Annotated in this window: 55 protein-coding genes, 1 other RNA gene and 1 pseudogene (1 of these 57 running past the window's edge); 36 read left to right on the forward strand and 21 right to left on the reverse strand. The window is 63.2% G+C overall.

The annotated features are described in order from the left end of the window. Positions 1-187 precede the first annotated feature (187 nt). From RA26_RS17955 to RA26_RS17975, 5 genes are all read right to left on the reverse strand, one after another. Positions 188-1,366, reverse strand: a complete 1,179-nt coding sequence (locus tag RA26_RS17955) for an SPFH domain-containing protein (protein WP_039186058.1) — start codon at positions 1,364-1,366, stop codon at positions 188-190. Between the two features lie 26 nt (positions 1,367-1,392). Continuing rightward, entirely contained in the window at positions 1,393-2,277 is an 885-nt protein-coding gene (locus RA26_RS17960) for a DUF2927 domain-containing protein (RefSeq protein WP_446720183.1), read from the reverse strand. 62 nt (positions 2,278-2,339) lie between these two features. Further along, positions 2,340-3,530, reverse strand: coding sequence for a toxic anion resistance protein (locus tag RA26_RS17965; RefSeq protein WP_039186061.1), 1,191 nt, complete (start codon positions 3,528-3,530; stop codon positions 2,340-2,342). A gap of 16 nt (positions 3,531-3,546) precedes the next feature. Further along, a complete protein-coding gene (locus RA26_RS17970) occupies positions 3,547-4,440 on the reverse strand; it encodes a 5-bromo-4-chloroindolyl phosphate hydrolysis family protein (RefSeq protein WP_039186064.1) in 894 nt (297 codons plus the stop codon). Positions 4,441-4,614: 174 nt separating this feature from the next. Beyond that, positions 4,615-5,688, reverse strand: coding sequence for a pseudouridine synthase (locus RA26_RS17975; RefSeq protein ID WP_446720182.1), 1,074 nt, complete (start codon positions 5,686-5,688; stop codon positions 4,615-4,617). Here RA26_RS17975 and RA26_RS17980 point away from each other — a divergent pair. The 4 genes from RA26_RS17980 (at position 5,687) to RA26_RS17995 (ending at position 7,749) form a co-directional block, all read left to right on the forward strand. After that, entirely contained in the window at positions 5,687-6,136 is a 450-nt protein-coding gene (locus RA26_RS17980) for a nucleoside deaminase (protein ID WP_039186067.1), read from the forward strand. The two genes, RA26_RS17975 and RA26_RS17980, sit on opposite strands and share 2 nt — an antisense overlap. 97 nt (positions 6,137-6,233) lie before the next feature. Continuing rightward, on the forward strand, positions 6,234-6,815 hold the full coding sequence (locus tag RA26_RS17985; RefSeq protein ID WP_039186069.1) for a TetR/AcrR family transcriptional regulator: 582 nt from the start codon (positions 6,234-6,236) through the stop codon (positions 6,813-6,815). Positions 6,816-6,835: 20 nt separating this feature from the next. Further along, a complete protein-coding gene (locus RA26_RS17990) occupies positions 6,836-7,129 on the forward strand; it encodes a YciI family protein (RefSeq protein WP_039186072.1) in 294 nt (97 codons plus the stop codon). Beyond that, positions 7,126-7,749: a DNA-3-methyladenine glycosylase I gene (locus RA26_RS17995; protein ID WP_039186073.1), complete on the forward strand. Its 624-nt coding sequence runs from the start codon at positions 7,126-7,128 to the stop codon at positions 7,747-7,749. The genes RA26_RS17990 and RA26_RS17995 overlap by 4 nt, the downstream gene beginning before the upstream one ends. A 104-nt stretch (positions 7,750-7,853) precedes the next feature. Here the strand turns inward: RA26_RS17995 and RA26_RS18000 are convergent, their stop codons facing one another. Then, the gene (locus RA26_RS18000) at positions 7,854-8,546 is read right to left on the reverse strand and encodes a metal-dependent hydrolase (RefSeq protein ID WP_039186075.1); all 693 of its coding nucleotides are present in this window, start codon (positions 8,544-8,546) and stop codon (positions 7,854-7,856) included. Positions 8,547-8,733: 187 nt separating this feature from the next. Here RA26_RS18000 and gatC point away from each other — a divergent pair, with 187 nt between their 5' ends. The 5 genes from gatC (at position 8,734) to rnpB (ending at position 12,687) form a co-directional block, all read left to right on the forward strand. After that, positions 8,734-9,021 carry an Asp-tRNA(Asn)/Glu-tRNA(Gln) amidotransferase subunit GatC gene (gene gatC, locus RA26_RS18005; RefSeq protein ID WP_039186076.1) on the forward strand — a complete coding sequence of 96 codons (288 nt, stop codon included), beginning with the start codon at positions 8,734-8,736 and terminating at the stop codon, positions 9,019-9,021. Positions 9,022-9,108: 87 nt separating this feature from the next. Beyond that, positions 9,109-10,596: an Asp-tRNA(Asn)/Glu-tRNA(Gln) amidotransferase subunit GatA gene (gatA, locus tag RA26_RS18010; RefSeq protein WP_039186078.1), complete on the forward strand. Its 1,488-nt coding sequence runs from the start codon at positions 9,109-9,111 to the stop codon at positions 10,594-10,596. A 40-nt stretch (positions 10,597-10,636) separates the two neighbouring features. Then, the gene (locus RA26_RS18015) at positions 10,637-11,422 is read left to right on the forward strand and encodes a hypothetical protein (protein WP_039186080.1); all 786 of its coding nucleotides are present in this window, start codon (positions 10,637-10,639) and stop codon (positions 11,420-11,422) included. Beyond that, on the forward strand, positions 11,422-12,096 hold the full coding sequence (locus tag RA26_RS18020) for an N-acetylmuramoyl-L-alanine amidase (RefSeq protein WP_039186083.1): 675 nt from the start codon (positions 11,422-11,424) through the stop codon (positions 12,094-12,096). Before RA26_RS18015 ends, RA26_RS18020 begins: the two co-directional genes overlap by 1 nt. A 185-nt stretch (positions 12,097-12,281) precedes the next feature. Beyond that, positions 12,282-12,687: RNase P RNA component class A (gene rnpB, locus RA26_RS22195), an RNA gene on the forward strand. Positions 12,688-12,758: 71 nt separating this feature from the next. Here the strand turns inward: rnpB and RA26_RS23450 are convergent. Continuing rightward, a pseudogene (locus RA26_RS23450) lies at positions 12,759-14,252 on the reverse strand (adenylate/guanylate cyclase domain-containing protein); the annotation flags it as partial. Between the two features lie 261 nt (positions 14,253-14,513). On the opposite strand from RA26_RS23450, the gene rpmG reads away from it, so the two are divergent. Together rpmG and RA26_RS18035 are read left to right on the forward strand one after the other, a co-directional pair. Then, positions 14,514-14,681 carry a 50S ribosomal protein L33 gene (rpmG, locus tag RA26_RS18030; RefSeq protein WP_008554190.1) on the forward strand — a complete coding sequence of 56 codons (168 nt, stop codon included), beginning with the start codon at positions 14,514-14,516 and terminating at the stop codon, positions 14,679-14,681. A 223-nt stretch (positions 14,682-14,904) separates the two neighbouring features. Continuing rightward, on the forward strand, positions 14,905-15,291 hold the full coding sequence (locus RA26_RS18035) for a hypothetical protein (RefSeq protein WP_039186086.1): 387 nt from the start codon (positions 14,905-14,907) through the stop codon (positions 15,289-15,291). Between the two features lie 2 nt (positions 15,292-15,293). Here RA26_RS18035 and RA26_RS18040 read toward each other — a convergent pair whose 3' ends face one another. The 3 genes from RA26_RS18040 to RA26_RS18050 all read right to left on the reverse strand — a co-directional run bounded on the left by RA26_RS18040 (position 15,294) and on the right by RA26_RS18050 (position 17,049). Beyond that, complete coding sequence (locus RA26_RS18040) at positions 15,294-15,767, reverse strand: GNAT family N-acetyltransferase (protein ID WP_039186090.1); 474 nt, start codon at positions 15,765-15,767, stop codon at positions 15,294-15,296. A gap of 86 nt (positions 15,768-15,853) precedes the next feature. Beyond that, a complete protein-coding gene (locus tag RA26_RS18045) occupies positions 15,854-16,630 on the reverse strand; it encodes a Bax inhibitor-1/YccA family protein (RefSeq protein ID WP_019295727.1) in 777 nt (258 codons plus the stop codon). Between the two features lie 197 nt (positions 16,631-16,827). Then, complete coding sequence (locus RA26_RS18050; RefSeq protein WP_039186091.1) at positions 16,828-17,049, reverse strand: DUF1127 domain-containing protein; 222 nt, start codon at positions 17,047-17,049, stop codon at positions 16,828-16,830. Positions 17,050-17,174: 125 nt separating this feature from the next. Here RA26_RS18050 and RA26_RS18055 point away from each other — a divergent pair, with 125 nt between their 5' ends. Then, on the forward strand, positions 17,175-18,056 hold the full coding sequence (locus RA26_RS18055; protein WP_039186094.1) for a LysR family transcriptional regulator: 882 nt from the start codon (positions 17,175-17,177) through the stop codon (positions 18,054-18,056). A 152-nt stretch (positions 18,057-18,208) separates the two neighbouring features. Here the strand turns inward: RA26_RS18055 and RA26_RS18060 are convergent, their stop codons facing one another. After that, positions 18,209-19,174, reverse strand: coding sequence for an NADPH:quinone oxidoreductase family protein (locus RA26_RS18060; RefSeq protein WP_039186097.1), 966 nt, complete (start codon positions 19,172-19,174; stop codon positions 18,209-18,211). Between the two features lie 350 nt (positions 19,175-19,524). Between RA26_RS18060 and RA26_RS18065 the strand changes: the two genes are divergently transcribed. From RA26_RS18065 to RA26_RS18080, 4 genes are all read left to right on the forward strand, one after another. Next, positions 19,525-19,896, forward strand: a complete 372-nt coding sequence (locus RA26_RS18065; protein WP_019295723.1) for a helix-turn-helix domain-containing protein — start codon at positions 19,525-19,527, stop codon at positions 19,894-19,896. Positions 19,897-20,011: 115 nt separating this feature from the next. Beyond that, on the forward strand, positions 20,012-20,803 hold the full coding sequence (hisN, locus tag RA26_RS18070) for a histidinol-phosphatase (RefSeq protein ID WP_039186099.1): 792 nt from the start codon (positions 20,012-20,014) through the stop codon (positions 20,801-20,803). 117 nt (positions 20,804-20,920) lie between these two features. Next, positions 20,921-22,258, forward strand: coding sequence for an 8-oxoguanine deaminase (locus RA26_RS18075; protein ID WP_039186103.1), 1,338 nt, complete (start codon positions 20,921-20,923; stop codon positions 22,256-22,258). A gap of 4 nt (positions 22,259-22,262) precedes the next feature. Next, positions 22,263-22,703, forward strand: a complete 441-nt coding sequence (locus RA26_RS18080) for a CAP domain-containing protein (RefSeq protein WP_039186105.1) — start codon at positions 22,263-22,265, stop codon at positions 22,701-22,703. 10 nt (positions 22,704-22,713) lie between these two features. On the opposite strand, the gene guaD is transcribed toward RA26_RS18080, so the two are convergent. Continuing rightward, complete coding sequence (guaD, locus tag RA26_RS18085) at positions 22,714-24,009, reverse strand: guanine deaminase (protein WP_039186106.1); 1,296 nt, start codon at positions 24,007-24,009, stop codon at positions 22,714-22,716. Positions 24,010-24,152: 143 nt separating this feature from the next. Here guaD and mgtE point away from each other — a divergent pair, with 143 nt between their 5' ends. The 5 genes from mgtE (at position 24,153) to RA26_RS23375 (ending at position 29,272) form a co-directional block, all read left to right on the forward strand. Then, on the forward strand, positions 24,153-25,541 hold the full coding sequence (mgtE, locus tag RA26_RS18090; protein WP_039186107.1) for a magnesium transporter: 1,389 nt from the start codon (positions 24,153-24,155) through the stop codon (positions 25,539-25,541). Positions 25,542-25,550: 9 nt separating this feature from the next. After that, the gene (locus RA26_RS18095) at positions 25,551-26,114 is read left to right on the forward strand and encodes a 5-formyltetrahydrofolate cyclo-ligase (protein ID WP_039186108.1); all 564 of its coding nucleotides are present in this window, start codon (positions 25,551-25,553) and stop codon (positions 26,112-26,114) included. Between the two features lie 113 nt (positions 26,115-26,227). Then, positions 26,228-27,040: a TIGR00282 family metallophosphoesterase gene (locus RA26_RS18100; protein ID WP_039186113.1), complete on the forward strand. Its 813-nt coding sequence runs from the start codon at positions 26,228-26,230 to the stop codon at positions 27,038-27,040. A 209-nt stretch (positions 27,041-27,249) separates the two neighbouring features. Next, positions 27,250-29,028 (forward strand): SLC13 family permease, encoded by a 1,779-nt coding sequence (locus tag RA26_RS18105; RefSeq protein WP_039186117.1) that lies wholly within the window; start codon positions 27,250-27,252, stop codon positions 29,026-29,028. Between the two features lie 118 nt (positions 29,029-29,146). Then, positions 29,147-29,272 (forward strand): hypothetical protein, encoded by a 126-nt coding sequence (locus tag RA26_RS23375; RefSeq protein ID WP_275041647.1) that lies wholly within the window; start codon positions 29,147-29,149, stop codon positions 29,270-29,272. Between the two features lie 21 nt (positions 29,273-29,293). Here RA26_RS23375 and RA26_RS18110 read toward each other — a convergent pair whose 3' ends face one another. Beyond that, entirely contained in the window at positions 29,294-31,069 is a 1,776-nt protein-coding gene (locus RA26_RS18110) for an SLC13 family permease (RefSeq protein WP_039186119.1), read from the reverse strand. A 122-nt stretch (positions 31,070-31,191) separates the two neighbouring features. Here RA26_RS18110 and RA26_RS18115 point away from each other — a divergent pair, with 122 nt between their 5' ends. Together RA26_RS18115 and RA26_RS18120 are read left to right on the forward strand one after the other, a co-directional pair. Beyond that, positions 31,192-31,932 (forward strand): YebC/PmpR family DNA-binding transcriptional regulator, encoded by a 741-nt coding sequence (locus RA26_RS18115; protein WP_039149004.1) that lies wholly within the window; start codon positions 31,192-31,194, stop codon positions 31,930-31,932. Positions 31,933-32,017: 85 nt separating this feature from the next. After that, positions 32,018-32,491: a GNAT family N-acetyltransferase gene (locus RA26_RS18120; protein WP_039186122.1), complete on the forward strand. Its 474-nt coding sequence runs from the start codon at positions 32,018-32,020 to the stop codon at positions 32,489-32,491. Between the two features lie 24 nt (positions 32,492-32,515). Here RA26_RS18120 and RA26_RS18125 read toward each other — a convergent pair whose 3' ends face one another. Genes RA26_RS18125 through RA26_RS18135 form a run of 3 tightly spaced genes read right to left on the reverse strand, consistent with a single transcriptional unit; the run spans position 32,516 to position 34,971 of the window. Continuing rightward, entirely contained in the window at positions 32,516-33,364 is an 849-nt protein-coding gene (locus tag RA26_RS18125) for a COG3904 family protein (protein WP_039186404.1), read from the reverse strand. Between the two features lie 13 nt (positions 33,365-33,377). After that, entirely contained in the window at positions 33,378-34,070 is a 693-nt protein-coding gene (locus RA26_RS18130) for a nitroreductase family protein (protein WP_039186124.1), read from the reverse strand. 16 nt (positions 34,071-34,086) lie between these two features. Continuing rightward, the gene (locus RA26_RS18135; RefSeq protein WP_039186132.1) at positions 34,087-34,971 is read right to left on the reverse strand and encodes a LysR family transcriptional regulator ArgP; all 885 of its coding nucleotides are present in this window, start codon (positions 34,969-34,971) and stop codon (positions 34,087-34,089) included. Between the two features lie 89 nt (positions 34,972-35,060). Here RA26_RS18135 and RA26_RS18140 point away from each other — a divergent pair, with 89 nt between their 5' ends. The 4 genes from RA26_RS18140 (at position 35,061) to RA26_RS18155 (ending at position 38,748) form a co-directional block, all read left to right on the forward strand. Then, the gene (locus RA26_RS18140) at positions 35,061-35,663 is read left to right on the forward strand and encodes a LysE/ArgO family amino acid transporter (protein ID WP_039186135.1); all 603 of its coding nucleotides are present in this window, start codon (positions 35,061-35,063) and stop codon (positions 35,661-35,663) included. A gap of 84 nt (positions 35,664-35,747) precedes the next feature. After that, positions 35,748-36,692, forward strand: a complete 945-nt coding sequence (locus RA26_RS18145; protein WP_039186137.1) for a pirin family protein — start codon at positions 35,748-35,750, stop codon at positions 36,690-36,692. Between the two features lie 50 nt (positions 36,693-36,742). Next, positions 36,743-37,663 carry a DMT family transporter gene (locus RA26_RS18150; protein ID WP_052272486.1) on the forward strand — a complete coding sequence of 307 codons (921 nt, stop codon included), beginning with the start codon at positions 36,743-36,745 and terminating at the stop codon, positions 37,661-37,663. Positions 37,664-37,728: 65 nt separating this feature from the next. Then, positions 37,729-38,748: a DUF1036 domain-containing protein gene (locus RA26_RS18155; RefSeq protein WP_039186143.1), complete on the forward strand. Its 1,020-nt coding sequence runs from the start codon at positions 37,729-37,731 to the stop codon at positions 38,746-38,748. An 11-nt stretch (positions 38,749-38,759) separates the two neighbouring features. Here the strand turns inward: RA26_RS18155 and betI are convergent, their stop codons facing one another. Then, positions 38,760-39,335 carry a choline-binding transcriptional repressor BetI gene (betI, locus tag RA26_RS18160; protein ID WP_039186145.1) on the reverse strand — a complete coding sequence of 192 codons (576 nt, stop codon included), beginning with the start codon at positions 39,333-39,335 and terminating at the stop codon, positions 38,760-38,762. A 159-nt stretch (positions 39,336-39,494) separates the two neighbouring features. Between betI and RA26_RS18165 the strand changes: the two genes are divergently transcribed. The 5 genes from RA26_RS18165 to RA26_RS18185 all read left to right on the forward strand — a co-directional run bounded on the left by RA26_RS18165 (position 39,495) and on the right by RA26_RS18185 (position 46,017). After that, on the forward strand, positions 39,495-40,703 hold the full coding sequence (locus tag RA26_RS18165) for a choline transporter (RefSeq protein WP_039186146.1): 1,209 nt from the start codon (positions 39,495-39,497) through the stop codon (positions 40,701-40,703). A gap of 124 nt (positions 40,704-40,827) precedes the next feature. Continuing rightward, the gene (gene betC, locus RA26_RS18170; RefSeq protein WP_039186148.1) at positions 40,828-42,336 is read left to right on the forward strand and encodes a choline-sulfatase; all 1,509 of its coding nucleotides are present in this window, start codon (positions 40,828-40,830) and stop codon (positions 42,334-42,336) included. 56 nt (positions 42,337-42,392) lie between these two features. Continuing rightward, positions 42,393-43,850 (forward strand): betaine-aldehyde dehydrogenase, encoded by a 1,458-nt coding sequence (gene betB, locus RA26_RS18175; RefSeq protein WP_039186150.1) that lies wholly within the window; start codon positions 42,393-42,395, stop codon positions 43,848-43,850. A 107-nt stretch (positions 43,851-43,957) separates the two neighbouring features. Continuing rightward, positions 43,958-45,613 carry a choline dehydrogenase gene (gene betA / locus RA26_RS18180; RefSeq protein WP_039186152.1) on the forward strand — a complete coding sequence of 552 codons (1,656 nt, stop codon included), beginning with the start codon at positions 43,958-43,960 and terminating at the stop codon, positions 45,611-45,613. 164 nt (positions 45,614-45,777) lie between these two features. Beyond that, positions 45,778-46,017, forward strand: coding sequence for a YdcH family protein (locus RA26_RS18185; protein WP_039186153.1), 240 nt, complete (start codon positions 45,778-45,780; stop codon positions 46,015-46,017). A 75-nt stretch (positions 46,018-46,092) separates the two neighbouring features. On the opposite strand, the gene RA26_RS18190 is transcribed toward RA26_RS18185, so the two are convergent. Further along, the gene (locus RA26_RS18190; RefSeq protein WP_039186155.1) at positions 46,093-46,572 is read right to left on the reverse strand and encodes a hypothetical protein; all 480 of its coding nucleotides are present in this window, start codon (positions 46,570-46,572) and stop codon (positions 46,093-46,095) included. Between the two features lie 443 nt (positions 46,573-47,015). On the opposite strand from RA26_RS18190, the gene RA26_RS18195 reads away from it, so the two are divergent. Beyond that, positions 47,016-47,276, forward strand: coding sequence for a hypothetical protein (locus tag RA26_RS18195; RefSeq protein ID WP_039186157.1), 261 nt, complete (start codon positions 47,016-47,018; stop codon positions 47,274-47,276). Between the two features lie 81 nt (positions 47,277-47,357). Here the strand turns inward: RA26_RS18195 and RA26_RS18200 are convergent, their stop codons facing one another. Next, positions 47,358-48,746, reverse strand: coding sequence for a helix-turn-helix domain-containing protein (locus tag RA26_RS18200; protein ID WP_019295694.1), 1,389 nt, complete (start codon positions 48,744-48,746; stop codon positions 47,358-47,360). A 75-nt stretch (positions 48,747-48,821) separates the two neighbouring features. Then, on the reverse strand, positions 48,822-50,033 hold the full coding sequence (locus RA26_RS18205) for a multidrug effflux MFS transporter (protein ID WP_039186159.1): 1,212 nt from the start codon (positions 50,031-50,033) through the stop codon (positions 48,822-48,824). Positions 50,034-50,211: 178 nt separating this feature from the next. Between RA26_RS18205 and RA26_RS18210 the strand changes: the two genes are divergently transcribed. From RA26_RS18210 to RA26_RS18220, 3 genes are read left to right on the forward strand one after another with little or no spacing between them, the layout of a single operon-like run. After that, entirely contained in the window at positions 50,212-52,986 is a 2,775-nt protein-coding gene (locus RA26_RS18210; protein ID WP_039186161.1) for a hypothetical protein, read from the forward strand. Next, on the forward strand, positions 52,983-53,360 hold the full coding sequence (locus tag RA26_RS18215; RefSeq protein ID WP_039186162.1) for a hypothetical protein: 378 nt from the start codon (positions 52,983-52,985) through the stop codon (positions 53,358-53,360). The genes RA26_RS18210 and RA26_RS18215 overlap by 4 nt, the downstream gene beginning before the upstream one ends. Before the next feature lie 10 nt (positions 53,361-53,370). Further along, positions 53,371-54,579: a hypothetical protein gene (locus tag RA26_RS18220; RefSeq protein ID WP_039186165.1), complete on the forward strand. Its 1,209-nt coding sequence runs from the start codon at positions 53,371-53,373 to the stop codon at positions 54,577-54,579. A 26-nt stretch (positions 54,580-54,605) separates the two neighbouring features. On the opposite strand, the gene RA26_RS18225 is transcribed toward RA26_RS18220, so the two are convergent. Continuing rightward, positions 54,606-55,022, reverse strand: partial view of a hypothetical protein gene (locus RA26_RS18225; protein WP_039186167.1) — the 3' portion only. Its footprint extends 162 nt past the window's final position; only the last 417 of its 579 coding nucleotides appear in the window; its start codon lies off the right edge, out of view; its stop codon occupies positions 54,606-54,608.

Genomic DNA, 55,022 nt, shown 5'->3' on the forward strand with positions numbered 1-55,022 from the left:
TGCCGCGGGCCGGGTCATGGGTGGAATCCGCGCCGCATTGCTCGCAGGGGGAGCGGTGGGTTTGATCGGCGGGGGGAGGCACGGTTTCAGGGGGGGGTGGCGGGGGCGTCGCCACGGGGAGGCAACCTGTCGGGCGGTGTCAGTCAGGGAAGGGGGAGGGCGGCCGTTGGCCACCCCCGGAGTGGTATCACCCGGCTGGCGGCGGTGGCGGTGGCGGGGGCGGCAGAATGGTGAACAGCTGCGCCAGCTCCATCACTTCGCCTGCACGTTTCCAGCCGTCCTGGCCGGGGGTCCAGACGTGGGTTTCGCGCGTCAGGGTTCCGTCCTGCGCCATCCGTCCCATCCGCGCTTTGGAGTACGGCCCGGAGGTCTGCCCGTCCACCGCGATATGCCAGACATGCTCGACCGGCGGCGGGGGCGGCGCCACGGGCGCAGCCGGTTGCGGTGCAGCGGGTTCGGGCCGCGCACCCCATGGCCCGGACGGTTGACCCGCTGCCTGAGATGCCGCACCTCCCTGCAGCGCCTGGCCCATCTGCTGGGCCATCGCCATACCCATGCCCATTCCCATGCCGGCGCCCATGCCGCTGTTCGGGGTTTTCGCGGCGGCGGTCATTGCCTCGGCGGCTGAGAACTGCGTGTAGCGGCCCAGATCGCCCAGCACACCCATCTGGGTGCGCTTGTCCATGGCTTCTTCCACCGCGGGCGGCAGCGAGATGTTTTCGATGTACAGCTCCGGCATCATCAGACCGTAGTCCGCCAGCGTGCCGGAGATCTCCGCCGCGACCAGCTTGCCCAGGTCAGCCGTATTTGCCGCCATGTCCAGCACCGGAATGCCGGAGCCGGCAATGACGCGGGAAAACTCCTGCACGATGATATTGCGGATCTGGTAGGAGATCTCGTCCATGGTAAATTCACCATCGGTGCCGACGATCTCGCTCAGGAAGCGGGCAGGGTCGGCGACCTTGATCGTATAGGTGCCATAGGCGCGCAGCCGCACCGGGCCGAACTCCGGGTCGCGGCAGATGATCGGGTTCTTTGTGCCCCACTTCAGATCGCTGAACCGGGTGGTATCTACAAAGTAGATCTCAGACTTGAACGGCGACTGGAAGGCGTGGTCCCAATGCTGCAGCGTGGTCATGACGGGCATGTTGTTGGTCTCCAGCATGTAGAGACCTGGTGTGAAGACATCCGCCAGCTGGCCTTCGTGCACGAACACAGCCGCCTGGCCCTCGCGCACGGTCAGCTTGGCGCCGTATTTGATTTCGTGGCCTTCGCGCTCGAACCGCCAGACCATGGTGTCACGGGTGTCGTCCACCCAGTGAATGACATCAATGAATTCGCCTTTGAGAAAATCGAAAATACCCATGTTTCAGGTCCTCTTCCAGTGGCGGCCTATAGTTCCTGGCCCATCGCCTCGCGGGCGAGAATGCGGATGATGGGGCGGGCCTCTTCCAGGCTCATCCCCGCCTTCAGTCTTGGATCATACAGCATCTGCAGCAATTTTTCGTCAAAGCTGGTCAGCAGTGCAAACTCGTCGTCGTCGTTGAAGATCGACGGCCGTGCGCGCGGGCTGTCGTTCCTGAGGCCCAGCCCTTGCGCCACTTCTTCATGCACACAGCTCTTGCGCACCAGATCGGGATGCTCGGCCCGGATCAGCGCAACGCCGCGCGTATAGGACAAAGGATCGGTTTGCGGCCCGCCTGCCACCACCAGGCAATAGTAGCTGCGCGGCGGCGCTGCCAGCAGCGACAGGTCGCGCGCGCTGATCGCGGGCAGCAGCTCGCGCACCCGTTCGGCGACAAAGGCGCTGTCGTCGAGGCTGGCAAAGATCACGTGGAAATTGGCGCGCCCGCTGACGGTGCTGATGGAATGGCCGGTGATACGGGCCAGCCGCGCGGCATAGTCCGCAAGCGTTTCCCGGTCCTGAGCCCGCTGGCCCGCCTGAACCGAGGGGCCGAATTCTGCCGCAATGCGCACCGGCCCGGACCAGCGGCCCAGGCCGCCCGAGATGCCCGCACCTCCGTATTCGTCATAAAAGGCCAGCTGTTCAAAGCTTCTAGCCAGATCCTCTGCGTCATAAGGTGTGTCCGGCCCGCCACCGTCTGTACGCAACAACCCGCGGGTCAGCAGGTCGCGCTGCAGGGCATTGTAGTAATAGGCCAGCTGGGCGCTGTCGGCTGAGGGTTTGTAGACGGCAGGCTGGGGCACTGCGGGGCGGGCTTGCGGCACCAGCGATTCCGCCTGGTCAAAGGGCAGGCAGGCCGTGAGAGCGGCCAGCCCGGTAAGGGCTGCCGCGCTTTTCCAAAGTGTCTGGACTGCCTGCACTTATGCTGCCTTTCTTAACCCGGAACTGCGGTGCCGGCATTATCGCCAACCCCGTCGCGCCGGGCCTTGGCAGCGGCCAGGGTGTCGCGCAGCTCCGCTTCCATTTTCTGCAGCTCTTCCTCTGCCGCGGCGCGTTTGGCCTTGCCCTCATCTGCGATCTTCAGGCTGTCCTGAATGGTGCCGATCAAGTCCGCGTTGGCCTGTTTCACCGCTTCGATGTCGAACACACCGCGTTCCATTTCCTGGCGGATCATCTCGTTCGACTGACGCAGGTTTGCGGCGTTGGAGGTCAACAGCTCATTGGTCAGGTCATTGGCATCGCGCACTGCCGCCGCCGCCTGGGCCGAGCGCTGGATGGTCAGCGCCTGCGCCAGCTGGGTCTCCCACAGCGGCACGGTGTTCACCAGGGTGGAGTTGATCTTGGTCACCAGCGACTTGTCGTTTTCCTGCACCAGCCGGATCGAAGGCAGCGACTGCATGGTGACCTGGCGCGTCAGCTTCAGGTCATGCACCCGGCGCTCCAGATCGTCACGGGCAGCGCGCAGATCGCGCAACTCCTGCGCTTTCATCACCTGGTCGCCTTCGGGGGCTGCCTGCACTTCCGCCTCCTTGGCCGGGATCGCGGTGCCGTCCAGTTCCGCCAGCTTGGCCTCGCCCGCGGCAATGTAAAGCGCGAGCTCATCGTAGAATTGCAGCGTCTTTTCATAGAGAAGATCAAGCGACTTGATGTCCTTCAGCAGGATATGCTCATGTCCCAGTAGGTCATCGGTGATCTTGTCGATCTGCCCTTGCACGGTCTCATAGCGCGCGGTGAATTTGGCAAAAGGCGCAGCCTTGCCCAACAGCCTTTCCCAGAAGGTCGGCTTGCGGCGAATGTCGAGTTCGGACACCGAAAATCCGCGGATCGTTGTCACGATGTTGCGCAGGCTGTCGCCCGCAGGCCCAACGTCCTTGTTGCGCACGTCAGACAGCATCGCTTGGCTGATGGTCTGCAATTCGGCCTGGGCGGCAGAGCCGAAATGGATGATCGAGTTGGTGTCGCCCATATCGATCTGGTCCATCCGCTGCCGGATCGCCTTGCTGGTTGGTTCATCAGCCTGTTCCAGCGGCTGAACCTCTGTCACGGGTTCAGGCAGTTCAATGGCGGTGACTTCCGTTACCAGGGCTTCGGCCTGGGCGGCCTTCTGTTGAACGGCTTCAGACATGAATGGCTCCCCTTAATCAGTTCTGGTCCAGATGGACCCCTTCACGCTGCAACCGGTCGCGCAGCACATCAATTTCAATGGTCAGGTCCGTACGGTCTTCCACCAGCATCTTGCGGGTGCGCGCGGCAAAGTTTTGTTCCAGATCGTCCAGCAGCGCCAGGTAATCGGCGCGGGCCTGGGCGTCCTGGCTGCGGGCATAGATATCGGCGAATTTCACCGTCGCGTCGCGGGCGCCCTGCAAATAGACGGTCAGATACTTGCGGGCGGCAGTCAGGTCGCGCGGGTCTTCTTCCACCGTGCGGAACAGTTCGCGGGCAACGGATTGGAACTGTTCCACCCGCGCTTCGACAGTCCGGTCACGGGCGCACAGGGCGGCGTCTTTCATCGCCGCAAGGTTTTCCTCGGCTTCATCCACCGCTCGGGCCACCCGGGACTGCTGAAAATCGTCGACGCCCTCGACACCCTTGTCCTGCAGCGGGTCGATGCCAAAGGCGGTGATATGCAGTCCCGCCGCCGCGGCGCCATAGATGACGGCAATCAGGATGCCGGGTTCGGCCTTCCAGGCGGCCAGTGCGGCGCCGCCGCCTGTTAGCAGAGCTGCCAGGATCTTGCGGGGCAGGGCGGGTTTGCGCGCCACCTTGCGGGCGGCATAGGCGGCCTCTGCCTTCAGCCCCTCGCGCAGCAGGAAGGCACCGCCGGTCCATAGACCCGCCCCGATCAGTCCAAGCGCAAAACCTGTGGCCCCGTCGTTCAATGACAGCAGGGCCAAGAGCGCGGGCGGTACAAACAACACGTTGGCGCGGACGCCCGCCGGGTCCACCTGTGCATTGCGGTAGGATTGTGCGGGGGGCTTGTCTTGTTTTCCGGCATTGCTGCCGGGGCTGTGTTTGCCGCCATAACGCTGTGCCATGCGGTCAGCCTCCCACGATCCAGCCGGTGCTGAGGCCGAACATCAGGATCAACAGGGCAGCATAGGCAAATTTCTGCACGCGAACGTTCCCCCAAACCGCCAGCAAAGATTAACTGATTGGAAATCTAGGGGATAGCTGGCGGTGTTGCTAGGGGGAAGTCTGCGGGAAATGGCTCAGCGGCGGGGATTCTTGCCGATCGGACGCTTGCCGCCACCGCGCTGGGCGGGGCGGTCGCCGCGCGGTGCTGCAGGCTTGCCGCCCGGTTTCCCGGCTTTCACCGGCGCCTTGCCTGCCGGTTTGCTGCCGGGCTTGCCCGCGGGCCTGCCAGCAGGCTTGCCGCTGCGGGACCGGGTGGGGCGGCCGGTCGGCTTTTCCTCCTCTGGCTCCAGTCCCAGCTGGTCGCGCACCACACGCGGGCGCAGTTCTTCTACATCGCCGGGTTTCAGATCGCCCAGCTGGAACGGCCCGTAGGATACCCGCAAAAGCCGGTTCACGCTGTAGCCGATATCCTCCATCGCGCGGCGGATTTCGCGGTTCTTGCCTTCGCGAAGGCCCACGGTCAGCCAGGCATTGGCGCCCTGCTGGCGGTCTAGCGTCACGGTCATGGGCTGGAATTTCTCGCCCTCGATCACCAGGCCCTTGCGCAACGGGGCAAAATCCTCGTCCTTGGGGCGGCCGTTGATCCGCACCCGGTAGCGGCGCAGCCAGCCGGTGGCGGGCAGCTCCAGCTTGCGCTTGATGCCGCCGTCGTTGGTCAGCAGCAAAAGCCCTTCGGAGTTGAGGTCGAGCCGGCCGACTGTCATAACCCGCGGCATATCCTCCGGCAGCTCGTCAAAGATGGTCTTGCGGCCTTTTTCGTCGCTGTTCGACGTCACAAGGCCGGTTGGCTTGTAATACAGCCACATCCGCGGCGCTTCGGCTTCCGGCAGGGGCTGGCCGTCAACACTGATCCGGTCAGCCGCGGTCACGTTCAGGGCCGGACTGTCGATCTTCTTGCCGTTCACCGACACGCGGCCCTCGGCAATCATGCGCTCGGCCTCGCGGCGCGAGGCGACGCCTGCGCGCGACAGGACCTTGGCGATGCGGTCGCCCTCGGGGGCTGTGCCTTCAGGAGTGGCGGTCGCCTTGCGGGGCTGGGATTTCGGGGCCGGTTTGCCCTTGGGGGATGCAGGTGTTTTGCTCATGCCCGTGCCATAGAGCATTCTGCCGTCTTGCGAAAGCGGGCATTCGCGGGCAGGAAGGGGCATGGCATTCAAATCGCATATGGACAAGGCGCTGGCTGAGGCGCGGGCGGCGGCAAAGCGCGGCGAGGTCCCCGTGGGCGCCGCACTGATCGCACCGGACGGGCAGGTGGCGGCGCTGGCAGGCAACCGCACCCGCGAACTGAACGACCCCACCGCCCACGCCGAAATCCTGACCATCCGCGCGGCCTGTGCGGCTTTGGGCAGCGAACGCCTCACTGGATACGACCTCTATGTGACGCTGGAGCCCTGCGCGATGTGCGCCGCCGCCATCGCCGCCGCCCGCATCCGCCGGGTCTACTATGGTGCCGCTGATCCCAAGTCCGGCGGCGTGGCGCATGGCGCCTGTGTGTTCTCCCATCCGCAGGCGCACCACGCGCCTGAGGTCTATGACGGGATTGCTGAAGGCGAGGCCAGCGTGCTGCTCAAGGAATTCTTTGCCGGCAAACGCTGATCAACTGGACGGAGACGTGCCGTCGCTTGGCTTGCCGGTTGCGCCTGTAGGTCAAATGTCCTAGGTTGCACTTAGGTCAAACGTCCTAGGGGTGGGAATGCCACAGCCAGCAACCAAAGACAGGATCGCTGAGGCCGCGGACCAGCTGTTCTATGAACGCGGGTTTGAGGCCACATCGTTTGCGGATATCGCTGCGGCTGTCGGCATCTCGCGCGGCAATTTCTACTATCATTTCAAGACCAAGGACGAGATCCTTGAAGCGGTGATCGCGCGCCGCTTGGCTGCAACCCGCACCATGCTGAACACCTGGCAGGCGGAAGGCGCCGGCCCGGAGCAGCGGGTCATCTGCTTTATCCGCATCCTGATCGCCAACCAGGCCAAGATCACCCTCTACGGCTGTCCGGTCGGGACACTGGTTGCGGAGCTTGGCAAGCTGAACCATGCGGCGCAGGATCAGGCCAATGCGGTTTTCACGCTGTTCCGGACGTGGCTCTGCCGCCAGTTCGTAGAACTGGGCTGCGGCACGGAATCGGATGCACTGGCTATGCACCTGCTGGCGCGCAGCCAGGGGGCGGCGGCGCTGGCGCAGGCATTCGGCGATGTGGAATTCATCAACCGCGAAGTGGCGCTGATGCAGGACTGGCTCAAGTGTCAGTTGCCACAGGATCACCCCCGTTAAACGCATCACAGGAGAAAAACATGTATTTCATTTTGCTGACATTCGCAGAGCAGAAAGGCCGCCTGGCCGAGTTTTTGGACGGCCACAAAGCCTGGCTGCAGCAGGGGTTCGAGGACGGGGTTTTCCTTGCCGCCGGATCCATGACTGACGGTGAGGGCGGCGCAATCCTTGCCGTGGGTGAAAGCGAGGAGGCCCTGTTTGCCCGTGTCGCGCAGGACCCCTTTGTGACCGGGGGCGTGGTGGAGCCGGAGATCATCGGCGTGGCGCCGACCATGATGGATCCCCGGCTTGATTTCCTGCGGGGCGGCGAATGAGCCGCTTGTACACCGCTTCTGATGGACATCCCCGTTGCGCCTGGGCCGCCTCGGCGCCCGATTTCCTGCGCTACCACGACGAGGAATGGGGCTACCCGGTGGTCGATGACATCCGCCTGTTTGAGAAGGTGTGCCTTGAAAGCTTTCAGTCCGGGCTCAGCTGGCGGACCATTCTGGATAAGCGCGAAAATTTCCGCGCCGCCTTTGCCGGGTTTGATTTCAACAAGATGGCGGAATTCGGTGCGGCGGATGTTGAACGGCTCTTGCAGGACAAGGGCATCATCCGCCACCGCGGCAAGATCGAGGCGGTGATCAACAATGCTGCCCGCGCGCAGGAACTGGTGGCGGAGGCGGGATCCCTCGCCGCGTTTTTCTGGAGCTATGAGCCGAACCCTGAAAACCTGCCGGAACCGCAGACCGCCTCCACCAGCCCCGAATCCGTGGCGCTGTCCAAGGCGCTCAAGAAACGCGGCTGGAAATTCGTCGGCCCGACCACTGTTTTTGCCTTCATGCAGGCGATGGGGCTGATCAATGACCACGCCCGCGGCTGCATCTGCCGGGAGAGGGCCGCCGTGGCCCGTGCGGCGTTCACCGTGCCGCAGATGAAACCGGCGGCCTGAAACCTGTCCGCGCCGGACCGCCAGGTCCGGCGCCACGCCCAACGGGAGCGGATCTGCACCGCAGATCCGGCGACGGGCGGGAGGGTCCCGCCAGCCTGGAGGCGTCAGATCTCGATCGCCGTCATCACTTCCGGCTCGATCACTTCCACACCTGGCAGCCCCTCGATCAGATCCTTGGCGTCCTGCTCCAGGACCGGGAAGCTCTTGTAGTGGCAGGGAATCACCGTCTTGAAGTCGAAGTACCGCTTGGCCGCGTAGGCCGCCTGTTTCATGTCCATGGTGAAATGGCCGCCCGCCGACAGGATGCCAACGTCCGGCTTGTAGTAATCGCCCATCCACTCCATGTCGGCCATGATCGCGGTGTCGCCGGACAGGTAGACCGTCTTGCCCTCCGCCATCAGCATGTAGCCCACTTCCGAACCGCCGGTGCGCAGCCCGTCCTGGGTGTTGAAGGTGGAGCTGTGCGAGGCCGGCACCATCGCAACCTTGACCCCGCCCAGGTCCACCGTGCCGCCCTTGTTGAAGCCGGTGGTCTGCACACCCTCAGTCTCGCCCCAGAGCCCCATCAGGTCGTACTGCCCCACCACCGGTACCTCCAGCCGCTTGGCCAGCGGCAGCACGTCCACCACATGGTCGAAATGCACATGGGTCAGCAGGATATGGGTGGCACCGGCAACCGCCGCGTCATGGCTGTCTTCCGGCAGCACCGGGTTGCCGCTCAGCCAGGGGTCCACCAGCAGCACCAGGCCGCCTGCTTCGATACGGAATGAGCCGTGGCCCAGCCAAATGATCTTCATCGGTTTTCTCCTCCCGTTGGCCCTGATGCCGTTCTTGGCAGCAGCCTAACAGGCTGCGGGTGAAAAGGAATGCAAACGTGCCAGAAAATGGGTGCGCCACCCCGTTTGCGGCCCGGCCGCCCGTTGCAGGCTTGCAGCGCAGGCGGCACGGCGGTAAATGCCTAGCCAACACCAGATGAGGGTTTCCATGTCGATTGACCAAAGCACCGCCGCCAAGGTGGCCAAACTGGCCCGGATCAAGGTCGAGGACGACGCGCTGCCGGCGCTGGCAGACGAGTTCAACAACATCCTGGGCTTCATCGAGCAACTGAACGAGGTGGATGTCGAGGGCGTCGAGCCGATGACCTCCGTCACTCCGCAGCGCCTGAAACGCCGCGCGGATGAAGTCACAGACGGCAGCCAGCAGGACAAGGTTCTGGCCAATGCGCCGGACGCCCGCGAAGGCTTCTTCGCAGTGCCCAAAGTCGTGGAGTAGTGAGCAGCGTCCTGGAAACCGTCCGGGGGACGGTTTCAGCTGTGAACGGGCGGAGCCCAATGACATTTGCCCAAGAGAGGCGATAAAATGACCGAACTCAATAAATTGACCCTGGCAGAGGCCCGCGACGCGCTGCGCAAGGGCGACACCACTTCCGTTGAGCTGACCGAAGCCTGCCTCAAGGCAATCGACGCGGCTGATGCTCTGAACGCCTTCGTGCACAAGACGCCCGAGCTTGCGATGGAACGCGCCAAGGCGGCGGACGACCGCATCAAGGCGGGCGATGCGCCCTCCATGTGCGGCCTGCCGATCGGCATCAAGGACCTGTTCTGCACCAAGGGCGTGCCGTCGCAGGCAGCGTCCAAGATTCTCGAAGGCTTCAAGCCGGAGTACGAATCCACCGTCAGCCAGAAACTGGCCGATGCCGGCTCCGTCATGCTGGGCAAGCTGAACATGGATGAGTTCGCCATGGGCTCCTCCAACGAAACCTCCGTCTACGGCAATGCCGTCAGTCCCTGGCGCCGCGGCAATGACGACGCCCAGCTGACCCCGGGCGGCTCCTCCGGCGGCTCCGCCTCTGCCGTTGCCGCCGATCTCTGCCTGGCGGCCACCGGCACCGACACTGGCGGATCGATCCGCCAGCCTGCCGCCTTCACCGGCACTGTCGGCATCAAGCCGACCTACGGCCGCTGCTCGCGCTGGGGCATTGTCGCCTTTGCCTCCTCGCTCGATCAGGCCGGCCCGATGACCAAATCGGTGCGCGACGCAGCCATCATGCTGGAAACCATGTGCGGCCACGACCCCAAGGATTCGACCTCTGCCGAACTGGCGGTGCCGGATTTCGAGGCGATGCTGACCGGCGACATCCGCGGCAAGAAGATCGGTATCCCCAAGGAATACCGTATGGACGGCATGCCGGGCGAGATCGAGAAACTGTGGTCCGACGGCGCCGAGATGCTGAAAGCAGCCGGTGCCGAGATCGTCGACATCTCGCTGCCCCACACCAAATATGCGCTGCCCGCTTATTACGTGATTGCCCCGGCAGAAGCGTCCTCGAACCTGGCGCGCTATGATGGTGTCCGCTATGGCCGCCGCGCCACGCTGGACGCGGGCGACGGCATCACCGAGATGTACGAAAAGACCCGCGCCGAGGGCTTCGGCCACGAGGTGCAGCGCCGCGTGATGGTCGGCACCTATGTGCTGTCGGCTGGCTTCTACGATGCCTATTACAACCGCGCCCGCCGTGTCCGCACCCTGATCAAGAAGGACTTTGAGGACGCCTTTGCCGCAGGTGTCGACGCAATCCTGACCCCGGCCACTCCCTCCGCGGCCTTTGGCCTGGGTGAGATGACCGAGGCGGATCCGGTGCAGATGTACCTGAACGACGTGTTCACCGTCACCGTGAACCTGGCGGGCCTGCCGGGTGTTGCGGTGCCGGCAGGGCTGGATGCCCAAGGCCTGCCGCTGGGTCTGCAGCTGATCGGCAAGCCCTGGGAAGAGGGCGATCTGCTGAACACTGCCTATGCGCTAGAGAATGCGGCCGGCTTTGTAGCCAAGCCGCAGCAATGGTGGTAAACATCTGCGCAAGCAATTGAGCAGAGCTGACAGGTACCCCATGCGCGCATTCGCATCCTACGCCGCCGCAGGCAGCCTTCTGGTTATGGCTGCCTGTTCCCCCCAGGTTCCGGACAGCGCCGCCGGCGTTGGCATCGACGGCGACCCGTTTGCGCCGCCGCCCGCCGCGGGCACCACGATCAATGGCGATCCGCTGGTGCCGCCGGCGCGGGTGTCGACTGAAGCTGTGCCGTCCCCTTCAGGAGCCGCTCCGCGCAGCGGCGCTTCAACAACGACGGCAGGCACCTTCAGCACAGCTGCGGCGTCGTCCAGCGATGCCGACATCGCACGCCAGACAGAGGCTGCCCTGGCAGCCTCGCGCAGCAGCTCCAGCGCTGGCACCGCGCCGCTGGATGCGAGCCCCTCCAACCCGGCACCGCAGCTGATCGGCAACGCCGGTATTTCGGACGAGAATGACTTTGAGGCGGTTGCTTCCCGCCAGTCGATCGAAAGCGATGCTGAACGGCTGCAACGGCAGCGGTCGCAGTACCAGCAGGTGCAGCCTACCGCGGTCCCGCAGCGCTCCGGCGATTCCGGGCCGAACATCGTCAAATACGCGCTCAGCACCTCCAACCCCAAGGGTGTGCGCCTCTATACCCGCGCAGGTATCAACCTCAAGGCCCGCAGCGCGCGCAACTGTGCTGAATTCGCCTCGCCTGATCAGGCCCAGATTGCTTTCCTCGAAAGCGGCGGCCCTCAGCGCGACCGCAAGGTGCTGGACCCGGATGGTGACGGCTTTGCCTGCGGCTGGGATCCGGCGCCCTACCGGCTGGCCGTCCAGAACTGATGACGCCTGATCAGTCAGGCGCCATCTGGCACCCAAGCCCGAACTTCGGGCCGCGCAGGGACGGTCTGACACCGTCCCTGATTGTTTTGCACTATACGGCCATGGATGGTGCCCAAGCAGCGCTTGAGCGCCTCTGCAATCCTGCAGTGGAGGTCTCCGCCCACTACCTGATCGGTGGGGACGGCACCCTTTGGCAGATGGTGGCCGAGGGCAACCGCGCCTGGCATGCAGGTGCCGGAGAATGGGCCGGGCAGGAGGATATAAACTCCCGCTCCATCGGCATAGAGCTCGACAACCGCGGCACCCATCCGTTCAGCGAACCGCAGATGGCGGCGCTTGAGTGGTTGATGCGCGGCATCATGCAGCGCTGGCGCATCTCGGCTGAGGGGGTGATCGGCCATTCCTGCATGGCGCCGGGCCGCAAATGGGATCCCGGCCCGCGGTTCGATTGGGGCCGGCTGGCCCGGCAAGGACTGGCTGCAGGTTTGGCAGGCGCACCTTTGCCGCAGACGGTTACCTTCGCGCACTTCCGTGAGGCTGCTGCCGCTGCTGGTTTCACAGCCCCCGCAGACGACCAGACACTTCTGGCAGCCGTGCGGCTGCGCTTCCGCCCCTGGGGGCGAGGGCCGCTCTGCGCCGCGGACTTTCTGCCTCTTAGTTCTCTGGTCCGCTAGGGCCGGGCTTTTGCGAGGCTCTGCCTCGCGCTCCGGGATATTTGGGGCCAGAAGAATAGAGGATCCGCTCTTCATCTGGCTGAAAATTTCTGAGGTGAATTGGCCAAGGGCCAAGAGGGGCAAAGCCCCTGCTGCCGAACTATCCGCTTGACGCCGCACGCGGTTGTTCCTACGCCTCGCCACGCGCAGAAGGCTGGATGGCCGCGGGGAGCGTAAGCTCCGCGAGGAAAGTCCGGACTCCATGAAGCAGCGGTGCCGGGTAACGCCCGGGCGGGGAAACCCGACGGAAAGCGCCACAGAAATCAGACCGCCAGCCTCTGGGCTGGTAAGGGTGAAACGGTGGGGTAAGAGCCCACCGCGCCCCTGGCAACAGGGGCGGCACGGCAAGCCCCACCGGGAGCAATGCCAAATAGGGTCCCCGCGCGGGCAGGTTCCGGTTCGCCGGAAAACCGCCGCTAGGTTCGCTTCAGCCGAGAGGGACCGGGTTGGCAGCTTGAGCGGCGCAGCAATGCGCCGCCTAGATGAATGGCCATCGATCCCTGCCTTACGGGGCAGGGGGGACAGGATCCGGCTTACAGGCCTTCTGCGCGTTTCTCCGGCTCATAGGCGATGGCCTTTCCGGGAATGCCTTTCAGTTCGAACTGACCGGCCATTTGCAGGCCTGAGCCAATGGCACGGGCTGTTGTTTCGCACAGCAGGATCTGTCCGCTGCCTGCCTTGTCGCACAGCCTGGCTGCCAGATTGGGAGCTGCGCCGATGGCTGCATAGTCCAGCCGCCCTTCGAAACCGATCTGGCCCAGCGTCGCCTCGCCGGTGGCAATCCCGATCCCCAGGCCGATCCGGCTGCCGCCGGTTTGAAACGGTTTCACCGCGCCGGGAAATGCATCCTGCATCTGCTCAGCCAGTGTCAGCGCCTGCCTGGCCGGGTCCTTGCAGGGCAGCGGCGCATTGAACAGAACCAGCAGGCCGTCGCCAAGGAACCGCTCGAGCGTGCCGCCAGCCTCATCAATCAGCGGGCCAGAGGCTTGGTGGAAGGCGTTGAGCGCGGCGATCACCTGCTCGGGGGCAACCGCGCTGGCATAGGCGGTAAAGCCGCGCAAGTCTGCAAACAGCACCGTCACGGTGCGGCGCTGGCTGTTCAGCAGGGTGCTGCCGCCGCCGGCATTGACGATCATTGCCGCCACTGGCTCCGGCAGGAAGCGGCGCTGACGGTTGGTCCGCTCCAGCTCGGCGACCTGCCGTGCGACTTTGCGCTCCAGCTGGCTGTTCCAGGACTTCAGCTCCTCCTTCTGCGCATTGACTTCCGCGTACAGCGCGCCCAGCTTCCGGCTCATGCTGTTGACGTTACGTGCCAGCCCGCCGAATTCATCCTGGTTTGAAATCTTGGCCCGGGCGGTGAATTTCCCGGAGGCGACGGCACTGAGAGTGCGGCCGATTTGCTCCACGGGCCACAGCACCGAGGAGGAAATTGCATAGCCAGCGAGCAGCGACAGCAGCACTGCGGCCACGCACGCCCCGATAACCAGGGCGCGGGCACGCACATAGGCCCGGGCTGTTTCCTGCGCACGCAGGTTCATCCGGGCCTCTATGTCCTTGGCAATTGTATAGGCGTCGCGCTGGATGCTCAGTGCAATCGGGGTAAACTGCTTCTCGACCAGTTCGGCAACCCCCGCGGTGCCGCCGGACTGCCGTGCTTTTGCAAGGGCTGAAGCAGCGGGCGGCAGGCGCTGTGCAGTCCGCTGCAGGGCGGACAGCCGGGAATCCCGGGGCAGGCTTTGCCGTTCCACTTGCCGCACATAGCGGGCGACAATGACTGTCAGATCATTGGCTTCATTCAGCGCCTGTGCCAAGGGCAGCCCCATGCGTCCAGGATTTTCCGAGATGCTGGCCAGGGCAAAGGCAAGCGCGTCGCCCGCGCTTTGATAGAACCTGTTGTAAGCCGCGATCTGCTGCTGGTCCCGGATCAGCTGCCTGGTCCGTTCATTCGCCTGCTGCAGCGTTTGCAGTCCAAGCAGTGCGAGGGCAATCACCAGCCCGGTTCCGGTCAGAAATGCTGCCAGAAGTTTGTAGCGCAACGAGACCTGCAGGCCGGCCACCGCGCGCACCAGAAGATTCGGTTGCGGATCTGTCTGGCGGGGGACCCCGTGCTCAGGCATCGGCAAGGCTTTCGGTATGTGGCGCGGCGGGTTATGCCAATGAAATGGGGCAAACAGCTGTTAAGGCCATGTTTCACTGCGCTCTTGCTGGTGGAAGCCGCCCAAAACCCTGGTTCTGCCGTCAGGGGCGGCAGAATTGGCCCTCCGGGGCCTGTTCCGGGCGATTTGGCTGTTGACTTGGGGCGCAGGGCGGGTAAAAGCCGGGCTTCAGATAGGAATTTACCGAGAGGCCCCTGCCTTTTCGGACGCAGGAGAAGCACCATGGCGAAGCCGACCACCATCAAGATCCGCCTGAACTCGAGCGCGGGCACCGGCCACTTCTATGTGACCAAGAAAAACGCACGCACCATGACCGAGAAAATGGTTGTGCGGAAGTATGACCCGGTTGTGCGCAAGCACGTCGAGTACAAAGAAGGCAAAATCAAGTAAGCCTTCTTAACTGACGGATTTCCGGAAACGGGTCGCGCTGCGCGGCCCGTTTTCTTTTGGGGCATGTGGTCCGCCGGCCTGCTGCCTTCAATTGTCGAAAAATGCTGCGTGCATTGTCCTGCACCCCGGCACCTTCTCGCCCCATTTCACGCCTAGCCTGACGGCCAGGGTGATTAATTGAACGGGTGGATGTGCAGTGCGGGTTTTCTTTTTGGCAGCGGTAATGTCAGTGGCCGGGGCACCGGTCTCCAGCTTCTTTGAAACCAAGGCGGCGGTGCCGTTGCCCCCGGCGGTCACCGCGGCGCCTTTGCCCGCAGCTGGAGCTGACGGGGAGGGCGGGACAGCCCGTCAGATGGTTTCTGAGCATAGCATTGGCATCAACGGACGCAGGCTGACCCTGAGCGTGATGCGCGAAGGCAGTGCCGGTGTTGCGGTGCTGAGCGCTGCCGGAACCAGTGCGGTGCCTGTTCTGCCAGCTGTTGCGGAAGCCCAGTTGCGGGAAGTGATCCGCAGCGCATCCGGCTGCCGTGTGGACGGAGACCCGCGGCCGGTTGCCGGCCGGCAGGGGACACTTGCCATCTCCGCCGGCCTTGATTGCTCAGGCGCCTGACCTCAGGCGCGCCATTCCGCGACGGTCAGCACGGGCTCCATCCCCATGCCCTGCATCAGAGCGGCTGAGGCGCCGTTGAATGGCGCATAGGTGGCCGCAATCACAGTGGCCCCCTCTGCCAGCGCCTGCGTCCTCATCGCCTCCACCAGCGCCTTGCCCACGCCCATGCGGCGCCAGGCTTCGGTGACGGAAATATGGTGCAGCATGGCGAGTGTTTCAGCCGCCCGGACGGGCAGGGCGGGGCGGTTCTGCAGTTCATAGATCAGGTAGCCCAGAAGCGCTCCCTGCGGGCTTTCAGCGGCCAGCGCACAGACGTTGTCCTGTTTCAGCCAGTCCTGCAGCCAGGCGGCCAGATCGCTGCTGCCGGGCGCCGGAATGTGGCGCTCTGGCTGATGTTCCGCGTGCAGTGCGTGCAGGTCCTGCAGCAGCGGCAGCAAGCGGCCTGCCTCGGAGGCCTGTATCTCAATGATTTTCATGGGTGTTCCCCTTGTTATTGTTGTTCAATTGAAAAGGGGCGGATCCTTGAGATCCGCCCCTTGCTGTTTTGGTATGTGGCCTGCGGTTATTCGCGGTTGCCAAGCAGCTGGAGCAGCATCATGAACATGTTGATGAAGTCCAGATAGAGGCTCAGGGCGCCCATGATCGCGGACTTTGCCAGCCACTCCTGGTCGCCCGCATGGGCCATCTGCAGGTAGTCGTTCTTGATGCGCTGGGTGTCATATGCGGTCAGGCCCGCAAAGATCAGCACGCCGATCACCGAGATCGCAAACGCCATCGCGGAGGACGCCAGGAAGATGTTGACGATCGAGGCCACGATCAGGCCGATCAGGCCCATGATCAGGAAGGAGCCCATGCCGCTGAGGTCCTTCTTGGTGGTGTAGCCCACCAGCGACAAGCCCGCAAAGGCGATGGAGGTGATCAGGAACACCTGCACGATGCTTTCGCCGGTGAAGACTAGGAAGATCGAGCTGATCGACAGGCCCATCACGGTGGCGAAGACATAGAACAGCAGCTGCACGCCGGCCGCGGACATGCGGTTGGCGGCGGCGCCGATGCCGAAGATGAAGGCCAGCGGGGCAAACATGATCACCCACTTCAGCGGCGAGGCATAAAGCGCATAGCCGATGTTGGTCAGGTACTTGTCAGCGCTCAGCTGGGCCACGGCATTGGCCGGGTCCGAGGTGACTGCCAGCCCGGCAATCGCCCAGGCGGCCAGGAAAGTGATGAACGTGCCAGCCGACATGGTGGCATAGACTTTGTTCATGTGGGCGCGGAGGCCCTCATCAATCTGCTGGGCGCGAGCGCCTGCAGCAGAGCGGATGGTGTCGAATTGTGCCATATTGAATGGTCTCCGTAATCTACTCCCTCGCTGCCGGCACACGAATGGGACCGCGGGCCGCAGCTTTCCCGCCAAATATCGGGTGAAGCAGGCTTCGGTTCAAGTATTTCAGACAAAGAAATACATGAAAAAACAACCAAACGGGCCGCGCTGCGGCGGCCCGTCCGGAATAGTGCGCCAGGAATGGGGCGGCTTTCTTAGAAACTCCAGTGATCCGGTGCCTTCCAGAGCCCGCCGCGGGCCTCTGCGTCCGCCTGTGCACGAGTCACGCCGATGTCCTTCAGCGCGCGGTCATCCAGCCGTGCCAGCTGTCGGCGCTGGCGCCAGGCAGCCATGTGCAGCCGCAGGCGGGCGGTCAGGGACAGCTGGGGCTTGGCGCTGTGGCAAGAGGTGGTGCAGGTAGAGGTCGCGAGGGTCATTGGCTTGGTCCTTCAGTTGGGTTTGTGATGCATCCCTTCTGGGTGATCAATTGTGTTGATGAATATGGGGCGCTATGGCATATTTTGAAAACGAATGTTTTTGATCCAATGAATCAGGTTCTGTGATGGTAAGAAATCTCGATATCACCACGCTCCGCTCTTTTGTGGCGGTGGCGGAATACGGCGGGGTGACCCGTGCCGCCGGTTTCCTGCATCTGACCCAGTCTGCGGTCTCGATGCAGATGAAGCGGCTGGAGGAGCTCTTGGGGCTGGAACTGCTGGACCGGTCCGGGCGCACCATTGCGCTGACGGCCGAGGGCGAGCAGATGCTGGGCTATGCCCGCAAGATGGTGGCGCTGAATGACGAAGTGATCAGCCGGCTGACCGATCAGGCCTTTGAGGGCGAGGTGCTGCTGGGGGTGCCGCATGATGTGGTGCACCCGGTCATCCCACAGGTGCTGAAGCGGTTCAGCCTCAGCTATCCGCGGGTCAATGTGAACCTTTGCACCTCAAATACTCGCGATCTCAAGACTGAGTTTGCGCGCGGTGCCTTTGATTTGATCCTGACCACCGAAACCGGCGCGGGCGAGGGCGGTGAGACCATTCACAGCATGCCCCTGCGCTGGGTTGGCGCGCCGGACGGGGCGGTCTGGCGGCAGCGGCCCCTGCGGCTGGGATTCTGCCGTAACTGCAGTTTCCGCCCGGTGGCGACTGCAGCGCTGGATGAGGCCGGTATCGAATGGGAAATGGCGCTGGACAGCGACTCGGACCGCACTGTCGAGGCAACGGTCAGCGCCGACCTGGCCGTCGGAGTGCTGCTGGAGGGCACCCAGCCGTCCTATCAGGAACTGATCGGCCCGGGCTGCAGCCTGCCGGAACTGCCGATGCAGCATATCAACCTGTATGGGGCGGAGCGCGTGCATGCGCCCTATGTCGAGGAACTGGCGGCGTTCATCCGGCAGGGTTTCCAGGGGCTGTGGTCAACACCGCTGCGCGCTGCCAGCTGACCCGCTGGCAGGGCGAAATTCCCGCGCCCGCAGGCTGCCCAGGCTTTGCCAGCACACCCTTGGAGGTCTTGGGCCAGGCTCAGCGCCTGCGGTGCATTTCGCAGAAATGCGCTGGTTGCGGGCGGGAGCCCTTTCGGCGGCCGCCGGGATTGTCAATTGCCGCCCATGGTGATCACCACTTTGCCGGTGGACTTGCGGCTGCGCAGCAGTTCCAGCCCTTCCTCGGCCTGCGCCAGCGGCAGGATGTGGCTGATGTGCGGCTTGATCAGGCCCTCGCCGTGCCAGGCAAACAGCTTCTCGAAAGACTGGCGCACCGCTTCGGGGCGGAATTTCATGTAGCCGCCCAGGTAGAATCCGATCACCGTCAGGTTTTTCACCAGCAGATGGTTGGCCGGGATCTGCGGCACTTCACCGCCTGCGAAACCGACCGGGAGCAGCCGCGCACCGGGATTGGCAGAGCGGAAAGCCGCCTGCCACACATCGCCACCAATGGCATCATAGACCACATCGGCCCCGCCAAGCGCCTTGACTGCGCTGCGTAGGTCCTCACTGGCATCAATCAGATGATCGGCGCCTGCCGCCGCGGCCACGTCCAGCTTGTCCCGGCCGCGGGCCTGGGCGATCACCGTGGCCCCCATCAGCTTGCCGATTTCGACCGCTGTCAGCCCGACACCTCCGGCGGCACCGGTCACCAGCAGCGTTTCCCCCGGCTGCAGCCGGGCGCAGTGATCCAGTGCCATATGGCTGGTGCCATAGGCGATCTGCATCGCCGCGGCATGTTCAAAACTCATCGTATCGGGGATCCGGATCAGCCGCGCGGTATCAAAGACACCTGCTTCCGCCAGCCCGCCGGAGCCACTGAACACCGCCACCCGGTCGCCGACGGAAAAGCCTTCGGTTCCACGACCAAGCGCTGTCACCAAACCAGCGGCCTCCAGCCCCAGGGTGAAGGGCGGTTCAGGTGTGTCCTGATAGGTGCCCTTCGTCATCAGCAGGTCGGCAAAGTTCAGGCCACAGGCGTGAATGGCAACTGCCGCTTCGCTGGGACCGGGGGTCGGGCATTGCGTTTCCGTCAGAATTGGCGGTGTGCCAAAAGCGGAGACTTGGAAAGCCTGCATGTGTTCTCCTCACCTTCTGCGGGAATCACCGTGATTCGCCGTGGCACACTGCCGGGGCGAACTTGCGGTCTGCACCTCGCTATTTCTGGGGAGGTACGCGATCCCCAGTCAATTGGCAATAAAACGTTTGGGAAAATGCTTCGTGAAATCATGCGCTTGAGACTTTAGGCCACGTCATGCGCGACGGCAGTCTTGCAATCAACCGTAAGGGTTGTACACTTTTGCTCAGAGGTTGAAGACTGATCGCGCTGATGGGGAAACATGTTTCCGGCAGGCATCCAAAGCTGCCAGAACAGTTTGATTGGTAGCGCGGTCCGGGTTTTGGCCGAAATGACAGTTAGGAGAAACGCATGGCTCATCCCGTAGACGTGCACGTGGGAAAGCGCATCCGCCACCGCCGGTGGCTGATTGGCATGACGCAGCAGCAGCTTGCCGAGCAGGTCGGCATCAAATTCCAGCAGATTCAGAAATATGAAACCGGTGCCAACCGGGTCAGCGCTTCCCGTTTGTGGGATATTTCCGACGCGCTGGAAGTTCCGGTGAGCTTCTTCTTCGAAGGCTTGCAGGAAGAGGGCAAGGCCCCGGCGGAAAAGGCCTCCGTGCCAGAGGACCTGATGGGTGACAAGGAAGCCCTCGATCTGGTGCGGTCCTATTACTCGATTCCTGAAAATCAGCGCCGCCGCCTGTTTGAGCTGGCCCGCGTGCTGAGCGACGTCGCCTGAAGACGGGGCAGGGCCGGGATCCGGATCCCGGCCCGTCAGGGAATTGCAGCGCAAAACCGGTGAGTGGCGGGGTTTGCGCTTGCAATGAAAGCGCCTGAGTGGCACCCGTTCGGGTATGACACAGGCATCACTCACGGACCTCGACGTAGCGAACAGGATGGCAGACGCGGCACGCGCTGCCATCCTGCCGCATTTCAGAACCCCCTCCCTGAATACCGAGAACAAGCTCGACAGCGGGTTTGATCCGGTGACCGTTGCCGACCGCGCTGCCGAACAGGCGATGCGTACGGTTCTGGCAGATCTGCGCCCTGATGACGGCATTCTGGGCGAAGAGTTTGGCACCGCGGCCGGCAAGTCCGGCCGCATTTGGGTGTTGGATCCGATCGACGGCACCCGCGGCTTCATCAGCGGCACACCGACCTGGGGGGTGCTGATTGCGCTGGCGGACGAAAATGGCCCGTTTCTCGGCGTGATCGACCAGCCCTACACCGGGGAGCGTTTCTGCGGCGGGGCGGAGATTGCTTCGATGACCGGCCCGCTGGGCGAGATGCCCTTGAAGACCCGCGGCACTGCGGCCCTGTCGGAAGCAATTCTGTTCACCACATTCCCTGAGGTCGGAACCACTGCGGAGAGGGCAGGCTTCGAACGGGTCTCAGCCCAAGCCAAGCTGACCCGCTACGGCATGGATTGCTACGCTTATGCGCTGGTGGCGGCAGGGCAGGCGGATCTGGTGATCGAGGCTGGCCTCAACGCCTATGACATCCAGGCGCCGATTGCGGTGATCCAGGCGGCGGGCGGCATCGTGACTGATTGGGACGGCAAGCCGGCCCACAACGGCGGCCGCGCCCTGGCGGCGGCCAATGCGGAACTCCATGCGGCAGCGCTGGACCTGCTGCGCCAGACCTAAACGGGTTGAAAATGGCAGCCCCGGCTTGTAGTTTCCGTGCAGGCCGGTTCTTCGCCCGTTTTCCATCGGCCGATCACACATTCCTATGAAGCGGGCGGTCTATTGGAGTGTGTGGATATGACAGAGATCCTGATTCAAAACGCAGATACCGTCCTGACGATGGACGATTCACGCCGTGTGCTGCATGGCGCCGATGTGCTGATCCGCGGCGGTGAAATTGCCGCAGTCGGGCAGGGGCTGCAAACCGGCGGCGACGTGGTCTCAGGCCGCGGCTGCGTCGTTACTCCGGGCCTGGTGAACACCCATCACCACCTGTACCAGAACCTGACCCGCGCAGTGCCGGGCGGACAGGACGCGCTGCTGTTCGGCTGGCTGCAGACCCTGTACCCGATCTGGTCGCGCTTTGGTCCGGACGAAGTGTTCATCTCCGCCCAGCTGGGTCTTGCCGAACTGGCGCTGTCGGGCTGTACCCTCAGCTCCGACCACCTGTACCTCTACCCCAACGGCTCCCGGCTTGAGGACACCATCCATGCTGCCCGCGATATCGGTGTGCGGTTCCATCCGACCCGAGGTGCCATGAGCATCGGCGAAAGCGACGGTGGTCTGCCGCCCGACAGCCTGGTCGAGGATGAGCGCGCCATTCTCGACGACATGATCCGGGTGGTGGACGCCTTCCATGATCCTTCCGAAGGCTCCATGTGCCGCGTAGGCCTCGCGCCGTGCTCGCCGTTCTCCGTCAGCCGTGAACTGATGCGAGATGCCGCCCAGCTGGCCCGCGACAAAGGCGTGATGCTGCACACACACCTGGCCGAGAACGATGAGGATATCGCCTATTCCGAGGCTAACTTCGGCTGCCGCCCCGGCCAGTATGCCGAGGAACTGGGCTGGACCGGCGATGATGTCTGGCACGCGCATTGTGTTAAGCTTGACGCGCAAGAGATTGACCTCTTTGCCAGAACCCGCACCGGGGTTGCCCATTGCCCGTGTTCGAACTGCCGCCTTGGCAGCGGTATTGCGCCGGTGCGTGCGATGCGGGATGCGGGCGTGCCGGTGGGTCTGGGCGTTGACGGTTCCGCCAGCAACGACATGGCCAGCCTCAGCTCTGAGGCGCGTCAGGCCATGCTGCTGCAACGGGTGGCAAACGGGGCCGACGCTATGAGCGCTTATGAAGCGCTGGAAATCGCCACCCGCGGCGGCGCTGATGTGCTGGGGCGTCCCGACTGCGGGCGGCTGGAGCCGGGAAAGCGCGCCGATATTGCCATCTGGGACACCAGGGGCGTTGCCTCCAGCGGCTGCTGGGATGCGGCCGCGTTGCTGCTAGCAGGCCCGACCCGGGTCAAGCACCTGTTTGTCGAGGGCAGGCAGATCGTCCGCGGCGGTGAACTGACCACCTTGGACCTGCCGAGGCTAATCGAAAGCCACGGCAAGCTGGCACAAAAACTGATGGAAGGATGACACAATGAGGAAACGGCGGCTTGCCGCAGCCTTCCTTATCCTTTGGGCTGCGCAGGCCCACGCGCAAGCCGTGGACCGTTCCGCCGCCCTGGCCGGACTAAACGGGTTGCGTGCCGGCTCCGGCCTGCCGCCGCTGGCCTATTCCGCCGGGCTGGAAAAGGCCGCGCTGGCCCATGCCGGGGACATGGCACGCAAAGGGTTCTTCTCCCACACCGGCAGCAGCGGCAGCACGCTTGAAACCCGCCTGACGCGCGCTGGTTACGGCTGGTGCGCGGCGGCCGAGAACATTGCCAAGGGCCAGCCCGGCCTGACTGAGGCGATGGCCAGCTGGCAGGCTTCCCGAGGCCACCGCAGAAACATGCTCAGCCGCGAGGTGACCGAGTTCGCCATTGCCCGCGGCGCGGGCAATATCTGGGTGATGGTTCTGGCGCGTCCGGGCTGCTGAAGCCGGGCTGCTATCTGCCAGTAACCGGCTTGCCGCCTATCCAGACCTCGGCAACGGCCCGGTCGTCGCCCATCATGATAGTCGGGAAAACCGCCTCCCAGATATCTTCGGCCCGCGCGGACCGCTGGGCAATGGCTGGAGTGGAGGCAAGGTCCAGCACCACCAGATCCGCCTCCATGCCAGGTGCGATATTGCCGATCTTCGCCTCCATCCGCAGCGCCGTGGCGGAGCCCTGCGTCGCTAGCCAGAGCAGCTGTGCCGCGTGCAGGGGTATGCCGCGCAGCTGGCCGACCTCATATGCCGCCGCCATCGTGCGCAGCATCGAAAAGCTGGAACCGCCGCCGGTGTCGGTTGCAAGGCCGATCCGGTGCCCTTCCGCCATCAGCCCTGCCATGTTGAACAGGCCGGAGCCAATGAAGGTATTGGATGTCGGGCAATGGATCAGCGCTGCGCCGTAATCCCGCAGCCGGTGCCGCTCGCGCTCCTCCAGATGGATCGCGTGGCCATACAGCCCTTTGGCGCCCAAGAGGCCGAACTCCTCATAGGTATCCAGGTAATCACGGGCCTGCGGGAACAGAGATTTAACCCACTCGATTTCATCCGTCTGTTCGCTCAGGTGCGTCTGCATCAGGCATTCCGGATGCTTGGCCCAAAGCGCCCCCATCGCCTCCAGCTGTTCCGGCGTCGAGGTGGGCGAAAACCGCGGGGTGATCGCATATTCCAGCCGGTCCACCCCGTGCCAGCGCGCAATCAATGCCTCACTGTCGTCATAGGCTGACTGCGCAGTGTCCCGCAGTCCCTCCGGCGCGTTGCGGTCCATGCAGGTCTTGCCCGCCACCACCCGCTGCCCGCGCACCTTCGCAGCGGAGAAAAGCGCATCCACGCTTTCCGGGTGGATTGTGCAATAGCTGCAAACCGTTGTGGTGCCGTGGGCCGTTGTCAGGTCTAGGTACCGGCTTGCGATTTCGTCTGCATAGCTGCGGTCGCCGAACCGCATCTCCTCAGGGAAAGTATAGCTGTTCAGCCAATCGATCAGACGCTTGCCCCAGCTGGCGATGATCGCGGTCTGAGGGTAGTGCACATGGGCATCGACAAACCCCGCCATGATCAGCTTGCCGGAGTGGTCCATGGTCTTCGCCTCCGGCAGCAGCGCCTGCATCTCTGCCAGCGTGCCGGCGCCCGCAATCTTCCCGTCCTTCACTGCGACGGTTTCCCGCAGCAGGGTTGCGTCCTCTGGGCGCTCCCCGGCAAAGGGAGATGCGGCAAAGGCAAGAACTTGCCCCTTCAGGATGAAACCGGTGCCCATGCGCTGAACCCTTTCCTTGCAAAATGGCTCCGCGCAGGATACCCGCCGAAGGGGTGCGGGTAAATTGCGGCATTGCCATTGTTTTCCAGTGGCGGGCTCTTCTATTTTGCACGCAAAGACCAAGAAATTCCGGGGGGCATCAGATGAGCAGCGGCGACAACATCACCGGCGACCAGTCTCAGGAAGATGCCTATGACCTCGACCGCAAGATGGTCGCGCAGGTTCTGGACGCGGTAGAGCAGGGCGATCAGCAAACCCTGACAGAGCTGCTGGAAGACCTGCACGCAGCCGACATCGCCGACCTTCTGGAACAGATCGATTCCGACGACCGGACCAGGCTGATCCGCCTGTATGACCGTGAATTCGACGGCGAGATTCTGTCGGAACTGGATGAAAGCATCCGCGAGGAGGTCATCGAGATCCTCAACCCGCTGGTGCTGGCCGACGCGGTCCGGGAGATGGACAGCGACGATGTCGTCGACCTGCTGGAAGACCTGGAAGTGCCGCAGCAGGAAGCCATTCTGGACGCGCTGGAAGACGCTGACAGGGTCGCGGTCGAACAATCGCTAAGCTACCCGGAAAACTCTGCAGGCCGCCTGATGCAGCGCGAGGTGGTGATGGCGCCCGAGCATTGGAATGTCGGGCAGGCGATTGATTTCATGCGCAACTCTGACGACCTGCCGGAGCAGTTCTATCATGTCGTTCTGGTTGATCCGCGCCTGCACCCCGTCGGCAATGTCACTTTGGGCCGGATCATGGGCGCCAAGCGCCATGTGACGCTGACCGATTTGGTCGAGGATACCTTTCAGGTCATTCCCGCTGATCAGGACGAGGAAGACGTGGCCTATGCCTTCAACCAGTACCACCTGATTTCGGCCCCGGTGGTCGATGACGAGGGTCGGCTGGTCGGGGTCATCACCATCGACGATGCCATGATCGTGCTGGACGAGGAGCACGAGGAGGACATCCTCCGCCTCGCCGGTGTTGGCGAGGAAAGCTCGCTCGCCGACCGCGTGATCGAAACCACCAAGCGCCGCTTCCCCTGGCTGGCGGTGAACCTGGTGACGGCAGTTCTGGCCTCGCTGGTGATTGCCCAGTTTGAGGCAGCGATTGCCCAGATCGTGGCGCTGGCCGTGCTGATGCCGATCGTCGCCTCCATGGGGGGCAACGCGGGCACCCAGTCGCTGACAGTTGCGGTGCGCGCCATTGCCACCCGCGATCTCACCGGCTCCAACGTCTGGCGCGTTATCCGGCGGGAAGTGCTGGTGGGGCTGGTAAACGGGGTGATTTTTGCCATCGTCATGGGGCTGGTGGGGCTGGCCTGGTTCGGTTCGCCGATGCTGGGCGTGGTGATCGCCGTCGCTATGGTGGTCAATCTGGTCGTGGCCGGGCTGGCGGGCACGGTGATCCCGGTTCTATTGGAGAAAACCGGAATTGACCCGGCGCTGGCCTCAGGCGCCTTTGTGACCACAGTGACCGATGTGGTGGGCTTTTTCGCCTTCCTGGGCCTTGCGGCCGCTCTTTTGCTTTAGGAGACCGCCATGACGGATCTGACTGAAATCAAGGCCGCCGCCCGCAAAGCCGCCTTTGCCCGCCGCAAGGAGGCCCATGCCCGCAACATTCCCGGCGCGGCAGGCCACCTGTCGGAAGTACTGGCCGGCTACCGCGGCGTGCCGCTGTCGGGGTTCCTGCCAATCCGCACTGAGATCGACCCGGTGCCTGCGATGGCAGAGGCCGCGGCGCACGGCCCCGTCGGTGTACCGGTGATCATGGGAGCAGGGCAGCCCTTGAAATTCAGCCGCTGGCAGCCCGATGGCGCGCTGCGAGACGGCCCATTCGGTGCAATGGTGCCTGAGTTCGACGACTTCTTTGAGCCGGAGATTCTAGTGGTGCCGCTGGTTGCATTTGACGCCAATGGCGGGCGGCTGGGCTATGGCGGCGGTTTTTACGACCGCACCCTGGAACTGCTGCGCGGCAAGCGGGCCACCCTGGCTATCGGGTTTGCCTTTGACGCGCAAGAAGCCGATGATCTGCCGCTGGAGCCCACCGATCAGCCGCTCGATATGCTCGTCACCGAAAGCCGCATTCTGCAGTTCAGCCGCTGACTTCGCGCAGGGCAGCCAAGATTTTTCGAAAAATCTTGGCAAAATTTTTTGAAAAGTTTTGCGCGGCCAACGCGGCTCTTGTCCTGAGACCGGCAACCGCGTACCACGCCGCAATGCGAATTCTGTTTCTTGGCGATGTGATGGGCCGCGCCGGGCGCCGAGCCATCACCGAAACCCTGCCGCGGCTGCGTGATGAGTGGCGGCTCGATTTTGTTGTGGTGAACGGCGAAAACGCCTCCAACGGCATGGGGCTGAGCGGCGAGCACGCCAAGCTTTTGCTGGATGCGGGCGTCGATTGCCTGACGCTGGGGGACCACGCCTTTGATCAAAAAGACATGCTGCAGTTCATCGAGAAAGAGCAGCGCATCATACGTCCTCTGAACTTTGCCAAGGGCGCGCCTGGCCGCGGCTACAGGCTGTTCACCGCGCCGGGCGGACGTAAGGTGCTGGTGGTGCAGGCGCTGGGGCAGGTGTTCATGAAACGCGCCTTTGACGATCCCTTTGGCGCGGTGGAGGCGGTGTTGAAGTCGCATCCCCGCGGCGGGCTGGCGCAGGCGGTTATCGTCGATATGCATTGCGAGGCCACCTCCGAGAAGATGGCGATGGGCCACTTCTGCAATGGCCGCGCATCGCTTGTCGTGGGCACCCATACCCATGTCCCGACAGCAGACGCGCAGATCCTGTCAGAGGGTACTGCCTATCTGACCGACGCGGGCATGTGCGGCGACTACAATTCCGTCATTGGCATGGATAAGGCCGAGCCGATGCGCCGGTTCCTGACCGGCATGCCCAAGGCCCGCTTTACCCCGGCGAATGGCGAGGCGACGCTGTCCGGCGTGTTTGTCGAGACCGATGACCGCACCGGCGCGGCCAAGCAGATTCGCATGGTGCGCAACGGCGGTCTGCTGCAGGAAGCTGCCCCCTAGGCTGCACTTTGAGCCCTTGGCCCGGCTTGTTGACGGGAGGAATTGCCGCTGTGGCGGCCGTTTGCCGTAAAAAATCCCGAATGCAGGCGGTTAAGCGGCTGCAATTGCGGAAATTCTTGCTCAGGCTTCCGGTTTCGGGGAAACTGCGCGATGGCGGTGCGTCTGCAGGGCGCAGTCTGCCTTGAACAAAATGGGCAAAGTCACGGTATATGCAATACTTCCAACTTGGTGACACCGGCAGCGCGTTTTTGGCGCTTGCAATAGTCCTGGCGATGTTCGTGGCATTCCTGCGGGAAACCTATCCGACCGAAGTTGTGGCGCTGACCGGCGTGGCGGCGATGCTGGCCACGGGCATTCTGCCCTATGGCGAGGCGCTGCCGGTTCTGTCCAACCCGGCACCCTGGACCATTGCCGCGATGTTCATCATCATGGGTGCGCTTGTGCGCACCGGGGCGCTGGATGCCTTTACCCAGATCGCCAAGAAACAGGCGGAGGTAAACCCCAAGCTGGCCGTGGCCCTGCTGATGGCGTTTGTCGTCACTGCCTCTGCCGTGGTTTCCAACACGCCGGTGGTTGTGGTGATGATCCCGGTCTTCATCCAGATCGCCCGCACCCTCAATGTCTCCGCCTCTAAGATGCTGATCCCGCTCAGCTATGCGGCGATCCTTGGCGGCACCCTGACGCTGATCGGGACTTCGACCAACCTGCTTGTGGATGGTGTGGCCCGGGCGCAGGGGCTGAAACCTTTCACGATCTTCGAGGTCACCCCGCTGGGGCTGATCCTTGTTGCCTACGGTATGATCTACCTGCGCTTTATCGCGCCGCGACTGCTGCCTGCGCGCGACAGCATGGCAGAGCTGCTGAGCGACAAGTCGAAGATGAAATTCTTTACCGAGGCGGTCATTCCACCCGAAAGCAACCTCATTGGCCGCGAAGTCACTGGCGTGCAGCTGTTCAAGCGTCCAGGCGTGCGCCTCATCGACGTGATCCGCGGCGATGCCTCGCTGCGCCGCAACCTCAAGGGCGTGGAGCTGCAGGTCGGCGACCGGGTCGTGCTGCGGACCCGGATGACAGAGCTTCTGAGCCTGCAATCCAACAAGGAGCTGAAGCGGGTCGATCAGGTCTCCGCCATCGAGACCCAAACTGTCGAAGTTCTGATCACCCCCGGCTGCCGCATGGTGGGCCGCAGCCTCGGCGCCCTGCGCCTGCGCCGCCGCTATGGTGTCTACACGCTGGCGGTGCACCGGCGGAACCAGAACATCGGTGTGCAGCTCGATGACCTGGTGGTGCGGATCGGTGATACCCTGCTGCTGGAGGGCGCGCCCGCCGATATCCAGCGCTTGGCGGCTGACATGGACCTTGCCGATGTCTCGCAGCCGACCCAGCGCGCCTACCGCCGCAGCCACGCGCCGATTGCGGTCGTTGCGCTGCTTGGCATCGTGCTGCTGGCCGCCTTCGGGGTTGCGCCGATCCTGATGCTGTCGCTGCTGATGGTGTCGCTGGTCTTCATAACCCGATGCATTGACGCGGATGAGGCGTTTTCCTTTGTCGACGGGCGGCTGCTGGCGCTGATCTTCTCAATGCTGGCCATCGGAGCGGCGCTGGAAAGCTCAGGCGCGGTGGCTCTGATCGTCAACGCCATCGCGCCAGGCTTGTCGATGCTGCCGCCGTTCCTGCTGGTCTGGGCGGTTTATCTGCTGACCTCGGTGCTGACGGAACTGGTGTCCAACAACGCCGTTGCCGTGGTTGTCACCCCGATTGCCATCGGCCTCGCGCAGGCGATGGGGGTGGATCCGCGCCCCCTTGTGGTGGCGGTGATGGTGGCAGCCTCGGCGTCCTTTGCGACCCCGATCGGTTATCAGACCAACACGCTGGTTTACGGCCCCGGCGGCTATAAATTCACCGACTTCCTGCGCGTCGGCATTCCGCTGAACCTGACCGTCGGCATGGTCGCCTCGCTGCTCATTCCGTTCTTCTGGCCGCTCTGAGCCTGCCCAAGCCAGCAAAAAAGGCGGCGAAAAGCCGCCTTCTGTGACCGTGGTTACATGAAACTGTTAAACTATTGCCCATATGGAGAGGAGCAGTGTCTTCACAAGGGCCAGGACCATGAGTTTCAGAAAAGTGTTTTTGTTTGTCGTTCTCGCAGGCTCCACTGCGATTGCTCTGGTGTCGCAAGTCCAGACCACCGGTGCCGCCCGCGCACTCCCGGTTGAGCAGGAACAGTCGCAATAAGCGGCTGCCTCCGCGTGGCCCTTACAGGGGCCAGAAAACCAGAATGGCCGGTATGGACACGGCGATAACCAGCGCTTCCAACGGCAGTCCCATCCGCCAGTAGTCGCCGAAATGATAGCCGCCAGGCCCGAGCACCAGCGTGTTGTTCTTGTGCCCGATCGGGGTCAGGAACGCGGCTGAAGCTGCCACTGCCACCGCCATCAGGAAGGGGTCCGGAGAGACCCCTAGCGTTTCCGCCATCTGGATGCCGACAGGCGCTGCCACAATCGCCGTGGCGGTGTTGTTCAGCACATCCGACAGGGTCATGGTGACCACCATCAGCACCGTCAGTACCGCCCAGGCGGGCAGGCCCGCGGTCAGCCCGGTCAGTGCATTGGCAATCAGCGCTGTTCCGCCGGATGTGTCCAGCGCCGCCCCCAGCGGGATCATTGACCCCAGCAGAACCACGACCGGCCATTCCACGTGGTCATAGATCTCTGCCACCGGCAGGATCTTCAGCAGCACATAGCCGATGGCCACCAGCCCCAGCGCCACCGGCAGGTACAGCAGCCCGACAGAGGCCGCCAGCACTGCGGCGGCAAACAGCCCGATGGCGGCCCAGGTCTTGTCATTGGCGGTCACCGCCAGCCCGCGCGCGGCCAGCGGCAGGCAGCCCAGCCAGTCCGCCACATCGGCGCTGCGCCCGCGCGGTGTCAGCAGCAGCAGGATATCACCGGCCTGAACCTCTGTCTGACGGATATGGCGGGTGATCCGCGTGCCCTGGCGGGAAATCCCCAGCAGCACCGCGCTCTGGCGCCATGCCAGCCCGATGGACTGCGCGGTCCGCCCGCGGATGCGTGCGGTTTCCGGCACCACCAGTTCTGTCAGCTCCAGCCCTTCGCCTGCCGCCGTCAGCTTCTCGGCCCGCGCAGCGTCGGCAAACTCCAGCTTCAGCGCGCTGCGAAACTCGTCCAGCGCCTCAGGCTCTGCCTCGATCACCAGGGTGTCGCCCTCGCGCAGCGTGGCCGCGGCGGAGCGCCCATAGCGCCGCTTGCCGTCCCGGATCAGGCCCAGGATGGCAACATCGGCCTTCTCGGCCTCTTCATCCAGTTCCCCCAGCCGCTTGCCGATCAGCTCAGAGCCGTCGCCCACCGTCAGCTCGGCGATATAGGGCGCCAGCTGCGCCTCCGAGGCACCGGCTGCATTCTCCCTCGCGGGGATCAGCCGCCAGCCGATCAGTGCTACAAAGGCAAGCCCCGCCAGCGCGGCAATCCCGCCGACCGGGGCGAAATCGAACATCTTGAACGGCTCCCCCAGCGTCTCGCCGCGGATTGCGGCGATGATAATGTTGGGGGGCGTGCCGATCAGCGTGACCATGCCGCCCAGGATGGTGGCAAAAGACAGCGGCATCAGGCTGAGCCCCGGCGCACGGCCCGCCTTCCTGGCGGTTTGGATGTCGACTGGCATCAGCAAGGCCAGCGCAGCCACATTGTTCATGAAGGCAGACAGCACAGCGCCAACCCCGCCCATCAGCGCGATGTGGCCGCCCAGACCGCGGGCGCTGTCCACCAGCGTCCGGGTGATCAGGAACACGGCGCCGGACCGCACCAGCCCGGCGGAGACGATCAGCACCAGCGCCACCACCAGCGTTGCCGGGTGCCCGAAGCCCGCAAAAGCCTCGCCCGCAGGCACAACCCCCAGCACCACGCCTGCCATCAGCGCGGCAAAGGCCACCAGATCGTATCGGAAACGCCCCCACAGCAGCAGGGCAAAGACAGCAGCAAATAGCGCAAACAAAACAGCTTGATCATATGTCATGACGCCAGCTTATCCCCGAAACCCCGCGGAACAAGGGCAAAGCGGGGCAGGGGCGCTTGAAAGCCGGCGCATCCCAAGGCTATATGAGCGCCAATTCAGATATACAGCAGCAAGGATGCACCATGGCAGGCCATTCAAAATGGGCTAACATTCAGCACCGCAAGGGCCGTCAGGATGCGGCACGGTCGAAACTGTTTTCCAAGCTGGCCAAGGAGATCACCGTGGCCGCCAAGATGGGCGACCCCGATCCCGACAAGAACCCGCGCCTGCGCCTGGCGGTCAAGGAAGCCAAGTCGCAATCCGTCCCCAAGGACGTGATTGAACGCGCCATCAAGAAGGCCATCGGCGGCGACGCCGAGAACTATGACGAGATCCGCTACGAGGGTTACGGCCCCAACGGCGTTGCGGTGATCGTCGAGGCGATGACCGACAACAAGAACCGCACCGCCTCCAACGTGCGCTCTACCTTCTCCAAGAACGGCGGCAACCTGGGTGAGACCGGGTCGGTCGGCTTCATGTTCGAACGCAAGGGCGAAGTGACTTACCCGGCCTCCGTCGGCGACGCCGACACCGTGATGATGGCCGCGATCGAAGCCGGGGCCGAGGATGTCGAAAGCTCCGAGGACGGCCACATCATCTACTGTGCCGACAGCGACCTGAACGATGTCTCCAACGCGCTTGAGACCGAACTGGGCGAATCCGAGTCGACCAAGCTGGTCTGGAAGCCGACCACCACTACCGAGCTGGACTTGGAAGGCATGCAGAAGCTGATGAAGCTGGTCGATGCGCTGGAAGATGATGACGACGTCCAGCGTGTTACCACTAATTTTGAGGCCACCGACGAGGTCATGGCGCAGCTCTGAGCCGGCTCTTGATGCGATTTCCAAGGCCCGCCAGACCGGCGGGCCTTTTGCTTTCAAGCGCACGAAAAAGAACAAGGGCCACCTAATGCAGATCAGAGAGTTCCGTCCCGAAGACGCCGCAGCGCTTGCGCAGATATTTCATGCTGCAGTGCACGGAATCGGTGCCAGTGACTACAGTCCGGAACAGGTGAGCGCCTGGAGCCCGGAGCCTGCCCCGGCAGAAGTGTGGGCCAGCCGCGTCGCCGATGGCCGCCGGGTGTTTGTCGCCGTGGATGCTGGAAACCAGCCGCAAGCCTTCATCGAGCTGGAGACGGATGGCCACATCGACTGTTTCTACTGCCACCCGCAGGTTGCGGGCACCGGTACCGGAGCGATGCTGTACGAGCGGCTGGAAGCCGAAGCCCTCAGCCTCGGTCTCACCGCACTTTATGTGGAGGCCAGCGAGGCTGCCCGCCGGTTCTTTCTGCGCCAGGGCTTCACCGTTGAGGCCCGGCAGGAAATCAGACGCCGCGGTGTAACCTTGCATAACTACCGGATGACCAAGCCGCTCAGCGGCTGACTTGCTGGGCCGCAGCGCCGGTGATCAGCGCGTGCCCGGGTGGATGAGTCCGCCGCGGTGCAACTCATCTCTTCCCGGCAGCCACAGTTCCGCGCTTGGCACCGCAAATATCCGGTCGGTAAATTCGGCACTGACGCCTTGCTGCAGCAGGAAGGCGCGGTCTTTCTCTTGTTCCTGCTGCAGGTCGATCTGCGGCAGACCGCTCTTGAACTGCAGTGCATAGCTGTGAAAACCAAGCTGCCCGTCCGGCCCCAGGCTGCGTTCCGTGCCGGCGGCAAACATCAGCGTGCAGGCCGAGGCGCACACGCCGGTGGCGCGGGTGTCCCAGCCGTTCTGCCGGATCAGCCGTGCTGCGCCGCGGGCCTCTGCAATCAGTCCGCCGGAGCCCTTCAGCGCAATTTGAACCACGCCGGGGTTCTCCTCGGCCAGCTGCCGCATCCGCTTGGTCAGGCCAAAGGTGATTTCGCCGTCAAAGATCAGCGCCCGGCCATCGGCAGACACCGACAGGCTGTAAAGTGCCTCGCGCTCCTTCCGCCGCTGTTCGGCATAGGCGGGCTCCTCCACCGCCCGGGCAATCAACAGCGCATCCCACCACTGCGTCAGCGCGGCAAAGCCCGCAAACAGCAGCAGCAGGTAGCCGCCCCAGACCGGCGCCATCGCGCCGGTGCTCTGCACATGGGCATCGGCACTGTGCAGAAAGGCCCTCGCCTGCCACAGAAGAAACAGCCCGTCCGCTGCCATCAGCGCGAAGGCCAGCGGCACCGGAAGGCGGATCCAATGGTTGAGAGCCAGCCACACCAGCAGCACAGCCGCCCGCGGCAGCACCACCTGCAGCGCCAGGCTGCGGGGCAGGGAGGCCGGGCTTCCCGTCATCTGGCAGGCGGTTTCATTCAAACACCTGGCAGATCTGATCCAGCGGTTTCTTCATCTTGGCAACGGCGGGCACCATGGCATCCGCCACCGGATGACCAACCGCGATGATCATCGTCGGCTTTTCCGACGCCGGGCGGCCCAGGGCGCCGTTCAGGAACTTCATCGGGTTCGGTGTGTGGGTCAGTGTGCACAGCCCCGCCGTATGCAGCGCCGTCAGCAGCACACCGGTGGCAATGTTCACGCTTTCCGGCACGTAATAGTTCTTGTATCGCGTGCCATCGTCAAACTCGCCCCATCGCTGGGCAAAGACCACGATCAGCCAAGGCGCGGTGGTTAGGTGCGGTTTATCCTCATTGGTGCCGATCGGCTCCAGCGCCTTGATCCACTCATCACCGGCGCCGCCGGCATAAAACCGGCGTTCTTCCTCTTCGGCCTCTGCGCGGATTTGCGACTTCAGCGCAGGGTTGGAGACCGCGGCAAAGAACCATGGCTGGTGATTGGCGCCCGAGGGTGCGGTTCCAGCAGCGTGGATGCATGTCTCGATCACCGCCCGCGGCACTGGCTGTTCGGTGAAGTCCCGCACAGTGTGCCGCCGCTGCATATGCGCCAGGAAGGCACCTGCCTTTTCCTGCATCTGAGCGTCAGAATACATCGCCCTGTCGGGGAGTGGCATCGGATCATAGCTAAGCGCATCTTTGGCAAACATAGGCGGTCTTTCCATATTAGCTTTGCGTCAAATACTGTCTTGCCGATTTCTGCACGGCGCGGGTCACCTCGGCAAGAGCCGGGGCCATCACGCGCGCCACCTGCCAGGTGAGCGGCACCGGCAGCGTTGTGTCCGGGATCAGCGGCACCAGGCGTCCGGACCGGATGTCTTGCTCAACCATTGCCAGCGGGTTCATGCCCCAGCCCAGGCCCGCAGCAGCCGCATCAATGAACGCCTGGGTCGATGGCAGAAAATGCGCGGGCGGTGCCAGACCGGGGGCCACATTGCGCTCCAGCCACAGCCGCTGCAGGTTGTCCTTGGCGTTAAAGATCAGGCAGGGGGCCTTTGCGGCGGCCTCCGGCGTCACCCCGTCGGGAAACCAGCGCGCCATAAAATCCGGGCTGGTGGTTGCCACGTAATCAGGCGCGCCCAGCGGGTAGGCGTCAAACCCGGTCACGGGTTTTGAACTGGAGGTCACCGCCGCGGAAACCTCCCCGCGTCTCAGCCATTCCGCGCTGTAGTCCTGATCATCGACCAGCAGGTCGAACAGCACGCCCTCCACCGCCGCCATCGCATCGATGAACCAGCTCGCCAGGCTGTCGGCATTGACCGCAATCCGCAACCGCACCGGGCCGTGGCTTGCTTCTAGCGCCAGCTCCCGCGCCAGCTGCGCCTCCAGCAGGCCAATATCTTCGGCATGTTTGGCAATCCTGAGGCCCGCGACGGTGCCAGTGCAGGGCGACCCGCGCAAGACCAGCGCGGTGCCGGTCCTGTCTTCCAGCGCCTTGATCCGCTGTGAAATGGCTGAAGGTGTCACATTCAGGGAATGCGCCGCCGCCTCAAACGAGCCAAGACGCAGCACCGCGCTCAATGCTGCCAGCTGGCTGGGATCCATCTGCATTAGCAACTCTAATCTGACCTGAAAACCTTTAACTGGATTAATGGGTGGGCGAGCAGTAGTCAAATCCCAGCACAACGAAGGAGACTGCAATGCCCCCCAGCCTGATTGCCGGATTTGCCCTAGGCCTCAGCCTGATCATGGCGATCGGCGCCCAAAACGCCTTTGTCCTGCGCCAGGGGCTGCGGCGCCAGCATGTGTTCTGGATCTGCCTCACCTGCGCTGGTTCGGACGCGCTGCTGATCACCGCAGGTGTTCTTGGCTTCGGTACGCTAGCGGTGGCCGTGCCCTGGTTCGAACAGGCGATGCGCTGGGGCGGTGCCGCCTTCTTGATCTGGTACGGCGCCCGCGCGTTGCGCGCCGCCTGGCGGGGCGGCGAAACGCTGGAGGCCGCGCAGGAGGGTGCTGGCGCAGCCTTGTTGCCGGTGCTAGCCACCGTGCTGGCGCTCACATGGCTGAATCCGCATGTCTACCTCGATACGGTGGTGCTCCTTGGCTCGATCTCCGCCCAGTATTCCGACCCGCTGGTCTTTGCCGCCGGAGCCGCCATTGCCAGCTTCACCTTCTTCTTCACGCTGGGTTATGGCGCCAGCCTGCTGGCCCCGGTCTTTGCCCGCCCGCGCGCCTGGCAGGTGCTGGATGCCATCGTCGGTCTTACCATGTGGGCGATCGCCGCCAAGCTCCTCCTGATGTGACGAACAGCACCTGTGCACCGGCGGGCCTAACGCCGACGCAGAAATGCCCTACCTTTGCTTCAGGTCAGCAGACAGGAGGAAAGGATGAGCTGGAACCCGGCACTGGAACCGCAATGCCCTGATGCGGGCAGCCTTGATGCGATCGAGACGGTGATCATTCCGCGCGCCCGTGATATCGGCGGATTTGAGGTCCGCCGCGCGCTGCCCGCACCGCGCCGCCAGATGGTCGGGCCGTTCATCTTCTTCGATCAGGCCGGGCCTGCCGAGTTTCTGACAGGGCAGGGCATCGATGTGCGCCCGCACCCCCATATCGGCCTCGGCACCGTAACCTACCTGTATCAGGGAGAGTTCGAGCACCGGGACTCTCTGGGCACCCACCAGATGATCTACCCGGGCGAGGTGAACTGGATGGTGGCAGGCCAGGGCGTCACCCATTCCGAGCGCACCTCTGCCGCCACCCGCCAGAACCCAAGCAGCCTGTTCGGTATCCAGACCTGGATCGCGCTGCCCGAAAGCCACGAAGATGTTCCCGCCGCCTTTGAACACCACGGCAAGGAGGCGCTGCCGGTGCTGGAGGGCGAAGGCAAGACCGTGCGCCTGATCCTTGGTAATGCCTGGGGTGAGAAAGCCCCGGCAACCCTTTATTCGGAAACCTTTTATGCCGATGTGGTGCTGCACCCGGGTGCCAAGCTGCCTCTGCCCTCCGATCACGAGGACCGGGGGCTCTATGTCACGCAAGGCTCGGTGCAAATCGCTGGCGATACCTTTGAGGCGGGCCGCATGATGGTGTTCCGCCCCGGCGACGAGATCACGGTGACCGCCGGGCCTGAGGGCGCCCGGCTGATGGCGCTGGGCGGCGAGACGCCGAACGGGCCGCGCTACATCTGGTGGAATTTCGTCGCCTCCTCGCGCGACCGGATCGAAGCGGCCAAGGTTTCCTGGGCTGCAGGCGACTGGCAGCATGGCCGCTTTCAGCTGCCGCCCGGCGATGACGAAGAATTCATCCCGCTGCCCGAGGGCCGGAAATAATTCACATGTGAAGTCTTGCGCCGCCGCCCGAACGGGTGTTCTGTCAGCCCATGAGCCAATCCGCCGCCCCCGTTCAGCACACACAGAACCCGCTCAGGGGCGTGTTCTGGATGGTTGTGACCGGCCTCTGCTTCGTGGCGGTGACGGCGCTGGTCAAGTCACTCGGCACCCGTATCCCGCCCGCCGAAAGCGCCTTTCTGAGGTATCTTCTAGGGCTCGTGTTCCTGATCCCGATGGCCGGCGCGCTGCGCAGGGCGCATCTGACCCCACGGCTCTGGGCGTTGTTTGCAGGCCGCGGCGTGGTGCATACGGCGGGTGTGATCCTGTGGTTCTACGCCATGACCCAGATCCCGCTGGCTGAGGTCACGGCGATGAACTACCTCTCTCCTGTTTATGTCACCCTGGGCGCGGCGCTGTTCCTGGGCGAGAAACTGGCCTTCCGCCGCATCACCGCAATCGCCGTGGCCTTGATCGGGGCAATAATCATCCTGCGCCCGGGTTTCCGCGAAGTCTCGCCCGGCCATATCGCGATGCTGTTCACCGCGATTTCCTTTGGCGCCTCCTACCTGATTGCCAAGTTCACCGTCGGCAGCAACAGCCCGGCGGTTGTGGTGGGGATGCTGTCTGTCTTCGTGACCATCGGCCTCGCCCCCTTTGCGCTGGCGGTCTGGGTGGCGCCGACACTGGCAGAGGTCGCGATCCTGTTCGGTGTCGCCTGCTTTGCCACCGCAGGCCATTACACCATGACCCTGGCTTTTGCCGCCGCACCCGTGGCGGTCACCCAGCCGGTCACCTTCCTGCAACTGGTCTGGGCGACCCTGCTGGGCGCGCTGGCCTTTGGCGAGCCTGCCGACATTTGGGTGATCTCGGGCGGCGGGCTGATCCTGGCGGCGGTCAGCTTCATTTCCTGGCGTGAAGCCAGGATAAAAAGAAAACAGCTTTCATCCTCCGGTAATGCTCCTGGCGTTTGATCGTCTTATGGATGTTACAAATATTGGGTAACGTTCCGATCTCACGGACGCTCGCGGGGGGGCGGATGACGAAATGCCTTTGGCTGCCGGCCCTGCTGCTGGCAGCACTCCTTGATATGACAGCGGCGCAGGCCGGGCCTCGGATCTGTAACGATACGGAGGCTCTGCATCACCTGGCGCTGGTCTTGCGTGACGGCGGCAGCTGGGTTGCACAGGGCTGGCAGCACCTGCATCCGGGGGATTGTGCGGACCCGGCCCCGCCAGAGTATGAGGGGAAGTTCCTCTATTTCCGTGCAGAAAGCCCGGGATACCGTTTCCGGCATGACAGTGTGCGGTTCTGCACCGCGCCAGACCGTTTCCGGATCCCCCATGGCGGCGAATGTACCGGACAAGGCCAGGCGTGGCGGCGGTTTGCTAAGATGCCTCTGGATATGCCAGCGCAGCAGGTTCTTCTGAGCACCCGTTCTGTAGACAGCCAAGGCGGGGCGCACGCGCCTGAACCGGATGATTTGCATCACGCGGCAGAAGGCGTGCAGCACTACACGGGCCAGGTGGTTTTTCAGGGCTGCAGGTTGAACACGGTGGAAGAGACTGTGACCTGCAAATTTATTGGAAACGGCATGGAAATCGGCTCCGATGGCAGGCTGCAGATAAACGATCCAGTTTTTACCTACCTGCTGGGCTTGCTGCGCGGCACCCCGCTGGAGATCGACGGTGAAATGACGTCAAGCTTCGGTTCGTTCGGCGAGCTGGATCTGCACAGTGTCACTCCGCGCATCCCGAACCGGTTCGACAAGATACTGCAGAAGATGCAAGGTGTTTGGCAGTCAGAGCGCAGTCCGCTTGACAGGTTTTCTATCTCAGGCGCTGTGCGCCGGGTCAGTTACGCCGGGCGCCGGATGACACCGGAATTTGTCTCGGTCCAGGACAATTGCCAAGGCACCGAAGGTTCGGATTTCCTGCTGGCCTGGGACAGTCTGCGCGGCTCCAGCCTGTGTTACCAAATCAAATCCCTGACCGATGAGAGAATGACGCTGGTCTACCTGCCGCGCGGCATCCGGCTGGATTACCAGCGGGTGCCATAGTCTGGTCAGTCTCAGGGGATAACCAGATCAACCACCCGGTGCGCCGCGGCGCGGGCTTCGTCCGGATCCAGTGCATCTTCCGACTGCGCGGCTTGCAGCCAGACCCCGTCCATATAGCACTGCAGCGCCTGCCGGGCGGTCTCCACCCGGTCCGCAGGCAGCAGCGCCCGCAGCTCAGCCAGGAAATGGCTGCGCACACGGGCGCGGTTGATTCGGTGCAGGCGGCTGAGGCGTGGCGAATAGGGGGCATTTGCCCAGAACTGCATCCAGATGCTGCACTGGGGAACGGTGAACAACCCGTCGGCAAAGTTCGCATCCATCACCGCATAAAGCCGCTCGCGCGGGGTGCGCGCGGTTGCATATCCCTCGCTCATTGCGCGGCGCAGCTTGCCCAGAAGGTGCAGCATGGTGGCTTCCATCAGCCCTTCCTTGGAGCCGAAATAGTAGTTGATCGAGGCCGCAGAAGCCCCGGCCTCCCGCGCGATTTCCGCCATGGTTACAACACCGTAACCGCGTTTGTGCACGGCAACGATAGTGGCTTCGATCAGCTCTTCGTTGCGGATGTCCCGGATGCGTTTCCTGCTCATGATTAAGTTGTGCGGCAATTGGGCCAGCGTTTCAACTGTTGTTCGCGCGATTCCGAAACTTGAATGACCGTTTAAAAAACTGTTTGGCGGCTCAGCCCGCTGTGATATGTACTCCTTCCATGTCTTAGGGCGGAAACCGTCCGGAAATGGGAGGGACATATGACTTCAATCATCTCGTTCGGGATTCTGCTGGCCTTTGCGCTGGTGGCGTTCTGCGTGATCAAGTGGTGGAACGTCCGCAATGTCGGCGTAACCCCCGTTCACCTTTTCACCTTCATCGCAATCCTGTTCACCTCCGGTCTGGACGTGGGCCTGATCATGTTCCCGCTGGCCTGGGACTTCCCGCTCTATGCGGACACCGCGGCGGAACCAGCCTATGGCTTCACCAACCCGCTGGCGCTGGAATTCGGCTTCTGGGGCTTCCTGATCTGGGGCTTCTACTTCCTGACGACCTTCTATTTCTGCGTGATCGAACCGCGGGTGAAGTTCTTTGAGATCCCGCTGGTGAAATGGATCAACAACATCGTGATCATCGGAACCTGCGCCTTTACCGGCGCGCTGTTCCTGATCTACCTGCCGTATTACGCCACCTTCATGGGTGACGGCGAAACGGTGATCCCGGCCTTCTATGTCATCACCTTCCTGGTGATCCTGTTTGCCGCCTTCTCCTCCACCGACATCAAATACGTCCGTATCCTGTCGGTTGGCTCCACCGTTCTGTTCCTGGCGCTGATCCTGGGCATGTGGGCCTATGCGGGCATGGGCCTGGGCGCCTTTGCCGACACCGCAGGCAACATCGGCGGCTACTTCGCCAACATCCACAAGTTCATCCTGCCGCTGACCGACTACCACGAGTTCTACCTGTTCTGGTGGTTCGCATGGTCGATCATGATCGGCCAGTTCACCTCGCGCTTTGTCGGCGGCCTGCGCACCTGGCAGGTTCTGGCAGCGCTGCTGATCTTCCCGTCGATCCCGCTGGGGGTGTGGTTCTCGGTTCTGTACTACTACCACCTGAACAGCATCGAAACGACACTGCTGATCAACGTCTCCATGGTCGCGGTGGGCATCATCTTCGTGGTCAACTCCTTTGACTCGCTGATCCGCCTCTACACCGACAACCTGAACCTGTCGGCCAAGCGTTTCGGCACTATCCCTTATGTTGTTGGCAACGCCGTTGTGCTCTTCGGCCTGACTCTGGCCTTCCAGAGCCAGTGGCTTCAGATCCAGTGGATCGGCACCGTGGTCATCGGCATCTATGTCGCCTGCCTTGGCTACATCGTTCTGTTCAAGCGCAGCGAAGTGATGAGCATCGACGCCTCGCCCGAGGAAAACACGCTCGACTTCGAAAAGATCAAGACAGCCCACTAAGGGCGGTCTCCCGGCTGGCCCCCAAGTTTCCCCGAATGAGGGGACCAGCTTTTAACTGCCTGGCAGCGCTTTCGGGTCTGCCAGGCGCCTTTGCAAAGCATCGCCAATACTTGGGAGGTCCGCGATGAGTGCCCCGAATATCCTGATCCTGATGGTTGACCAGTTGAATGGGACGCTTTTCCCGGACGGCCCCGCCGAATGGCTGCATGCGCCGAACCTGAAGAAACTGGCGGAACGCTCCACCCGCTTCAAAAACGCCTATACCGCGTCGCCGCTCTGCGCGCCGGGCCGCGCCTCCTTCATGTCCGGCCAGCTGCCCTCGCGTACTGGCGTCTATGACAACGCGGCGGAATTCCGCAGCGACATCCCGACTTATGCCCACCACCTGCGCCGCGCCGGTTACTACACCTGCCTCTCGGGTAAGATGCACTTTGTCGGCCCCGACCAGCTGCACGGGTTCGAGGACCGGCTGACCACCGACATCTACCCGGCCGACTTCGGCTGGACCCCGGACTACCGCAAACCGGGCGAGCGGATCGATTGGTGGTACCACAACATGGGGTCCGTTACCGGGGCAGGGGTGGCGGAAACCTCCAACCAGATGGAATACGACGACGAGGTCGCCTACAACGCCACTGCCAAGCTTTATGAACTTTCGCGCGGTCTCGATGACCGCCCCTGGGCACTGACGGTCTCCTTTACACATCCGCATGACCCCTATGTGGCGCGCAAGAAATACTGGGATCTCTACGAGGACTGCGAGCACCTGCTGCCGCAAGTCCCGGCGATGGACTACGAGGACCACGACCCTCACGCCAAGCGGATTTTTGACGCCAACGACTGGCGCAGCTTCGACATTACTGAAGAGAACATCAAACGCTCCCGCCGCGCATATTTCGCCAATATCTCGTACTTGGATGACAAGATCGGCGAGATCCTGAACGTGCTGGAAACCACAAGGCAGGAGGCAATCATCCTGTTTGTCTCAGACCACGGCGACATGCTGGGCGAGCGGGGCCTCTGGTTCAAGATGAGCTTCTACGAAGGCTCCTCCCGCGTGCCGCTGATGATCTCCGCGCCGGACCTGCCCGCGGGCCTGATCGAGACCCCGGTGTCCACGCTGGACGTGACCCCGACGCTGGGCGCGCTGGCCGGTGTCGATATGGCTGAAATCGAACCCTGGACCGACGGCCACAATTTGGTGCCGCTGGCCAAAGGAACGGAACGCACGGAACCGGTCGCTGTGGAATACGCGGCTGAGGCGTCCTACGCGCCGCTGGTGTCGCTGCGCTATGGCAAGTGGAAGTACAACCGCTGCACCCTCGACCCCGACCAGCTGTTCGATCTGGAGGCCGACCCGCACGAGCTGAACAACCTTGCGGACGATCCGGCCCATGCAGGCACACTGAACACCTTGCGCGCCAAGTCGGAGGCGCGCTGGAACCTGGAGACCTTCGACGCAGAGGTGCGCGCCAGCCAGGCCCGCCGCTGGGTTGTTTACGAGGCCCTGCGCCAGGGCGGCTACTACCCCTGGGATTACCAGCCGCTGCAAAAAGCCTCGGAGCGCTACATGCGCAACCACATGAACCTCGACAACCTCGAGGAAAGCAAACGCTTTCCCCGCGGCGAATAACCATAGCAACTACTCAGCATCTCCCCTGCTGAAGACCCCCGCTGGAGACACACAACATGACACATCCCGCACAGCCCAAGGCCAGCCACTTCATCAACGGCGAATACGTCGAAGATACCAGCGGCACCCCGATCCCGGTGATCTACGCCGCGACGGGTGAGCAGATCGCCACTGTCTACGCCGCAACGCCTGCAATCGTCGAACAGGCGCTATCCACCGCCAAAGAAGCGCAAAAGGCATGGGCGAAAATGACCGGTACCGAGCGCGGCCGCATCTTGCGCCGCGCCGCCGATATCATGCGCGAGCGCAACCACGAGCTCAGCGTTCTGGAAACCTACGACACCGGCAAGCCGCTGCAGGAAACCCTGGTGGCTGACGCCACCTCCGGCGCCGACGCGCTGGAGTATTTCGGCGGCCTCGCTGGCTCCCTGACCGGTGAGCATATCCCGATGGGCGAGGACTGGGTCTACACCGTGCGCGAGGCGCTGGGCCTGTGTGTGGGCATCGGCGCCTGGAACTACCCGACCCAGATCGCCTGCTGGAAAGGCGCGCCTGCGCTGGCCTGCGGCAACTCGATGGTGTTCAAGCCCTCTGAGACGACGCCGCTCTGCGCCCTGAAGGTGGCAGAGATTCTGCATGAGGCCGGCGCACCGGCAGGCATCTACAATGTCATCCAGGGCATGGGCGAAGTGGGCGGTGCGCTGGTCACCGACCCGCGCGTTGACAAGGTCTCGCTGACCGGCTCGGTGCCGACCGGCAAGAAGGTCTATGCCGCCGCCGCCGCGGGCATGAAGCACGTTACCATGGAGCTGGGCGGCAAGTCGCCGCTTATCATCTTTGACGACGCAGACATCGACAACGCCGTCGGCGGCGCCATCAACGGCAACTTCTACTCCTCCGGCCAGGTTTGTTCCAACGGCACCCGTGTGTTCGTGCAGAAAGGCATTAAGGAGAAATTCCTCGCCCGTCTGGCAGAACGCACCGGCAACGCCATCCTCGGCGACCCGATGGATGAGGCCACCAGCTTTGGCCCCATGGTCACTGAAAACCAGATGAACATCGTGCTGGGCTACATCGAAAAGGGCAAAGAAGAAGGCGCCCGCGTTGTCTGCGGCGGCGCGCGTGCGGACATGCCCGGCTACTACATTCAGCCGACCGTCTTTGCCGATGTGACCGACGACATGACCATCGCGCGCGAGGAAATCTTCGGCCCGGTCATGTCCGTCCTCGACTTCGACACCGAGGAAGAGGTGATCGCGCGCGCCAATGACACCGAATTCGGTCTGTCCGCCGGCGTCTTCACCAGCGACTTCACCCGCGCACACCGGGTGATCGGCCAGTTGGAAGCGGGCAGCTGCTTCATCAACTCCTACAACGACGCGCCGGTCGAGGCGCCGTTCGGCGGGGTAAAGGCATCGGGTGTTGGCCGCGAGAACTCGAAAGAGGCGATCAAGCACTTCAGCCAGGTGAAATCCGTCTACGTCCGCATGGGCGACGTCGAAGCAGCGTTCTGATCCGCGCATCTAGAAAACAACGGCCGGGCAGGGCGCCACGTGCGCCCGCCCAATCAAACGAAAACGGCAGCAGTCCAGAACTTCCCGCTGCCGGATGGAGAATGGAAATGAACGCGGATTATGTGATTGTCGGGGCCGGCTCTGCGGGCTGTGCCATGGCCTACCGGCTCAGCGAGGCCGGCAAGAAGGTTCTGGTGATCGAACACGGCGGCACCGATGCCGGGCCGTTTATTCAGATGCCGGGCGCGCTCAGCTACCCGATGAACATGCCGCTTTATGATTGGGGTTACAAATCCCAGCCCGAACCGCATTTGGGCGGCCGCGAACTGGTCTGCCCGCGCGGCAAGGTGATCGGCGGCTCCTCCTCGATCAACGGCATGGTGTATGTGCGCGGCCATGCAGGCGACTACAACCACTGGGCCGAGTCGGGCGCAGCGGGCTGGTCCTATGCCGACGTGCTCCCGTACTTCAAACGCATGGAAACCTGGAATGACCGCGGCCACGGCGGCGACCCGGACTGGCGCGGCAAGGACGGCCCGCTGCATGTGACCCGCGGCCCCCGCGACAACCCGCTGCATGACGCCTTCGTCAAGGCGGGCGAGCAAGCGGGCTACCCGGTCACCTCCGACTACAACGGTGAGCAGCAGGAAGGCTTCGGCCCGATGGAGATGACGGTCTACAAGGGCCGCCGCTGGTCTGCCGCCAACGCCTATCTGAAGCCCGCCCTGAAACGCGAGAACTGCGACCTGATCCGCGCTTTCGCCCGCAAGGTGGTGATCGAGGACGGCCGCGCCGTGGGTGTCGAGATCGAACGCGGCGGCAAGGTCGAGGTGATCCGCGCAAATGCCGAGGTGATCCTGGCTGCCTCCTCGCTGAACTCCCCCAAGATGCTGATGCTGTCCGGCATCGGCCCGGCCAAGCACCTGGCCGAGCACGGCATCGACGTGGTCGCCGACCGCCCCGGCGTCGGCCAGAACCTGCAGGACCACCTGGAATTCTACTTCCAGTTCGCCTGCAAGCAGCCGATCACCCTGTTCAAGTACTGGAACCTGCTGGGCAAGGGCCTTGTCGGGGCCCAGTGGATGTTCACCAAGACCGGCCTGGGTGCCTCGAACCAGTTCGAAAGCGCCGCCTTCATCCGCTCCGACAAAGGCGTCGACTACCCGGATATCCAGTACCACTTCCTGCCGATCGCAGTCCGCTACGACGGCCAGGCGGCGGCAGAGGGGCATGGCTTCCAGGCCCACGTCGGCCCGATGCGCTCCCCCTCGCGCGGCGAGGTCACGCTGGCGTCGAAAGATCCCAAGGACGCGCCGAACATCCTGTTCAACTACATGTCGACCGAGCAGGACTGGATCGACTTCCGCAAATGCGTGCGCCTGACGCGGGAGATCTTTGCCCAGGACGCAATGAAGCCGTTCCTCAAGCACGAGATCCAGCCTGGCACTGATCTGCAGACCGACGACGAGATCGACGGCTTCCTGCGCGAGCACGTGGAAAGCGCCTATCACCCCTGCGGCACCTGCAAGATGGGCGCGGCGGATGATTCGATGTCGGTCGTTGACCCGGAATGCCGTGTCATCGGTGTCGACGGCCTGCGGGTCGCCGACAGTTCGATCTTCCCGCGGATCACCAACGGGAACCTCAACGGCCCATCGATCATGACCGGTGAGAAGGCCTCCGACCACATCCTGGGCCGCCGCCTGCCGTCGTCGAACGCAGAGCCGTGGTTCAACCCGAACTGGCGTGAAGCGCAACGCTGATCCTGTTGCACTGCCAGCAAGCCGCCCGCCACCTCCCCTTTGTGCGGGCGGCTTACTTTTTCCTCAAAAATCAGCGCCTTTCCCGCATCTTTTGATCCGCGTCAAAGTTGCGGGCCGGGGAAGGCAATACCCTGCAGACGACCCTAGGAAGAAGGAGCGAGCAGGTGTCCAACACTCCCCATGAACTGGCCGAGGAATTCCCGGAAAAAGCGGCGCTGATGAGCCAGCTGAAACAGTCGGATGCGCATTTCGCCAAGCTGTCGGACGAATACCACGAAGTGAACCGCGCCGTGCACCGGGCCGAAACCAACGTGGAGCCGGTCAGCGCCCAGGCCGAAACCGATCTGCGCAAACAGCGCGCCGCGCTGAAGGACGAGATCTGGGGGATCCTGTCGAAGTCATAAGGCCCGGACCACAGTCCAGCATAGGGAAAGGAGCGCCGGTGGCGCTCCTTTTCAGCTACCAGGGCGCGGCGCGCATCACGCGCGCGTGAAATCCATAGTCCAATTCGTTTCCCAGGTCTTGCCGCCGTCCTGCGACATGGCCTGTTCCCAGCGGGGGGTCTCAGTTCGTGTGTGCAGCCAAAGAAACCTGACCGCCACGGGGTCACCCCGCAGGGTATCTTCTGCAAAGAAAGAGCCGGTACCGTCCTTGAACTTGCCGATCACTGGCACGTCCAGCTGATGCGGGTCGTTGGCTGACAACCACCATATTGCCCAGGTTTGGCTGGCCGTATCAAAAGACCGCAGCGCGATTGCCCGGTAGGCCCCGCCGGGAAATTTGAGAAGATTGTCTTCGACATTACCATTCCCGCCCAGCACAGGCCGGGTTTCCGAGGTGCCTGGGAACTCTTCCCATTCATCGCAGCCAGCCAGGCGTTCTTTCAGCCTGCGGTGACGCACATTCCATCGGCCGAATTCAAAATCGAAATCCCGGGATATGCTGAGTTTCTCTTCCATGGGGTGCCTTTCCTCTGATGGTGAATTGAGTTCCTGTTTTGTTCTCAATTGCTGAAAAAGTCAACGATACCCTCGGGCTCAGCAAGTGATTGGACGCAGGACAGTCCGCGTGCGTTCTTTTTGATGGATGTTGCCTTCCTTGCGCGTTTCGCTGGTTCTGCCCTCATATCCGCAGCACACCTGAGCGCCTCTTCACCATCGCGCGCGGGAATGGCGCCCTGGTTTCAACCCAAGTGCGAATCGCAATTGCCGGATTGATCTAAATGTGGAGACAATGTTCAAACTGATCCGGGAATGTTGGCGAATGGCTCCAGAATTTCCAGCAAATCAGGTTAATTTAAGGCAAATTCGTCAAAAATGTGACCGGCCGCTCTATATCTTGCCTGCAGCAGGAAAAACGGTCTCAGAGTGCCTGCTGTGCAGTTGTGTGAAGGAGTAAACCGATGGGACAGGTCTATCAGCCGGGGCGCTGGCAAGAGATCGAAGGCGTGCCCGACGAAACCTCTGATGCGGACATGCTGGCAGCGGTCCGCAGTGTGGTCAGAACGGCAGCCGAAGACCCGGTGCAAGAGCAGAAGCCCGCACCCGGCCGCGTGCAGCAATGGCAGACAGCAGAGGCAGTCCAGCCCAATCAGCCGCCGCGGGCAGCGGCCGCAAAAGACCGTGCTCTGATGTCCCGCTTGCTGGACCGTCTGCGCGCCTGAATTTCCCGCACCCGCTGTCAAGGATTTTCGAATGTCCTTGGCAATTTTCCTGCAAGAAATTTGCCACCGCCAGCGGCGCCCTCAGCTTACCTCGTAGGGCAGAACACCGCGCTGATCGGTGTTGATCGTCAGCCGCCGTTCCAGCGGCGGCACAGAGCGCTGATGGCAATCTTTGCGCTCGCAGATGCGGCAGGAGATGCCGATCGGCTCATAGGCGCTGTCCTGGCTCACGTCCATCCCGTCCGCATAGACCAGCGCGTCCGCGTGGCGCACCTCGCACCCCAGCGCAATCGCATAGCGCCGCACTGGCGCGCCGAACGAGCCGCCCGGCTTAGACACATCCCGCGCCAGCGAGATATAGCGCACCCCGTCCGGCGTTTCCGCCAGCTGGCGCAGGAACCGGCCCGGGGTCTCAAACGCCCGGTGCACATTCCACAGGGGGCAGGCGCCGCCAAAGCGGGCAAATTGCAGCCGCGTGGCTGAGTGCCGCTTGGTGATCGTTCCCGCCTGATCCACCCGCACAAAAAAGAACGGCACCCCCTTGGCGCCGGGCCGCTGCATGGTCGAAAGCCGGTGCGCAATCTGTTCAATCGAGGCGCCAAAGCGGATCGCCAGCAGCTCCAGGTCATGGCGGCAGGCCTGAGCGGCCTCCAGGAACCGCCCATAAGGCATCAGCGCCGCGCCCGCGAAATAATTGGCCAGGCCGATCTTGGCGATGGCGCGGGCCTCCTCGCTTTGAAACTTTGCAAAATCGAGTGTGGCTTCCAGCAAGGTGTTCTGCCGCAGGAGCGCCACCTGCAGCAGCATCTGGAACAGCTGCGTCTGCGGGGCTGAGCGGTTCGACAGATGCAGCACCTGCGCCTCGGCGTCGTAATGGCGCAGACCCTCCATTTCGGTCTGGCGCACCTTGATGCCGCCGCGCTCCAGCTCTGCAATCGCTGCCGCGCGGATGTCGCTGGTGGCCGCAAACCGCTCTGCCGCGTGGTCCACCGCATCGATGTAGTTGTCGCAGTAGTGGAAGAAATCGCGCACCTCTTCCCATGGGCTGGCCTGAATGCGCGCGTCCTCCCGCCCCAGCGCCTCATCCAATGAGGCGAGGCGTTCGTGCGTCTGCCGGTAGGCCCGGTGCAGCGCCAGAAAGGCCCGCGCCAGCGCCGGTGCGTTTGAGGCGGTCAGCCGCAGATCCGCCAGCGGCGGCGCATCATCGGCAAACACCGGATCCGCCATCGCCTCGCGCATGTCGCTGACCAGCCGTTCGCTGTCCCCAGCTGACAATTCGGTCACATCCATGCCGAATTCCTGCGCCAGCGCCAGCACCACCGTTGTCGACACCGGGCGGTTGTTGTTCTCCATCTGGTTCAGATAGGGCAGGGATACCCCCAGTTTGGCGGCGAAATCCTTCTGTGTCAGCTCCAGCCGCTGCCGCATCTCGCGCAGCTTGGCGCCGGCGTAAAGTTTCTGGGTGGCCATGAGGTGCGCCTTTGCAAATCCATTTCTTGCGAATGGTATAATTGCAAACTCACCCCTGCAAGCCCGTGGCCGGGATCATGCGCCGATCTGCCGCTCCCGCCAGACCACCAGCAGAATGGCAACCAGCCCCATCATCGCTGTGGCGAACATGATCACCAAGAGCGGCACCGCGGTGGACCCTGGCACTAGCAGCATCCCCGCAAAGGCGCTCAGCACCGCGCCCGCGCCGATCATGATCGCACCGCTGAGGCCGGAGGCGGTGCCCGCCAGATGCGGCCGCACAGAGATTGCGCCGGCGGTTGCGTTGGGGATCGCCATGCCATTGCCCAGCCCGACAAAGCACATGAGGCCAAAGAAGGTGAACACGCTGTCTGCGCCTGCCATTGCAATCAGCAGCGACATCAGAACCCCGCCGCCATTGATCACACAGCCCCAGAGCACCATGCGGTTGACGCCAACCCGGGTGGAAAACCGTCCCGAAATGAAGTTGCCGGCAAAATACCCCACTGCAGGCGCCGAGAACCAGACACCCAGCTCCGCGGTGCTGAGACCATAGACCTCGGTGCCGACAAAAGGCGCGCCGCCCAGATAGGCAAAAAACGCACCCGACGCCAAACCGGAAGACAGCGAATAGCCCCAGAACCGCGGCGAACGCAGCAATTCCGGATATTCGCGGAACTGCGCCACCAGCGTCTTGCCGCTCTTGTGCGCGGTTTCGCCGAAATCGCTGAAGGTGATGAGCAGCGTCGCAGCACCCACCAGGAACAACAGCCAGAAATTGGCTTGCCAGCCCATCCACTGATCCAGGAAGCCGCCAATGGCGGGGCCGATCATCGGCACCACCGCCATGCCCATGGTGACATAGCCGATCATGCTGGCGGCTTCGTTGGTGTCATACATGTCGCGCACCGCGGCGCGGCTCAGCACCATTGTTGCGGCCACCACCGTCTGGGCCACCCGGAACAGCAGGAACAGCTCGGCCGTCGGCGCAAATATGCAGCCCAATGTGGACAGCAGGAACAAAACGATGCTGATCAGAATAACTGGCCGCCGCCCCATCTGGTCGGAAATCGGCCCGACAAAGATCTGCACCACCGCATTGCCCGCCAGATACAGCGCCACCGACAGCTGCATCACCCGGTAGTCGACCGCATAGTACTCCGCCATCCCTGCCAATGAGGGCAAATGCAGGTTCATGCCAAGCGCAGACAGGCCTGCCAGCAGGATCAGAGTGAAAATGCGCGGAGGCGTCCGCTGGCCAGGGGCCCGGGTATCATATGTGGACATACCATCGGGTTAGAGCAGTCGGCCTGGGTTGTCCATCTGCCGCATGTGCAGCGGCGCACAGGGTTGACGCCGCGTCAGAAGATACTTGCCTGTAAAACTATGCGCCGCCTATGCTGGGGGCGCTACTGCATTTTTTCGTGTTTTTCAGTCCCGTCCTAATTTGCTGCCGAGGTGATCCATGGCCAATGCCCCCGATCCGCTTGCCAACAACCCTGCCATCCGGCTCTGGGCCGAACGCTTCTATACCGTTAAGGCCTGGGAGATGCCGGACATGCCGGACGCCGGCGGAGCGGAACTGGAGGAACGGCGCACCGCGGCGCTGGCTGAGCTGAACAAGACTGCCATTCCCGCAGCACTCAGTTCCGGCGCCCGGCGCAGCCTTGCAGGCGGGCGTAAGGCGCTGAAGAAGGAAATCCTCAGCGCGGACGCGGCGGAGGCCTTTGATCAGATTGACAGCGATATCGTGGCGCTGAAGGACCAGATCGCAGCTCAGCTGGCGATTGCCGCCGTCCGCGGGAAGGCGCAGGCCGCGCTTGCCGAGGCAGAGGAAAAATTCGCCAAGGAGCGCGACAGCCTGGACCAGGGAGCGTTCACCTTCCTCGAAACCCTGATCAAGGCAGCGCAAAAGGCCTTCGCTGCCGCTGTCTCCGACACTCAATTCGAAGCGGTGGAGGTGCAGGCCAAGGACATCTCCGCCAAGGCGGACGACGCCAAGGCCTATGGCATCTTTTTCGACAACTGGACCCGAGCGACGCTGTTGCTGATCAAGCCGATGGATGATCCGGCCAAGGAAACCGCCACCACCGAACGCGCGGCACAGATGGCGGCGGCGGCAGCGCTCTCGAAGACGGGGGATTTCGATGGTGCCAAGGCGGCGCTGGAGGCCTGGAAAAGCAACCTTGATACCGAGGATCACCTGGCGGCCGCGGTCAGCTTCGACGCCCTTCTGTGTGAGTACGAAGCCAATCACCACAAGCGCTGCCAGAACATCCTCAGCAGCCAGCTGCGTGATGCCAGGGATTTCCGTGATCACCTGAAGGACGCCAAGAAACTGGCCTATACCGACAGCAGCTTCCCGGAGGCGGAAGCCAAGCTGAACGCCCTCATCGCCTATGGCACCAAGGAGCGCGCGGCACTGGCCAAGTTCCTGCGCGGGTTTGACATGTCGATGATGCCGAATGCGGAGTTCCGCAATGCGGTGCTGGCGGCCCAGTCCAAACAGGCCGCTGCCGGCGACAATGACCCCAAGAAGGCGCTCAAGGATCTGAAATCCTGGGTCAGAGCGCATCCCGCGATCATGGGGCAAAGCTATTCCACCCAGATTCTCAAGGCGTTGCAGAAACGCTATGACGCGCTGAAACAGGTGCTGAAGGAGCCGGAGCTGAGTGACCTCAACGCCACCTGGGGCGCGCATCAGATGCTGGCCGAGGCCGATAATTTCGACATGGACACCGGTGCGCCGCAGTACCACGCCAAGCTTGATCAGCTGTTCAAGCTGGAAGCCATCACCGACAGCCGCCGCGAGATGGACGCTATCCTGCGCCAGCACCCGGCGGCTGAGGGGTATGATTTCCACAAGCCGGTGACAGATGCACTCACCGGGGCGAATTACCCGGCAGCGGTTGCCGCCGCACCGGGGGCGCTGGAGCTGTTGCAGGCGATGCCGGATTACCTGGCTCTTCGCCAGACGGCTCTGGATCTTCTGGCCGCTCTGCCCGGTGATCCGGCAGAATTGCGCAGCACACTGGGTGACGCGATCCAGTCAGTAGACCTGACCGCCCGCGGCGGCGATCCGGCCAAGGCCACGGCGGACCTGCAGGGGGTGCTGGACGGCACCGACTATCTGGATCTGATGCTGGCGATGTCCGATTACCGCGCCAAGCTCGCCAAGGTCCAAAAGGAACACTCCCGGACCAAGAAATACCTCAAACTGGCGGAGGCGGAAGCTGCGCTCGATGCCTCGCTGAAAACCGCCACGGACCGGGCTGATGATGACGGCGAATACGGCGACGCTTTCCTGCTGCTCGATGCGCACCTGACGCTTCTGAAGCAGGCCAAGCCGATGGCCACCGCCCGCTACCAGGTTCAGGGCATCCTCAAGGCGCTGCAGCGCGCATCCACGGACGCGGACATGCTGGACCCCTTCGTGGTCCGTATTGCCGACGCAGAAGGGGAGGCCAAGAAGCCGGATTTTGCCAAGGCCAAGACCGATTTTGACAGCATCCGCGCAGATTTCGGCGCGCTTTGTGCAAGTGTGGCGCTGGACTGCGAGGCCGCGGATGGCGCTGGCAGCAACGCAGGCCACTCCCTGGACCGCCACGGCCCGGATGTCAGCGACGAGGACCTGATCACCCGCCTGAAGACCGGCAAGCCGCCCAATGCGCATTCGGACGATGAGCGCTCCTATACTGGCGCCTCGTCCAAGTTCCACAGTCCGCAGGACTGGCTTGCGGGGCGCGAGCTGGCCGCACAGGCGGCACTGGCTAACGGCATCGACATCACGGTGACGGAAATGACCTTCACCGGCGACCCGCTGACCGACCCGGACGAAAACGCTGATTTCACCGTCGAGCACGGTCGCCCGATCGATAAGGCCTATATCGGCCACAAGAAACATGTGCGCCTGGATGACAGCGGCGAGCCGATCTCCGACAAGACCTATGAAACCTTCGAGGAGATCGAGGGGCTGACCCGCGCCTATGTGAACTTCATCTGGGAGCCGGAGCTATTGCCGGACGAGACCACCGGCCACCCCGCGCCGGGCACGCATTACGACGAGGAAAAAGCGCAGGATAACGCCGACTACGTAGTGAAATACACCACCCGCCACGGCGCCCCGCCACCCAGGATCAAGGGCCGCTGGGTGATGATGCAGCAATACCCGGTCGCTGATGGCTGGGACAATGAAACCAAGACCTACACCAATGGCAATCCGGGGAACATGATCCCATGAAAATCCGCAAGGAACTGATCGAAGGCTACACGCGGCTCCTGACCATGGGCCGGGCAGTGAACGCGCCCGACCCGATGGCCGATCTGGCGCAATTCGACGCCGACATCCGCGCCATGCACAAGCGCGCCTATAAGGAGGGCAACCTCGATTGGCTGCGCCTCGCCTTGGACGCGCTGATCGCAAGCCCGAACGGGCGCATCGGCCGGTTTGCAGGCCAGCAGTACCCGTTTTCCGATCAGGAGCTGGAGGCGCTGTTCCGCCGCGCATACGGCATGATCTGGCCTGGCCAGCCGCTTTCCGAGCCCGGCGATGAGGCCGATCTGGAGTTTGTTGAAATGAGCGCAGAGGAGTGGGACGCCTTCACCGGCGCCTGAGGGAGTTGTCATGTCCGACCAGTCTTTTGACGCCGATGCCGTCCTGAAACTCATCAAGAAATCCAAGGCCTCCGGCAAGGAGCTGCCCTTTGCCTTCGGCCTCGGGGCTAAGCCGGAAACCTGCGGGCTGATGATCGACCTGCGCAAGCCCGGCAAGGTGCTGCGCGGCGACCTGAAGAAGATGCCGGGTATCAAGAAAACCTGCTTCGGCACCCTGCGGGTGGAGGAAAACGAGGTCTTCCTGCAACCCGAAAAACCGCTGAAGGGCATCGTCAAGCAATTGAAGAAGCGGTTCATGAAGGAGGGTATGGTCAAGTTCAAACCAGTCCTGATTGGCCCTGACGGCAGCATAATCGACGAGGAAACCCTGCCGGATGACGACGCCGAAGCGCAGGAAACCGCCGCACCGGCCCAGATGGATGACGGTACCGCCGCCGCTCTGAAGCAGCGCATCGCCGCTGCTGCGGAAATGGTAAAGGCGCTGGGTAGCCCGGACATTGCCGGCAAGCTTGCGCTGGAGGTAAAGGCCAGCGTCAAGCTCTTGGGGCAGGGCGATCATGAGGGGTGCGCTGCCCGCCTGACCCGTCTGGAGGCAGCACTGGCCAAGCTTCAGGGGCAGTCTGCAAAACCCTCATCAGGTCAGGAGCAGGCGGCCCGGCTCAGCAAGCTTCTGAAGGAACAGGCAGCCAAGATCAAAGCGCTGCCGCCGGAACAGGCCGCACCTCTGGCGGCCCGGGCCAAGGAGATTGCCGCTCAGCTGAAGTCCGGCGCACTGGATGATGCGGCGGCAGGGCTGAAGGCGCTGGCGCAGGCCTTGGACGCCGCGGCAGAGGCAAAGGCGCCGCAGGCGGATGTCATGGCAATCTGGCAAGCGGCCAAGGAAGAGGCGGACCGCGGCATCTCGGAGTTGCAGGCCGCCCTGCGCTCCCAGAACCACCCGGTGCTGGCGCAGATTGCAGATGCCGGGCTGGCGGGCGCCACCGACGGCAACCAGACCGCGCTGATGAAGGCGCTGTTTGAAATGAAATCCGCCACCGGCGATGCCCGCAAGAGAGCCGCCCAGGCGCTGCTGGCACAGGTCACGGCTTACGGCAAGTTCCTCAAGGATGATCCGGTGATTGCCCTGGTGGAAGACAACCCCTTTGGCATCTCCGCCCCCGTCCGCGCGCCGCTGGGCAGCGCCCTGCGCCAGATCGCCGGAATTGCCAAGGCCGCCTGACAAGGCGGCCCTGATATTGTGCTTGTTTAGTTGATGACCGTGCCGCCAATGCCGACGGTAAGGTTCTCGAACAGTTTCCGGCTCACGTTGTTTGCAAACCCATCCAGTGTCCGGCGGTAATCTTCCGAGGCGGAGGGGGCGGTCATCGCGCCCAATAGGCCGCCGGAGCGCAACTCGTCGGTGAAGCCCTTGACCGTGACGGGAGCCACAAGGGTTTCGCCTTGGGTGGTCTTAAGGGCTACAATGCCTTCAATCTGGCTGCGTCCGCCGACCACGAAGGATTGCCCAGGGGAAACCAGCGCCAGTTTTGTTGGTGTCACCGTCAGAACGGCCTTGGTGCCGCCGTTCATGCCACGCGCCTGAATCTGGCGCGTAAGTGCCGCATCGAGCTGCTGAATGAACTGCGTTTCAGAGAGTGTGTACTCCCGGCCGGTCCGCACTGT

It is taken from the genome of Leisingera sp. ANG-M7 (assembly GCF_000813965.1).
Taxonomy (GTDB): Bacteria; Pseudomonadota; Alphaproteobacteria; order Rhodobacterales; family Rhodobacteraceae; genus Leisingera.

Excerpts from the sequence above, each read along its gene's own strand:
- RA26_RS17970 (WP_039186064.1), bottom strand. The coding sequence starts at position 4,440 with ATGGCACAGCGTTATGGCGGCAAACACAGCCCCGGCAGCAATGCCGGA.
- mgtE (WP_039186107.1), top strand. The coding sequence starts at position 24,153 with ATGAGCAGCGGCGACAACATCACCGGCGACCAGTCTCAGGAAGATGCC.
- RA26_RS18045 (WP_019295727.1), bottom strand. The coding sequence starts at position 16,630 with ATGGCACAATTCGACACCATCCGCTCTGCTGCAGGCGCTCGCGCCCAG.
- RA26_RS18055 (WP_039186094.1), top strand. The coding sequence starts at position 17,175 with ATGGTAAGAAATCTCGATATCACCACGCTCCGCTCTTTTGTGGCGGTG.
- RA26_RS18075 (WP_039186103.1), top strand. The coding sequence starts at position 20,921 with ATGACAGAGATCCTGATTCAAAACGCAGATACCGTCCTGACGATGGAC.
- RA26_RS18125 (WP_039186404.1), bottom strand. The coding sequence starts at position 33,364 with ATGACGGGAAGCCCGGCCTCCCTGCCCCGCAGCCTGGCGCTGCAGGTG.
- RA26_RS18050 (WP_039186091.1), bottom strand. The coding sequence starts at position 17,049 with ATGACCCTCGCGACCTCTACCTGCACCACCTCTTGCCACAGCGCCAAG.
- betB (WP_039186150.1), top strand. The coding sequence starts at position 42,393 with ATGACACATCCCGCACAGCCCAAGGCCAGCCACTTCATCAACGGCGAA.
- RA26_RS18095 (WP_039186108.1), top strand. The coding sequence starts at position 25,551 with ATGACGGATCTGACTGAAATCAAGGCCGCCGCCCGCAAAGCCGCCTTT.
- RA26_RS18015 (WP_039186080.1), top strand. The coding sequence starts at position 10,637 with ATGCGCGCATTCGCATCCTACGCCGCCGCAGGCAGCCTTCTGGTTATG.
- RA26_RS17990 (WP_039186072.1), top strand. The coding sequence starts at position 6,836 with ATGTATTTCATTTTGCTGACATTCGCAGAGCAGAAAGGCCGCCTGGCC.
- RA26_RS23375 (WP_275041647.1), top strand. The coding sequence starts at position 29,147 with ATGAGTTTCAGAAAAGTGTTTTTGTTTGTCGTTCTCGCAGGCTCCACT.
- RA26_RS18220 (WP_039186165.1), top strand. The coding sequence starts at position 53,371 with ATGTCCGACCAGTCTTTTGACGCCGATGCCGTCCTGAAACTCATCAAG.
- RA26_RS18215 (WP_039186162.1), top strand. The coding sequence starts at position 52,983 with ATGAAAATCCGCAAGGAACTGATCGAAGGCTACACGCGGCTCCTGACC.
- RA26_RS18080 (WP_039186105.1), top strand. The coding sequence starts at position 22,263 with ATGAGGAAACGGCGGCTTGCCGCAGCCTTCCTTATCCTTTGGGCTGCG.
- betA (WP_039186152.1), top strand. The coding sequence starts at position 43,958 with ATGAACGCGGATTATGTGATTGTCGGGGCCGGCTCTGCGGGCTGTGCC.
- RA26_RS18165 (WP_039186146.1), top strand. The coding sequence starts at position 39,495 with ATGACTTCAATCATCTCGTTCGGGATTCTGCTGGCCTTTGCGCTGGTG.
- RA26_RS18000 (WP_039186075.1), bottom strand. The coding sequence starts at position 8,546 with ATGAAGATCATTTGGCTGGGCCACGGCTCATTCCGTATCGAAGCAGGC.
- RA26_RS18020 (WP_039186083.1), top strand. The coding sequence starts at position 11,422 with ATGACGCCTGATCAGTCAGGCGCCATCTGGCACCCAAGCCCGAACTTC.
- RA26_RS18190 (WP_039186155.1), bottom strand. The coding sequence starts at position 46,572 with ATGGAAGAGAAACTCAGCATATCCCGGGATTTCGATTTTGAATTCGGC.
- RA26_RS17985 (WP_039186069.1), top strand. The coding sequence starts at position 6,234 with ATGCCACAGCCAGCAACCAAAGACAGGATCGCTGAGGCCGCGGACCAG.
- RA26_RS18205 (WP_039186159.1), bottom strand. The coding sequence starts at position 50,033 with ATGTCCACATATGATACCCGGGCCCCTGGCCAGCGGACGCCTCCGCGC.
- guaD (WP_039186106.1), bottom strand. The coding sequence starts at position 24,009 with ATGGGCACCGGTTTCATCCTGAAGGGGCAAGTTCTTGCCTTTGCCGCA.
- RA26_RS18130 (WP_039186124.1), bottom strand. The coding sequence starts at position 34,070 with ATGTTTGCCAAAGATGCGCTTAGCTATGATCCGATGCCACTCCCCGAC.
- RA26_RS18100 (WP_039186113.1), top strand. The coding sequence starts at position 26,228 with ATGCGAATTCTGTTTCTTGGCGATGTGATGGGCCGCGCCGGGCGCCGA.
- RA26_RS17980 (WP_039186067.1), top strand. The coding sequence starts at position 5,687 with ATGGCATTCAAATCGCATATGGACAAGGCGCTGGCTGAGGCGCGGGCG.
- RA26_RS18135 (WP_039186132.1), bottom strand. The coding sequence starts at position 34,971 with ATGCAGATGGATCCCAGCCAGCTGGCAGCATTGAGCGCGGTGCTGCGT.
- RA26_RS17995 (WP_039186073.1), top strand. The coding sequence starts at position 7,126 with ATGAGCCGCTTGTACACCGCTTCTGATGGACATCCCCGTTGCGCCTGG.
- rpmG (WP_008554190.1), top strand. The coding sequence starts at position 14,514 with ATGGCGAAGCCGACCACCATCAAGATCCGCCTGAACTCGAGCGCGGGC.
- RA26_RS18120 (WP_039186122.1), top strand. The coding sequence starts at position 32,018 with ATGCAGATCAGAGAGTTCCGTCCCGAAGACGCCGCAGCGCTTGCGCAG.
- RA26_RS18040 (WP_039186090.1), bottom strand. The coding sequence starts at position 15,767 with ATGAAAATCATTGAGATACAGGCCTCCGAGGCAGGCCGCTTGCTGCCG.
- RA26_RS17965 (WP_039186061.1), bottom strand. The coding sequence starts at position 3,530 with ATGTCTGAAGCCGTTCAACAGAAGGCCGCCCAGGCCGAAGCCCTGGTA.
- RA26_RS18060 (WP_039186097.1), bottom strand. The coding sequence starts at position 19,174 with ATGCAGGCTTTCCAAGTCTCCGCTTTTGGCACACCGCCAATTCTGACG.
- RA26_RS18145 (WP_039186137.1), top strand. The coding sequence starts at position 35,748 with ATGAGCTGGAACCCGGCACTGGAACCGCAATGCCCTGATGCGGGCAGC.
- RA26_RS18150 (WP_052272486.1), top strand. The coding sequence starts at position 36,743 with ATGAGCCAATCCGCCGCCCCCGTTCAGCACACACAGAACCCGCTCAGG.
- RA26_RS18115 (WP_039149004.1), top strand. The coding sequence starts at position 31,192 with ATGGCAGGCCATTCAAAATGGGCTAACATTCAGCACCGCAAGGGCCGT.
- RA26_RS17955 (WP_039186058.1), bottom strand. The coding sequence starts at position 1,366 with ATGGGTATTTTCGATTTTCTCAAAGGCGAATTCATTGATGTCATTCAC.
- betI (WP_039186145.1), bottom strand. The coding sequence starts at position 39,335 with ATGAGCAGGAAACGCATCCGGGACATCCGCAACGAAGAGCTGATCGAA.
- hisN (WP_039186099.1), top strand. The coding sequence starts at position 20,012 with ATGACACAGGCATCACTCACGGACCTCGACGTAGCGAACAGGATGGCA.
- RA26_RS18155 (WP_039186143.1), top strand. The coding sequence starts at position 37,729 with ATGACGAAATGCCTTTGGCTGCCGGCCCTGCTGCTGGCAGCACTCCTT.
- RA26_RS18065 (WP_019295723.1), top strand. The coding sequence starts at position 19,525 with ATGGCTCATCCCGTAGACGTGCACGTGGGAAAGCGCATCCGCCACCGC.
- RA26_RS18195 (WP_039186157.1), top strand. The coding sequence starts at position 47,016 with ATGGGACAGGTCTATCAGCCGGGGCGCTGGCAAGAGATCGAAGGCGTG.
- RA26_RS17975 (WP_446720182.1), bottom strand. The coding sequence starts at position 5,688 with ATGCCCCTTCCTGCCCGCGAATGCCCGCTTTCGCAAGACGGCAGAATG.
- betC (WP_039186148.1), top strand. The coding sequence starts at position 40,828 with ATGAGTGCCCCGAATATCCTGATCCTGATGGTTGACCAGTTGAATGGG.
- RA26_RS18200 (WP_019295694.1), bottom strand. The coding sequence starts at position 48,746 with ATGGCCACCCAGAAACTTTACGCCGGCGCCAAGCTGCGCGAGATGCGG.
- gatC (WP_039186076.1), top strand. The coding sequence starts at position 8,734 with ATGTCGATTGACCAAAGCACCGCCGCCAAGGTGGCCAAACTGGCCCGG.
- RA26_RS18140 (WP_039186135.1), top strand. The coding sequence starts at position 35,061 with ATGCCCCCCAGCCTGATTGCCGGATTTGCCCTAGGCCTCAGCCTGATC.
- RA26_RS18110 (WP_039186119.1), bottom strand. The coding sequence starts at position 31,069 with ATGACATATGATCAAGCTGTTTTGTTTGCGCTATTTGCTGCTGTCTTT.
- gatA (WP_039186078.1), top strand. The coding sequence starts at position 9,109 with ATGACCGAACTCAATAAATTGACCCTGGCAGAGGCCCGCGACGCGCTG.
- RA26_RS18035 (WP_039186086.1), top strand. The coding sequence starts at position 14,905 with ATGTCAGTGGCCGGGGCACCGGTCTCCAGCTTCTTTGAAACCAAGGCG.
- RA26_RS18210 (WP_039186161.1), top strand. The coding sequence starts at position 50,212 with ATGGCCAATGCCCCCGATCCGCTTGCCAACAACCCTGCCATCCGGCTC.
- RA26_RS18105 (WP_039186117.1), top strand. The coding sequence starts at position 27,250 with ATGCAATACTTCCAACTTGGTGACACCGGCAGCGCGTTTTTGGCGCTT.